Origin of the sequence: Jeotgalicoccus sp. S0W5 (assembly GCF_011634875.1) — a bacterium.
In the GTDB taxonomy this organism is placed as follows: Bacteria; Bacillota; Bacilli; order Staphylococcales; family Salinicoccaceae; genus Jeotgalicoccus; species Jeotgalicoccus marinus.
In genome coordinates this window covers 112994-170664 of record NZ_SIRQ01000003.1, presented here as the reverse complement: position 1 = coordinate 170664, position 57671 = coordinate 112994, and the positions used below count along the sequence as shown (strand labels likewise).

47 protein-coding genes (1 of these 47 cut by a window edge) are annotated in these 57671 nt (G+C 32.8%); 8 read left to right on the top strand and 39 right to left on the bottom strand.

Features of this window, described 5'->3' with window-relative positions:
* Positions 1 to 361, top strand: partial view of a pyridoxamine 5'-phosphate oxidase family protein gene (locus EYB29_RS03170; protein WP_166626564.1) — the 3' portion only. It extends 218 nt beyond the left edge of the window; 361 of the gene's 579 nt are visible here — the last part of the coding sequence; its start codon lies off the left edge, out of view; its stop codon occupies positions 359 to 361.
* A 15-nt stretch (positions 362 to 376) separates the two neighbouring features.
* Here the strand turns inward: EYB29_RS03170 and EYB29_RS03165 are convergent, their stop codons facing one another.
* From EYB29_RS03165 to EYB29_RS03135, 7 genes are all read right to left on the bottom strand, one after another.
* Positions 377 to 1099 (bottom strand): tyrosine-protein phosphatase, encoded by a 723-nt coding sequence (locus EYB29_RS03165; protein ID WP_166626563.1) that lies wholly within the window; start codon positions 1097 to 1099, stop codon positions 377 to 379.
* 125 nt (positions 1100 to 1224) lie between these two features.
* A complete protein-coding gene (locus EYB29_RS03160; protein WP_166626562.1) occupies positions 1225 to 2838 on the bottom strand; it encodes an amidohydrolase in 1614 nt (537 codons plus the stop codon).
* A gap of 11 nt (positions 2839 to 2849) precedes the next feature.
* The gene (locus EYB29_RS03155) at positions 2850 to 4268 is read right to left on the bottom strand and encodes a sodium:solute symporter family protein (RefSeq protein ID WP_166626561.1); all 1419 of its coding nucleotides are present in this window, start codon (positions 4266 to 4268) and stop codon (positions 2850 to 2852) included.
* Positions 4269 to 4379: 111 nt separating this feature from the next.
* On the bottom strand, positions 4380 to 5048 hold the full coding sequence (locus EYB29_RS03150; RefSeq protein WP_166626560.1) for a hypothetical protein: 669 nt from the start codon (positions 5046 to 5048) through the stop codon (positions 4380 to 4382).
* Positions 5049 to 5105: 57 nt separating this feature from the next.
* Positions 5106 to 5627 carry a YdcF family protein gene (locus tag EYB29_RS03145; RefSeq protein WP_166626559.1) on the bottom strand — a complete coding sequence of 174 codons (522 nt, stop codon included), beginning with the start codon at positions 5625 to 5627 and terminating at the stop codon, positions 5106 to 5108.
* A gap of 154 nt (positions 5628 to 5781) precedes the next feature.
* Positions 5782 to 6000, bottom strand: a complete 219-nt coding sequence (locus EYB29_RS03140; RefSeq protein WP_166626558.1) for a zinc ribbon domain-containing protein — start codon at positions 5998 to 6000, stop codon at positions 5782 to 5784.
* A 122-nt stretch (positions 6001 to 6122) separates the two neighbouring features.
* The gene (locus EYB29_RS03135; RefSeq protein WP_166626557.1) at positions 6123 to 6491 is read right to left on the bottom strand and encodes a hypothetical protein; all 369 of its coding nucleotides are present in this window, start codon (positions 6489 to 6491) and stop codon (positions 6123 to 6125) included.
* Between the two features lie 161 nt (positions 6492 to 6652).
* On the opposite strand from EYB29_RS03135, the gene EYB29_RS03130 reads away from it, so the two are divergent.
* Together EYB29_RS03130 and EYB29_RS03125 are read left to right on the top strand one after the other, a co-directional pair.
* The gene (locus tag EYB29_RS03130) at positions 6653 to 7804 is read left to right on the top strand and encodes a hypothetical protein (RefSeq protein ID WP_166626556.1); all 1152 of its coding nucleotides are present in this window, start codon (positions 6653 to 6655) and stop codon (positions 7802 to 7804) included.
* A 65-nt stretch (positions 7805 to 7869) separates the two neighbouring features.
* On the top strand, positions 7870 to 9804 hold the full coding sequence (locus EYB29_RS03125; protein WP_166626555.1) for a heparinase II/III domain-containing protein: 1935 nt from the start codon (positions 7870 to 7872) through the stop codon (positions 9802 to 9804).
* 44 nt (positions 9805 to 9848) lie between these two features.
* On the opposite strand, the gene EYB29_RS03120 is transcribed toward EYB29_RS03125, so the two are convergent.
* Positions 9849 to 12431, bottom strand: coding sequence for a glycosyltransferase (locus tag EYB29_RS03120; protein WP_166626554.1), 2583 nt, complete (start codon positions 12429 to 12431; stop codon positions 9849 to 9851).
* A gap of 15 nt (positions 12432 to 12446) precedes the next feature.
* Positions 12447 to 12968 carry a hypothetical protein gene (locus EYB29_RS03115; protein WP_166626553.1) on the bottom strand — a complete coding sequence of 174 codons (522 nt, stop codon included), beginning with the start codon at positions 12966 to 12968 and terminating at the stop codon, positions 12447 to 12449.
* Between the two features lie 197 nt (positions 12969 to 13165).
* Between EYB29_RS03115 and EYB29_RS03110 the strand changes: the two genes are divergently transcribed.
* The 3 genes from EYB29_RS03110 to EYB29_RS03100 all read left to right on the top strand — a co-directional run bounded on the left by EYB29_RS03110 (position 13166) and on the right by EYB29_RS03100 (position 17032).
* The gene (locus EYB29_RS03110) at positions 13166 to 13600 is read left to right on the top strand and encodes a GNAT family N-acetyltransferase (protein WP_166626552.1); all 435 of its coding nucleotides are present in this window, start codon (positions 13166 to 13168) and stop codon (positions 13598 to 13600) included.
* 46 nt (positions 13601 to 13646) lie between these two features.
* Positions 13647 to 14864 carry an ATP-grasp domain-containing protein gene (locus EYB29_RS03105; RefSeq protein ID WP_166626551.1) on the top strand — a complete coding sequence of 406 codons (1218 nt, stop codon included), beginning with the start codon at positions 13647 to 13649 and terminating at the stop codon, positions 14862 to 14864.
* Between the two features lie 200 nt (positions 14865 to 15064).
* On the top strand, positions 15065 to 17032 hold the full coding sequence (locus EYB29_RS03100; protein WP_166626550.1) for a hypothetical protein: 1968 nt from the start codon (positions 15065 to 15067) through the stop codon (positions 17030 to 17032).
* A 134-nt stretch (positions 17033 to 17166) separates the two neighbouring features.
* On the opposite strand, the gene EYB29_RS03095 is transcribed toward EYB29_RS03100, so the two are convergent.
* The 15 genes from EYB29_RS03095 to EYB29_RS03025 form a co-directional block, all read right to left on the bottom strand.
* On the bottom strand, positions 17167 to 17964 hold the full coding sequence (locus EYB29_RS03095; RefSeq protein ID WP_166626549.1) for a hypothetical protein: 798 nt from the start codon (positions 17962 to 17964) through the stop codon (positions 17167 to 17169).
* A gap of 213 nt (positions 17965 to 18177) precedes the next feature.
* Positions 18178 to 18504 (bottom strand): hypothetical protein, encoded by a 327-nt coding sequence (locus tag EYB29_RS03090; RefSeq protein ID WP_166626548.1) that lies wholly within the window; start codon positions 18502 to 18504, stop codon positions 18178 to 18180.
* A 5-nt stretch (positions 18505 to 18509) separates the two neighbouring features.
* Entirely contained in the window at positions 18510 to 19277 is a 768-nt protein-coding gene (locus EYB29_RS03085) for a hypothetical protein (protein ID WP_166626547.1), read from the bottom strand.
* A 151-nt stretch (positions 19278 to 19428) separates the two neighbouring features.
* Positions 19429 to 19902, bottom strand: a complete 474-nt coding sequence (locus EYB29_RS03080) for a hypothetical protein (RefSeq protein WP_166626546.1) — start codon at positions 19900 to 19902, stop codon at positions 19429 to 19431.
* A 70-nt stretch (positions 19903 to 19972) separates the two neighbouring features.
* Positions 19973 to 21151, bottom strand: coding sequence for an ATP-grasp domain-containing protein (locus EYB29_RS03075; RefSeq protein WP_166626545.1), 1179 nt, complete (start codon positions 21149 to 21151; stop codon positions 19973 to 19975).
* Between the two features lie 136 nt (positions 21152 to 21287).
* Positions 21288 to 23117, bottom strand: a complete 1830-nt coding sequence (locus EYB29_RS03070) for a hypothetical protein (RefSeq protein WP_166626544.1) — start codon at positions 23115 to 23117, stop codon at positions 21288 to 21290.
* A 32-nt stretch (positions 23118 to 23149) separates the two neighbouring features.
* Positions 23150 to 24304, bottom strand: coding sequence for an ATP-grasp domain-containing protein (locus EYB29_RS03065; RefSeq protein ID WP_166626543.1), 1155 nt, complete (start codon positions 24302 to 24304; stop codon positions 23150 to 23152).
* A 38-nt stretch (positions 24305 to 24342) separates the two neighbouring features.
* On the bottom strand, positions 24343 to 26949 hold the full coding sequence (locus EYB29_RS03060) for a glycosyltransferase (protein WP_166626542.1): 2607 nt from the start codon (positions 26947 to 26949) through the stop codon (positions 24343 to 24345).
* Positions 26950 to 26962: 13 nt separating this feature from the next.
* Complete coding sequence (locus EYB29_RS03055; RefSeq protein WP_166626541.1) at positions 26963 to 28072, bottom strand: GW dipeptide domain-containing protein; 1110 nt, start codon at positions 28070 to 28072, stop codon at positions 26963 to 26965.
* Positions 28073 to 28087: 15 nt separating this feature from the next.
* The gene (locus tag EYB29_RS03050; protein ID WP_166626540.1) at positions 28088 to 29728 is read right to left on the bottom strand and encodes a heparinase II/III domain-containing protein; all 1641 of its coding nucleotides are present in this window, start codon (positions 29726 to 29728) and stop codon (positions 28088 to 28090) included.
* A 125-nt stretch (positions 29729 to 29853) separates the two neighbouring features.
* On the bottom strand, positions 29854 to 32466 hold the full coding sequence (locus EYB29_RS03045) for a glycosyltransferase (protein ID WP_166626539.1): 2613 nt from the start codon (positions 32464 to 32466) through the stop codon (positions 29854 to 29856).
* A 40-nt stretch (positions 32467 to 32506) separates the two neighbouring features.
* On the bottom strand, positions 32507 to 33592 hold the full coding sequence (locus tag EYB29_RS03040; RefSeq protein WP_166626538.1) for a GW dipeptide domain-containing protein: 1086 nt from the start codon (positions 33590 to 33592) through the stop codon (positions 32507 to 32509).
* A gap of 83 nt (positions 33593 to 33675) precedes the next feature.
* Entirely contained in the window at positions 33676 to 34929 is a 1254-nt protein-coding gene (locus EYB29_RS03035; RefSeq protein WP_166626537.1) for a nucleotide sugar dehydrogenase, read from the bottom strand.
* A gap of 32 nt (positions 34930 to 34961) precedes the next feature.
* On the bottom strand, positions 34962 to 35588 hold the full coding sequence (locus EYB29_RS03030) for a ParA family protein (RefSeq protein WP_166626536.1): 627 nt from the start codon (positions 35586 to 35588) through the stop codon (positions 34962 to 34964).
* 10 nt (positions 35589 to 35598) lie between these two features.
* Positions 35599 to 36120: a YveK family protein gene (locus EYB29_RS03025; protein WP_166626535.1), complete on the bottom strand. Its 522-nt coding sequence runs from the start codon at positions 36118 to 36120 to the stop codon at positions 35599 to 35601.
* A 91-nt stretch (positions 36121 to 36211) separates the two neighbouring features.
* Between EYB29_RS03025 and EYB29_RS03020 the strand changes: the two genes are divergently transcribed.
* Complete coding sequence (locus EYB29_RS03020; RefSeq protein WP_166626534.1) at positions 36212 to 37408, top strand: DUF6270 domain-containing protein; 1197 nt, start codon at positions 36212 to 36214, stop codon at positions 37406 to 37408.
* Positions 37409 to 37444: 36 nt separating this feature from the next.
* Here the strand turns inward: EYB29_RS03020 and EYB29_RS03015 are convergent, their stop codons facing one another.
* The 5 genes from EYB29_RS03015 to hflX all read right to left on the bottom strand — a co-directional run bounded on the left by EYB29_RS03015 (position 37445) and on the right by hflX (position 44616).
* Positions 37445 to 40255, bottom strand: a complete 2811-nt coding sequence (locus tag EYB29_RS03015; RefSeq protein ID WP_166626533.1) for a glycosyltransferase family 4 protein — start codon at positions 40253 to 40255, stop codon at positions 37445 to 37447.
* A 78-nt stretch (positions 40256 to 40333) separates the two neighbouring features.
* Positions 40334 to 41248 (bottom strand): ABC transporter ATP-binding protein, encoded by a 915-nt coding sequence (locus EYB29_RS03010; RefSeq protein ID WP_026867641.1) that lies wholly within the window; start codon positions 41246 to 41248, stop codon positions 40334 to 40336.
* A gap of 7 nt (positions 41249 to 41255) precedes the next feature.
* Entirely contained in the window at positions 41256 to 42065 is an 810-nt protein-coding gene (locus EYB29_RS03005; RefSeq protein WP_026867640.1) for an ABC transporter permease, read from the bottom strand.
* 81 nt (positions 42066 to 42146) lie between these two features.
* Complete coding sequence (locus EYB29_RS03000; protein ID WP_371807493.1) at positions 42147 to 43400, bottom strand: methionine gamma-lyase family protein; 1254 nt, start codon at positions 43398 to 43400, stop codon at positions 42147 to 42149.
* The gene (hflX, locus tag EYB29_RS02995; RefSeq protein WP_166626531.1) at positions 43393 to 44616 is read right to left on the bottom strand and encodes a GTPase HflX; all 1224 of its coding nucleotides are present in this window, start codon (positions 44614 to 44616) and stop codon (positions 43393 to 43395) included. Before hflX ends, EYB29_RS03000 begins: the two co-directional genes overlap by 8 nt.
* Before the next feature lie 119 nt (positions 44617 to 44735).
* On the opposite strand from hflX, the gene EYB29_RS02990 reads away from it, so the two are divergent.
* Positions 44736 to 45221 carry a glutathione peroxidase gene (locus tag EYB29_RS02990; protein ID WP_166626530.1) on the top strand — a complete coding sequence of 162 codons (486 nt, stop codon included), beginning with the start codon at positions 44736 to 44738 and terminating at the stop codon, positions 45219 to 45221.
* 57 nt (positions 45222 to 45278) lie between these two features.
* Here the strand turns inward: EYB29_RS02990 and hfq are convergent, their stop codons facing one another.
* From hfq to EYB29_RS02940, 10 genes are all read right to left on the bottom strand, one after another.
* The gene (gene hfq, locus EYB29_RS02985; RefSeq protein ID WP_026867637.1) at positions 45279 to 45467 is read right to left on the bottom strand and encodes an RNA chaperone Hfq; all 189 of its coding nucleotides are present in this window, start codon (positions 45465 to 45467) and stop codon (positions 45279 to 45281) included.
* Entirely contained in the window at positions 45468 to 46376 is a 909-nt protein-coding gene (gene miaA, locus EYB29_RS02980) for a tRNA (adenosine(37)-N6)-dimethylallyltransferase MiaA (protein WP_166626529.1), read from the bottom strand.
* A complete protein-coding gene (locus tag EYB29_RS02975; protein WP_166626528.1) occupies positions 46363 to 47247 on the bottom strand; it encodes an alpha/beta fold hydrolase in 885 nt (294 codons plus the stop codon). The genes miaA and EYB29_RS02975 overlap by 14 nt, the downstream gene beginning before the upstream one ends.
* 263 nt (positions 47248 to 47510) lie before the next feature.
* On the bottom strand, positions 47511 to 49346 hold the full coding sequence (gene mutL, locus EYB29_RS02970) for a DNA mismatch repair endonuclease MutL (RefSeq protein WP_166626527.1): 1836 nt from the start codon (positions 49344 to 49346) through the stop codon (positions 47511 to 47513).
* Between the two features lie 12 nt (positions 49347 to 49358).
* Entirely contained in the window at positions 49359 to 51887 is a 2529-nt protein-coding gene (mutS, locus tag EYB29_RS02965) for a DNA mismatch repair protein MutS (protein WP_166626526.1), read from the bottom strand.
* Between the two features lie 52 nt (positions 51888 to 51939).
* A complete protein-coding gene (thiW, locus tag EYB29_RS02960) occupies positions 51940 to 52428 on the bottom strand; it encodes an energy coupling factor transporter S component ThiW (RefSeq protein ID WP_026867632.1) in 489 nt (162 codons plus the stop codon).
* A gap of 70 nt (positions 52429 to 52498) precedes the next feature.
* Positions 52499 to 52933: a YlbF/YmcA family competence regulator gene (locus EYB29_RS02955; protein ID WP_026867631.1), complete on the bottom strand. Its 435-nt coding sequence runs from the start codon at positions 52931 to 52933 to the stop codon at positions 52499 to 52501.
* A 77-nt stretch (positions 52934 to 53010) separates the two neighbouring features.
* On the bottom strand, positions 53011 to 54822 hold the full coding sequence (locus tag EYB29_RS02950; protein WP_166626525.1) for an ABC transporter ATP-binding protein: 1812 nt from the start codon (positions 54820 to 54822) through the stop codon (positions 53011 to 53013).
* Complete coding sequence (locus EYB29_RS02945) at positions 54815 to 56536, bottom strand: ABC transporter ATP-binding protein (RefSeq protein ID WP_166626524.1); 1722 nt, start codon at positions 56534 to 56536, stop codon at positions 54815 to 54817. The genes EYB29_RS02950 and EYB29_RS02945 overlap by 8 nt, the downstream gene beginning before the upstream one ends.
* Before the next feature lie 147 nt (positions 56537 to 56683).
* On the bottom strand, positions 56684 to 57442 hold the full coding sequence (locus EYB29_RS02940; RefSeq protein ID WP_026867628.1) for a TIGR00282 family metallophosphoesterase: 759 nt from the start codon (positions 57440 to 57442) through the stop codon (positions 56684 to 56686).
* Between the last annotated feature and the right edge of the window lie 229 nt (positions 57443 to 57671).

The following is a 57671-nucleotide window of genomic DNA, read 5'->3' as shown; positions in this document are numbered from 1 at the left end:
TAGAGTAATGTATCCGGAATATAGAGGTAATGGTGTCATGGCATCATTAGGTAACATCAGTGAAAATCCCCATGTAGGCTTGTTGTTGGTAGACTTTTTAGAAGACCAGGTCGGTTTACATATAAATGGGGGTGCAGAAATCGTTGAAAACCATGCACTCGAATTGATCTTACAAGATAAAGATCTCGTTCAACTTTTAGAAGACATGCACCAAGGGAAAGCTGAACGCTGGGTGGTCGTCACTGTAGATGAGGCTTATATTCATTGTTCTAAGCATATTCCAGAGCTAAGAGAAGTGAGTAAAATGGAACAGACTCAGAAAAATAGTGGGAATTACTTTAAAGTGAAGAAGGAAAAATAAAAAGTGGACTAATCTCTAGTCCACTTTTACCTTCTCAGTAGTTAATACAATTTCTGCTTGCTCTTTCATTTCTTCTACATATGATATTCCAAGTTGTTCTTCAATAATATCGTATGCTTGTTTCAATCTAAACGGTCTCACTTCAGCATGGTGAGCATCACTTGAAACGATATGAATGTCACCATTTTCTATCATGTCTAAAGCGACTGATTGAAGTTCTGTCCCAAGGTCTCCACAAACTGATGCAGCTGTCACTTGTGCAATGGCACCGTCATTGATTAATTTCTTTAGAATATGGCGTTGTTCTACTAGTGGCTGACAACGTTCTGGATGCGCAATAATAGGTGTCAGATTTAGTTGTCTTAGCTTTTCAAAAACTGCTTCAACATCTTCTTTTAACTCTGTAAAGGAGAATTCTACGAGTACATACTTTCCATTTGCTAGTGTAATTGCTTCTCCATTGACTAATTCACTAATAATATCATCATTGATTCTAATTTCCTGACCTGGGTGTACGGTAATATTGATGTTATTATCATCTATAATATTTTTTACTTCTGATAATTTTTCATATACAACGGATGATGGTGTAATGTGTGCTGGACTGTGATGATGTGGCGTACAGATAATATCTGTAATGCCTAGTGATTGTGCTTGTAATAATAAATCTAAAGTCTCATCTTTTGATCTTGGTCCGTCATCCACATTGATTAATAAGTGATTATGAATATCTATCATATAAAGTCACTCCATCTCTATTATTTACACCTTAATTATAACTTCAATAAGTATAAGTTTGAAATAAACCCTCTTAACTTAACCGAATCCTTACAATAGAAAAAGCAGGGTCTATGACCTAACTTTTATTTTTCATATACTGTTTTACCATTCACAATCGTACGATTCACTAATGAATCAGATAACTGAGTTTTCTCATCGTATGGGTTCTCTGTTAATACGACAAAATCTGCATACTTCCCTACTTCTATAGATCCTTCTAAATCATCTGTTTGATTTAGCCTAGCAGCATCTATTGTCATCTTTTTGTAGGCTTCAACTCTCGTAAGTTTCTGTGTATTTCCTAATGTTTCACCGCTTCTTGTTTTTCTTTCTACTGCAAACCTAATTGAATCGAGTGGAGAAATATCAGTGACTGGACAATCTGAGTGTATTGTAAAGATCATTCCTTCATCTTCTGCCCAGCGTACAGGTTCCTGGTTAATTACCCTATTTGGACCTAAAAATTTATTTTTGTGCACATCACCAAAGTAATAAAGGTGGTTGATGAAGAAAGAACCACCAATATTGTTTTTTGTCATTTCTTGAATATCTTCTAAGGAAGCAATTTGTAAGTGTTCTACACGATGCATTTGCTTAGTCTTTTTATAATTACTTGTATTGATATAGGCTTTAATAACATCTTCTCCTGCCTTATCACCATTTGCATGAGTGATAAGTGGATAGCCTAATTTTTGAAAGTGAATGAAAAGTTTTTCTAACTCTTCTAAGGTAAATTGAGTATCGGCTGACGGTGTACCATCATAATAAGGTTCTCTTAAGCTTGCAGTATGGAGTTGGATGCTGCCATCATTAAAGAATTTAGCCCCAGCTAATGTAGAGAATCCGTTACTTAAGGTCTCTAATTTTACTCGTATTGAATCAGCTGTTTCATTTTCAAACATTGGATCATTAAGTAATAGCTTATAATCAATCGCAAATCGAATTCTAAAATCTTGTTCTTCCTTGTCTTCAAGATATTTTAAAGATGCTTTATAATCGTTTATACCATTTAATAGACTGACACACATCTCCGTCGCACTCGTAATGCCTCTAGTTTGATAGTCATAGACCCCACCTTTAATATCCTCAGCCAAATCCCCTGCAGATATATCTGGTAAAACTGCCTTAACCTTATCAAGTGCAGGAAATTCAAATAATACACCGTTGATTTGACCATTTTCATCACGTTCAAATGATCCACCTTTAGGGTCTGGTGCATCTAAATCTAATTTCATAATTTCTAAGGCTTTTGTGTTTACTGTTCCCATATGTGCTGAACTATGTTGAATATAAATGGGTATCTCTGTTGATACTTTGTCTAAATCAAAACGGTTTGGGTGGCGTCCTTCTTGAAGTTCAAATTCATTATAGCCATACCCCCTCAACCATCCATCTCTTAAAATTTCATCTTTTTGTTCCTTAAATTTCTCAATAATCTCTTCAATACTTTTAGTATTTTCAGGTGAACAATTTAATTGCCTTCTAAAGTTTGAATACATCACCAAATGACTATGCGTATCTATAAAACCTGGAGATAGATAGTCACCAGCTAAATCTAAATCAGCATCTTCATTTACCATGTATTCTTGTTCACTTATGGTAGTAATTCGTCCATCCTTAATTTCAAGTGTGGCTAATTGTACGGAGCCATCTTCAACGTTAAGTAGATTGGCATTGATAATCTTCTTAATACTCATTTATGTCTCCCCTATTTGTAATCTTCTAGTCTGTGCTTATACGCTGCCTTTGGTATTTCAGTCTTATCATGTTTAGTCACTAAACTCACTCCAACGACTAAAATCAATGATAATGAATAACCGACTAGTGCCTGGTCAAAAGGTAGCCCTAGATATGGATAGATTATTACAATAATCAGTGATCCAACCATACTGATCAGTACACCTTTCTTAGTGACTCTAGACCAAAACATGATTGCTAGGAATGGGAATACCAACATGACACCATTTACCATGAGTGCCCAGCGGTAGGCGTCATTAATGTTCGTAATAAAGAAAGCAACGACGAGGCCTAAGAGCGTCATAATCGCAACTGATATTCTGGATATCAGTAATAGTTTCTTGTTTGAAGCTTTAGGATTGATCAATACTTGGTATAAATCTCTTGTTAGGTTACTTGCACCTTGTAGATTAAATGAAGTTGCACCTGTCATTAAAGCTGCAAGCAGTGCCACAAAAACAATTGCTGCAATAGGTGTAGGTAACAATTCATTTGTTACAAAGGAGAATACTAAATCTTGTTGCATATTTAAATCAACAAATTGTCTTGCAGATACACCAATTAAGAATGGTAAGAAAGATATGACCATAACAATGAGGTGCCCAGTAACTCCTGCTTTTAAAGCTGTCTCTTCATCTTTAGCCGCAAATATTCTTTGCCAAGTTGACTGCCATACTAAATAGAATGGACCAACTGAAAGTGCATATAATAATGTATCTGTTACACCATCTGCACTGATTGGACTAAGAAATTCCCAAGATGTATTTGCAAACAGTTCACTAAAGCCACCGACGTGCATAACAACTGTAATGGCTAATACAATTAAACCAATTAATATTAATATCGACTGCATCGCGTCTGTAATAATTGTTGCAGGTAAGCCTCCTAAAATTGAAAATATTAAAATAAGAATAGTACCCACAATAAGTCCAGTTGATTGATCCCAACCTAAAGTGATGTTAAATACTGTCGACATTCCGATTAACTGCAACCCTAGGGTTGGAACAGAATAGATAATTGCAGATAAAATCGATGGAATGATTCCTGCTCGACCACCAAATCTTGCAGTAAATAAATCAGCTAATGTAAAAAGTTTTTGCCTTCTTAATGGTTTTGCGAAGAATATGACTAAAATCAAACTAAATATGTACGCAACCATAGCAAATTTAACGTACCCAGATAAGCCGACTGTGAATCCTAATCCTACCCAACCAATGAATACAGCTGCCCCAGCGTTTGTACTGATAATCGTTCCTGTAATTTTCCAAAATCCTGTGGACCATGAAGATATCATGTAATCCTCATATGTTTTAATCTTGTAGAAATAATAGCAGGCAATACCAAACATTGCCCCAAAGTATAATATAAATAGCGTAATGTACCAGTACATTATTTTCCCCCATGTTTTAAAGATGATTACTATTATAGCCTAGTTTTAAATATAATGAAAATTCAGTATTATAAATAAAATAAAAAGACCACCCTAAGGTGGCCACTTGTCTTATACTAACTGATCTAAATAAACGTTGTCATAAAATGATAGTGTAAACATTGCATAGAACGATACAAGCGGTGTTTGTACTTTTTGTTTCTTCCATGTGTTTTCGAATGCATTGTCGATCATGTAGTTCAATACAGTATTATAATATGTTTCATCATAAATCTTATTTAAGATGTGTGTATTTGAATTAAATAATTCTGTAATAACTGCTTGAACTGTTTCAGTTATATCTCCTGCATTCTTTTCAATGCTCTGTAAGAATGGTTCAATACTCTTGTTAAATGAAATAATTGCATCTCTTGTGTCTTTATTCACTTTCTCTAACTCATCTGGAAGTATGAGTGGGTAGAAGTCGATATCTGAGTTTTCTAAAGTGAACTTCGCAACTGTTTCAGCTTCTGAAGGATACTGTGGTGTATTGTCATTCACATATATACCGTGTGTACTTTGCATTAAGGATAACTTTAATAAATCCATTTTAATGAATGAACGTATAATTTCTACGACTGATAGATGGTTGAATCCTTCTTCTTTAAAGAATTCTTGAACATCCTCGAAGTGTTTTGTTTCATTAGCGACCATTTCTGGTAAGCGTGTTGCTCTGTAATTGAATGATCTAAAATCTTCTAGTTGCTTTAAATATTCTTTGGTTTCTTTATAGCTCTTCATGTAATCCCCTATTCTAATATTTCTTATTAGTCTAGTTTAACATATCAGCTACTATTTTTACTGGTAGGTTAACCGGGATTTTGTTCTATATTTACTCTTACTATATAATAATTTATCTTTTGTAAAGAACTTATAGTTTCTCATAAGGTATAAGCCTAATTTCACGACTTCAGAAGCATATTCTATAAAAGTCGTATCATGATGTACACCAACAAATTTAAATTTGACGTTATATTTGAATCTATCTTTAAAAATCATTTTTGTTCTGAATATGTGATACTGACTTGTTACTACAATAACGTGTCCATAATTTAACCGTTTTAAGATTTCTTCTATTTCAATCGCATTATTGTAGGTTGTTGTTGAGTAGTATTCGGTTAAAATATGTCTTTCATCAATGAAATCATAGTTTGAATTTAATAAATCAATCTGACCTCTGAGTTCGTTTTGGTCATTAAATGAAGTAATCAGAATGTGTGCGTCTCCGCTGTCAAAACGTTGGTATAAATCTGCGACTGCTTTGAATCTACGGTAATCACCGTCAAGGTATACAATTAATGTTTTGTTTTCAAAAGACATATTTACACCCTTTCTTCATTCTTATAATAAGCTTAACAAGGGCATATTTAGATTGAATTTAAAGGAAGTTAAGAACATGTAAAAACCTCCAAACTGATAATTTGGAGGTTTAGAGAAATTATACCGACTTCTTGCCGACTTCTTTTTGATTATATTAGTCTTTATCAGTTCGTCCAAAATCACTGCGTTCGTCTTCCTGTTGTTTCTTCAACTCTTCTTCAGGATAATTTTCCTCTGGCATTTCTTCAATATCATTTTTCTTAGAATTATCTTGTTGTTTTGAGATTTGATTTCCATCGATAAACTCTCCGCAGTTAGGACAAACTTGTATACCATTAGATACTTCTTGATTACAGTTTGGGCATTTTTTCATAATATTCACCTTCCTTTTTATGAAAGTTCATATTAATTTATACCCGCGCATAGTCACTGTTAGACATGGATTAAATATCTGTTAAAAAATTAATAAGTCCCTTCAATTCAAGGGACTTAAAATCATTCAGCCTCGGTTAGACTAATAGTATCTTCATTGTATTGATTGAAACTTATCACAATACTATCCGCTTCTTCAACAGTGTCTATAGTCATTGGAGGATCGTCACTATACTGAATGGTTTCAATAAATTTATCACCATTATAGTAAGACACATAACTAGATCGATTGATTTCGTAATCTTTTGATGGATCATAGTCGATTGGTTCCGAAGACCTCATTTCTTCATTTTCCACTACTTTTCCATCATAACTAACCCAGCTACCTTCAGTAACCGACCCAGTGTCGATTAAGTTGCCCTCAGAATTAGAGCAAGAAGTTAGAAGTGTGATTCCCAAAATAAGTGTAAAATAAGTAATTCTATTCTTCATATAAATTCCTCCTATAATATAGTAATTTTACCCTATTATAAATAGATTAACCTCTATTTTTATATGTAGCGTACTGAAAATTAAAAAAGTCATATATAATATATTTTTATATTATAATAGAATTAATATTAATTTTCTAGAATGCTATGGAGGTTTACATAATGAGAATTTCTTTTGAGAATGTTCAACTATCAGAAGGATATATAAAAGTAGATTATCAAGATATGAACAACTCTCATTTTATTGAATTTATATTAAGTGTTCCAATATATGTTAGAGAGGACTTAATTGCTATTGCTTTAGCTACCCTTTGTGGTACCAAATATGATGAAATTAGTATGGAACTAACTGTTTCTAAGATTACAAAAGATTATATTGAGAGATTTACAAAAGCTCAACTTTTAATTAAAACTGCTGATTATTCAATGATTATTGCAAAAACAGAAAGTAAACATACGTTGAATTTTAGTGGCGGCTTCGATAGTTTGGCTTCTCTTGCTTTCATGCCTGACAATTCATCTCTCGTATCTATGAATTTTGGTGGACACTTTAAAAGAGAAATGTCAATGATAGAGAAATTTAATAGTCACATAGTCACTACAAATATCTTAGAAACAGATTTCAGAAAAAACTCCTGGTTATTTATGTTGATTGGTTCTATTTTGTATAAAGATTACTTAGATAGTTCATACAATGTTTCTGGAGGTGTTATAGGTGCTAGCTTTCTTAAAAACAGTAACTTTATTAATAACTATAGTACACCTATATTAATTTCAGGAGCCAATATGAAAAGCATTCCTTACACATTATCGTTATCTGAGATTGCAGCAATAAAAGTATCTGCATACAATTATCCACATCTAATGGACATGTCTTTAACATCACTTGCCAATCCAAAGGAAGAGAAAAGATTTAGAAAACAAATGCTTTTAGAAATTGAAATTGAAAGATCAAAATTAGATATTAATTTAACAAATACAGTACAAGCACCTAAAAAACCTCACTTTAACTGGGGGGATAATATTCTTCTAGATCATTTAGCACTATATGTAATGAAGTACAGAGGATACGATGACGCATTATTAACAGTAAATAATATACCAGAAGATGCAAAGTCATTAGTTGACAAGCTTGATTTAACTTTCTATGATCGCTATTTTACTGATGTTCTTAAATTCATTCCTAGGAAGTTCCATAAAAGGTACATCAACACACTTATTGATTCTGATATAAGGCCATTCGAAAAGAATGATTGGAAAGAATATAATGAAACACTTGAATTTTTAGGAGAATTCCATAGTATTGTCAAATAATGTATTTAAAATTTAATTGTATTAGTTAGTAGGTGATTACTATATTAAATTCCATTTTTAGAATCATGAATAAGTATAATATAAATAAACGAGATAGTATTGAAATTGGAGACTCTATTTCTAATAACTCATTAGTCATAAAATATAAATATATACCTAAGGACATTAACAACAAACTTGATGTACTTAATTTTAATGAGTCTTTTGACTGGAATATTGAGTTAGATAAATATACAAATATGTCAATGTTACACTTACATGCATGGGAACCAGTGAATTATTTATTACTGGCTTACCATTATACCAACAATGACAAATACCTAATTAAATGTAATGAATTAGTTGTAAGTTGGTACTCACATAGTCTTAAGGCGACACATAAATATTTATATTATTCACATTGTGTAGCAGATCGTTCACTGATTTTAGGATATCTTCAATTGATTAATAGTAAATATATCAACCAAGATATTCTAAATGAATTGATAATATCACACACTGAATTTTTAAAAGATAAAAGTAATTATATAAATTACAATCATGGTTCCATGATTGATCGGTCATTATTAGTGCTATCAATGGTATTACAAGATAACCAGTCTTTTAACTTAGCATTAAATAGATTTAGGGAAAATATCAAAAATACTTTTACTACTAATATGATTTGTAAAGAAAACTCATTCACTTATGCCATTTTTAATCTCGAACTAATCGTTTCAACACAAAAGATACTGTTAGACGACCTAAGTACCGCTTTAATTGAAAATTTTGATGACAGAATAAACGTTGCTTTAGATTTCTTAGACCAAGTTAAAAAGCCGGATGGTTCACTTCCATTATATGGAGATAGTGAGTTAATTGATAACACGTCACTTAATAATAGTATTCTAAAATCTTTTTATTCAGACCATAGCCTATTTATACCTGAAGTCCCTGAAAAAAAAATCAAAACTTATTACTATAAGTATGAATCTTATATTATTATAAAGAATTCGTACTTATATTTATTTATTAGAACAGGGGATATTGTTAAAAATCATAAACATGCAGATGATTTATCAATTTCTGTTTACATGGGTGAGGATATAATTGTAGATACAGGAACCTATAATTATGATAAAGGACCGCATAGAGAATACTTTAAATCTGTATCTGCTCATAATGGTGTTGAATTAAATAATGAGAACTACAACTACTTAAAAAGTAATAAAAATAATGTATTCATACATTCAGTGCATGAGAACGATGAATATATTCACATTGTACTTGTAAATAATAGTTATAATTACGCCAATATAACTCGAAATATTTATGTTCTCAAAGATTTTCATTCTTTACTGATTTCGGACTATATTTGCTCTCCAATTAAAGTGTCATCTGCACAAATATTTAATTTATCTAAAGAATTTCTACATGATTTAGAGATTAATATTCAAAACCGTACCATAAATATAAATAATAAGTATCAATTTACCAATTTGAGTAACGGTAATCAAAAATTCTCATATAATAACAAAAATTTATATTCTGAAAAATTTCAACACGCAGAGACCATTCCAAAAATTGAAATTACAAATTTAAATAAATACATCAATCAAACCACTTACATTGGTCAAATTCATGATTCTATCCTTCTAGAAAAAGAAGTTAATGAAGAAAATATAATATATTTAAACATTAATAAAAAACGAATTTCTTTACCATTCAAAAAATATACTAAAGAAATAACAGTAGATCAATATATTAATGTATATCAAGAAGGTTCAAATCATACTATTGAAATTCATTATAAACCAAATACTAATCAAGAGTATGCAATTTATGTTTATGATGATGAAAACACTATAATTGATACTATATGGTACCAACCATCTAACATTTTCAAGTATAAATTCCATTCAGATGGGACCTATAGAATTCGTTGTTTTGTAAAAGACAGTTTGACTGGAGAAAAAACTGAGTTCAGTAATTTCAAAAATATAAAAACTTCCATTCGTTAGTGTAAAAACACTGACGAATGGAAGTTTTTATAATACTCTATTTCTTAGACACCAATAATTCTTAATCGCCCTGCTCTTATAAATCCTTCTTTTTTATATGTTCTTTTATATTTTACCCTTATACGTACTTTATCCTCTGGGTTGATTTTTATTTCATATCCTGCTTTTCTTATATCACTTATATCAACAGTATCGATTAAATTATTCTCATCACCGAATATTTGAACACTGATAACATTTGGAATACTATAAAATCCTTTAATTAAAACAACTTTTACCTCGCTAGAGTTATTATATAGATTAACTATGAACTTATCCTTGGGTAAAATGGGCACTTTCTTCGGTTTTACAAGCCAATTTTTCATACCTAAATTAGTGAGTTCTAGGTCATTTGAAACATCCATCATAGTTGATTGATTCTCTTTTAAAACCATTAAGTTTTCGTATTCTAAATACCTACTACCATTTAATACTTTTCTACGATAAACTTCTTCCACAAAATTATTTATAACTTTATTGTTTTGCAGCTCTCCATTTTCGATTAAATCTTTTAATAAATCCATATCAATTTGGTATAAACTATTATCATTATATTTTGACATAACACTAGTACTCTCAGTCATTGCTAAGATTAATGAACCACTACCTAAGTAGTCACTTAGTTTAGATGGTAAATAAGGATTATACGGCTTATCTCCTTTAGTTTCAGCATCACTGATTAATAAAACATCAAACTTAGTTAGTGCATTTAAAAACTTAGTGAAAGGAAGATAGTCAAAAACAATCACATTATTCGATTCTAATTCTTCCAATGATTCATTGTCCATTTGATTCTTATTGGTAAATATATAGAGCTTAAAAATTAATTTATATTTTTTATTTAGCTCATTTACAACGTTAAGAAAATGTTTATAACTTCTTCGGCTATAGAAGTTCCCGAAATAAGCTATGTTAACAATAGAATCTTCCATCTCAAAGGAAACATCATCAATATGATAATATTCCTTTGATAAAGTTGGATGATGAGAGATTTTAGACTTAGATCTAATATAACTTTTTTGCTCCTCTGTAAATCTAGAAATCATATACTCCATTTGGTTTTCATTAGTAAATACCAACTCATCCGCTAATGAAAATGGAATTAGCTCTGAAAGATTAAATAAATTATCATTCACATATTCAGTAAATATGCCTAAACCGTCATTTTTAAGCGAAGTTATTAAACCTTCGTTGTGTATCTCTGCACGACGTTCTTCAGATTCAATATTAAATAACAGTGGATCTGAGAATTCAGCAACCCACTTTACTTCGGGATTTAACTTTTTAATAAAGTAGCCAGGGATATGAGATATTGGGAACATAGCTCTACTATAAACACTATTATACTGGTCAATATTCTTCAAATATACTCTAACTGCAGCATCTATATAATCTGAAAGATAGTACATATTACTGAAGGATGCCGGTTTATTGACAGTAACTCTCTTACCAATGTATTTTTCAATCATTTTATTAAGAGATGGTTCCTCATGTCTTATCTTCCTCATATTATTAGATACAACATCAACAATTTCACCTTTTTCAACAATCCTTTTACTTACGATTGTTGCACTTGTATCACTGAAAGGTGGGAAACAATAAGATAATACTAGTGATTTTGCCATACCTCTATTCAAAATAGAGTAGTTGAAATTTTTAAAATTCATTGATTCAACAGCAGTAATCACTTTTTCTCTTTCATTAGGGTTTTCCAAAATATACCTATTCATAAAGCTAATTTGTGCATTGTATTTAATTGTCACAAATCTCTTTAAAGTAGGATTGTTTATTCTGTTTAAAATATTCTCTAATATCTCTAAAATTTCTAATCTTTGGTAAACAAGAAAATCAAATGATGATGATTTTCTTGAAACTGAGTTATCTCTAATTCTTCTGAAATAGATTGCTTCATCTTCTAATGGTATTACAGTTAATTTCGGTCTTGTATTAACAAAAAACTCACAATAGAAAACCGTATCTTCCCCACTTCTAAGATAGTCTCTAAATTCTTGTAAAATTATTAATTCCTTCGGGATAACCTTACATACAGTAATACTAGCAATTTTTTGAACATTCATTAAAGGTGTAGTTCTTATACCACTGTTTTCGATAACCTCTCTATTAAGTGAGTTCTGTTCATCTATCTCCCCATTAAGATCATCGTGAATTTGTGAAATGGTAATTGTATTTTCATCGATATATTCAAAATTTGATTGAATATACCTCGGAGATAGATAATCATCAACATCAACAAAAGTTACATGTGAATATTTAGCTGATTTAAATCCTATATTCCTTGCATTTCCTGCACTAGCCTTATCATTAATTAATACTACCAAGTCTAAATTCTCATAAATATTTGAACTTAAGAAATCATATTCTTTTAAGAATGAACCATTTAAAACAATTATTACTTCAAACTTTGCAGTGGTAATAATTTGATTATTTATACTGGATAAACAATCATCTAAATAATCAATACCATTATAAACAGGGATAACAATTGAAATTCCTTTTTCTAGACCTAGTGAAGGATTGATACTTTTCTTCAAATTACTAAGTTTATTTCTGATTTCATTGATGTCCATGACTTTAAAACCTCACTAACTATTCATATATTCACTAAGTTCATCTATACGCCCTTTAATATTTTTCACTTTATTATCTGATTTATGTAATTCTTTCAATATATAATTAGCCTGATAAAGTATTTCATGATTTTTCGAATGTATTTGAATATCATTAGAAATATAATTCAGATGTTCTAACACTTTCATATTATTCTGATATATGAACTCTGTCATTTCCTTCACAGTGAAAACTTCTAAAACTATAATCATATCAATTATACTAACTGATTTGATAATACAGTTATTTAACATGTCAACCGAGTTTAAGAGTAAATATATCTGCTTTGTAAAAGAGATACGCATATGCAAATCTTTTACATTTAATAATTTTACATTTTCAAATTGTTTTAGCATCTCTAGGTTCATTAAATGAATTTCCAGCTTTAGGTTTTGATCTCTATTTCTAATATCTAAATGATTTACATCCAATGAATTTAGATCATTAATATTAAAAATATCAAAATTCTTTCCTATCTCTAGTCTATTTATCCCCATATTAATTACCTCATTGTATATAGTTTAATTTAGTTAATGTCCACATTAACTTCAGTTGATAGAACCTGATATCATTATATCAAAGTACAGTGCTTATGTTACCTTTTAATTGTATATTTATATAATACATATTCTAAAGTTAAGAAATCTTTATTAATAGTATGATAAAATTACATTATAAAAATTGGAGGCTTTATATGTGGCACTTAAAATCTTTTGATCAACTTTCTACAAGAGAATTAGAACAAATTTTTAGACTCAGAGAATCTATCTTTATAGTCGAACAAGAATCCTATTTTAATGATATTGATGGCAAGGACTACGATGCTTTACACCTTTTCAATGAGGATGAAAATGATGAAATTTGTTCATATAGCAGAATTCTAGATTATACCGACTATGTTTCGTTCGGAAGAATAACTGTAGCCAAACATAAACGCGGTAATGGTAGTGGCCGAAAATTAATCAATAAGGTTTTTGAGGTATTAAATGAAAGGTATCCTACTAAAGATATACACATTCTTGCTATGAGCTATTTACAAAACTTTTATGAGTCGTATGGATTTAAACCCGTTTCAGAGGAATATGTAGTTGATCAACATCCTCATATAGATATGGTATTTTATCGATAAATATTAATTAATTAGAAAAACATAAGAAAAATCGAGGTATAAAACGATGGATGAATTATTATTAAAACAAACGATGGAAAAGTTGAATATTAAAGAAAGATATGAAAATGAATATTCTCCTGAAGACACCACTGACTTATTAATTCAAAGTCAACATGCTTTAAAAAATGCGTCTATAGATTTCAAAAAAATACCTAAAAAATCAGTGTATAAAAAAAGTTACTTTCTACGACTTTTTAACGATAATCAAAAACCATTCTTAGATTTTAGCAAAGGATTTTATCCCAATAACACTGGTATAGGAAAAATCATTTCAAATGACAAATTACTCACTGAGCAATTCTTATCTTATGCAGGTGTAAAAACCCCTATTACAAAATTTTTTAAACCAAGTGAATATGCTAAAGCCGTTAAATATGTGAGTTCTCAAGAAGGAAAATGTGTATTAAAACCTAAAGATTTGAGACAATCTCTAGGCGCTTTCAGAGATGTTGATGTCACTAATTTAGAGTCAACTTGGAAAAAGAATCTTAAGATTCAAAAACAATACAATGTTAAAAAGCCATTAATCATTATACAAAATCAAGTTGAAGGGCTTGAACTTAGAGTAACTGTTATTGAAGGTAAGGCTGATACAGCTACCTTGCGTGCACCTGGATATATCGTTGGGGATGGCAATTCAACGATTGAATACTTAATCAATGAAAAAAATGAAAAGAGAAAGAAGAATAATTTCCATTATAAAAATCCTTACAAATTTAATGAAGCATTAGAAATTGGTTTGAAAAGTAGAAATTTAACTTTAGATTCAATACTAGCAGATGATGAATACTTGATTTTATATCCTAAAGTTGGTATTGCAACGGGACGAGATAATATAGAAATTAGTGAGTTCATTAATCCAAATATATTTAAACAAGCCGAAGATGCTGTTACTGCAATACCAAATGTTCATACTGCTGGAGTCGATGTCATGATTAGTAATCTAGACGCGACTGAGGGTACTGTTCTAGAAGTTAATCAGAATCCAGCTTTTCAAGTGAATTATTTTAATATGTATGGTAGTAAACAGGACCCTCTAGCAACTCTGTTTTCTAATTTGAAATTAGAGGACAAAATTTTAAATGAAGAAGTTGCCCTAGATGATTTTAGCAAAGATGAGCTAAATGCAATTATTGAAAGATATAAATTCCTATATAGAAAGCAAAGTGTCTTGTCAGATAGTATCAAACAGATGATTTCCCAAAAAGGTACCAGTTTGTAATTTAATATTTTGAAGTTGATAAAAGAGGTTTAGGCAAATTTAAATTACCTAAACCTCTTTTAAGTTGTGTACACTTTTACACATTCAAAATTTAGTATCTCTTATATAAGGTGAAATTAATCCTAAATTTTGTTTAATCTTTAGCTACGAATAGTATGATATATTGAGTATATGAATAATCTAGGAGGGTTAAACAACAAATGTTAAGTTCAAATTTTAATTACCCATATGGCTTTGTATTTGCAGATAAAGAATACGATAATATACCATCTTATTATTCAAAGAAAATAATATTTAATAAGTATGTTTATAGTTACGATGACAGAGAAACACCTCAAATATTAATCAAAGAGTCTAATTTTATAATCTTGCATGGCAATTTTGTTCATGTCGGTAAAGATAAAAATTTAACTAATATTGAGTTATCAGATTTCCTTTTAGAATCTTATGTATCAAATAAAGAAACATTCCTAGACACTCTAGATTTCATAGGTGGAAGATATGTTGTTATAATAGGAACTGATAATAATGCTGAGATCTATACAGATGCAACTGCTATGCGAAGTGTATATTACGCAAATGATTACAATTTAGTAGCTTCGCATTTTAATTTACTTAAAGATTTAATACCCACAAACCCATTAGATTTAGGTATGAAATATGCAACTGTTAGTTTTACTTATGATAAGTCGCCAGCTGAAAATATTAAAAGTTTAATGCCAAATTTTAAATTAAATTTTAATGATAAGAATATTTCACGTTTTTTCCCTAGACAAAATAACAAATATAAAGAAATGCCGATTGATGATAAATATTTATTATTTGAAAAACTTTGGAAGGATCAGATTAATTATTGTATAAATACTTATGATGATATTGCCTTTTCTCTAACTGGTGGTAATGATAGTAGAATCTCGTTAGCGATGTTAAAAGATCATAAAGATAAAATAAGAATGTTCACCTATGCAGCAGTCGATAAATCTGAAGAAGTGCAAAATCGGACACAGGCCTCATATGATATTGATAGAGTGATTTTAGAAAAAATGAAAGCAAACTTAGATTTGAATCATGAGTTTTACTTTTTTAAGAATAATAAATATCATTTATCTGATGATGCATCTAAAGCTGTTTCAAAGAATGTTTTCAGATCTCATGGTAAATTTTTAGTACCTTATTATATGCAATCTTTTCCAAAAGAGAAATCATTACACATTAGAGCAAATTTACTTGAAATCGGTCGATCATACCTAATCTCTCCAACTACTGAAAATTCAATTCAAAGCATAAATGATTCCTACGTTTTATACGTATTAGGGAAATACAAAGGTAATACCGAAGATATAGATGATTTAAAAGAGTATGCTAATGACATGAATGAACAATACTATTCTTTTGAACCATTCGATTATCAACTATTAGACTTGGCTTTTTGGGAAAGTAGAATGGGTAGATGGCATGCAGAAATAGTTAATGAGACTGATATAGCATTTCAATCATATATTCCATATAACATGAGAGCACTTATTGATATTTCTTTATCTTTTCCATATGAAACCAGAAAATCAATCAAGTTTTTCAGAGATTTAATTAATAGAAACTATCCTGTTCTTAACTTTTTTGGTTATAACCGCTTTGACAATTTATATGAACAGATGCAAAGTGACGGAAATACTATGAGAAACCCATATACAAGATTTAAAGATAATATTTTCAACAGATATAACTTATATGATAGTGATAATAATATTATTAAAGAAATTATAAATTACAATAATACAATATATATTGATCGACATTCATTGAGAAAAGGAAACTACTCTCAACTAGACTTAGGTTTTAATAAAGTTCAAGGTCATGTGCATCTAGCGTTGAATAATTCATACAGCTCTAAGAACAGAGGTGCGCTTTCTTATTCTATATATGTAAATGACACTTTATACTTAGAAGAAGACATGAGTGTTTGGAGACACAATAACGATATTACAATTTTCAATTTGAAATCTGGAGATAAAATATCTATCATAGTAAGTATTTCCAAAAACCTCAAAGGAGTATCTTGGGAATCTGCTTCAAAACTTATACTAAAATCATATGAAGAATATCAATCTAAACAGAAAATATCTAAAAAGATTGCAGTTACTAGCCCTGCTAGTAAAATACATGTTTAAAAGTATTGAACTGAAACCAATCAATTAGACAGTTAGTGAAATAGCCCCTCAGACTTCACTTTTATAGTGACTTTTTAGGGGCTTTTTCGAATGATTACCTTAACGTGTTATTAATTTGTAGTATATATATTGAATCAAATTCCACTAAAAATTTCATCAAATATTTTTAACGTTTTAACTTTTACTTGAGGACTATGTCCCCTAGCCGCATCACTATACAATCGATAACTTACTTTTCCGTCATCAAAGCCATTCTCCTCAAATTGCTTTTTAAATGGTCCATAATGGTACTTCATATCAAAACTGCATTTATTGTTTTGATAATAATAAATTCTAGGGACATTGTCATATTTTAGCATTGCATCAATCATTGATACTCTTTCAGGAAAATCTCTATTAATCTCTTCTACTGTCATTCCATCTAAAGCTTTTTCACGTAAGCTATCAACGTATGATTGATAATAATTAAATATGTTTGTTTGTGGGTTATCAATAACTGCAAAAGAATCCTTATGCATTGTTGCCATAATTACAGACATTAAGCCACCCATTGAAGATCCATAGTACATGGTATTATTAGCTTTGATTCCTAATATATCAGCAATCTTTTTTATTATTACAACATAATCTTTTAAAAAATGTCGGTCTCTATTACCAACACCCCAACCTATTTTAAGATTGTTACCGTGTATAGTTCTATCATCTATGTATATAGAATTATATTTTATTTCATCTTTCCATTTTGATCGCATATATACAGGTGGACTTTTCTTTTTTTGATCTAATGCCCCTCCTGACAACGCTATCAGTTTGTCACTTCCTTCAACTATATTCACTAGAAAAAAGAAAGATTCTTCATTGTGTACTATTTCCATTCCCTGTCCGTTATTTTCTACTAATAACTCTTTACTTAACTCTTCATATTTAATCAAAAAATCACTCTCCTATGATTAATATAATTATTTATTCAATGATTTGTACATTTAAATATACCATATAATTATTATCAATATTCATAAGAAAAATTTCGATTAGACACTTTACTTAGTAGATATCTTCAACAGTTCATCCAATATGTCAAAGAAATAGCAGAAAAATAGGTAATCATAACTATAACTTCAGTCATGAATACCTATATACTAGAATTATTGATTTACGTATATTTCAGATAATTCAACATAGAATTTTTCATATAAAGCAGTCCTTCTTCTATCGAATTTAAAATAGGTTTTTAAGTATGTATCACTGTTTTCTATTTCATACGAATTTGATGTGTCATTCATAAATTGATCTCTTGCAACAACTGCCCTAAAATAATCTTTAGAAGGCGTTGTTGTAGGTCCATAAGTTGGAAATACTGCAATTCCTAACATAGGATATGAGTTTATCTCAATTACTTTCGGTGATACATCTTCAAATGATGACAACATAAGGTCCACACCCGCTGTATAAAAACCTGGTATGCTTGCCACTGCATTCAATGCCGTTTCTTTATTTCATCTCCAACAAGATCAGTAACGTTTATTAATTCCCCACCATAACTGAAATTCGACACAGAATTTAAAAGTATATACTCGTCTTTTTTGGGAACGTAATCTAATGATAACTGTTGTGATCTTAAAAATTCAATTATTACAGATGTAGTTTTAATTTTAGCTAGTGATAGAACTTTACAAATATTTCTTTCTTCATTTTTTATATCGATAAGATTTTCTATGCTATGTTTACCATCACCTTTGACAAAAGGTGGAACCCTAACGGTTACTGAATTTAAATGCCCCTCTATTACTGTTGCTCTGGCTTCAAATCCTTCTAAATAATCCTGAACAATTACTTTATTTAAATTTTTTTGAGTATTCACTAGTTCTTTCCAATTAAATTCAAAACGATCTCTGGAAATATTGACTATTACACCCTTACCTAGACTACCAGAATAAGGTTTAATCACAGCTTTTGAATTTATATTATTACTAAAAAATACTTCTTTAGCCTGTAGCATTTCATCTATACTATAAACTTTTGATCTGGGTGTAGGTATATCAAACTTATTTAGTAGTTGTTCGGCTGATAATTTATTAACTAGTATTCTATTTCCTAATCTACCGTTTGAAAGGTATCTAGGAGGTTGTACTCTCGTTATACTAGTACCATTTTTTCTCAATATATCAATAGTCTTTTGATAATTATATTTTGCAGAATTTAATTTATAATTAAATTTAATACTTTTAAGTGCTTCTATATGCATCGCAGGTAGATTATAGTTCACTTTGTTTTTATAAATATTTTTTCATAAGGAATATTATTATAAATGTATTCCAAATCATTATTATTCAATTCTTTGCCTCCAAAAAAGCACCATAACTAAGAAAGTTATGGTACAAATATTTCAATAAATTCTATTGCTCTGTCAGACTTATGTTTTCTTCGAATGAATTATGATAGCTCACTCTAATAGAATCTGCACCTTCAACTTGATTGATTGGGCCACTAGAAGTTTGTACTGTTTCTAAGAACTCTCCATTACTAAAGTATGACACGTATGCTCCAATGTTTAACTCATAATGGGAAGATGAATCATATGGTAATTCAGGAGTGACTTTATAATCTGGACTACCTTTTAATTCTCCAGCGAAATTAACCCATCCCGCTTCAGAATTTTCTATATCTAGAAGATTATCTCCGGATTCTGAAATTGACTCAGTTCCTTCTTCTGAAGTTTCTGTCTCATCTGTTGAATCAGTAGTATCTGCAGATGTTTCTTCTGTTGTAGTATCTTCAGATGTTGTTTCTTCAGAACTCTCATTTTCATCACTACACGCTGCTAAAAACAATAGGGTTGAACTAAGTAATAAAAAAGTTTTAAATTTCATAGAACTTCATCTCCTAGTAAGAAAATTTAAATACAATTTAATATTATCAAACAATACAAGCAAAATGTTACTAATTTTTAATATTTCCGATAATCGTTGATAGTGTCTTTTGCTTTCTGAATAAATATTTATACCTATTTATCAAAATATTAAATTCAAATTCGTTTAAGTTGTTTATATCCAACTGATTATTAATAATTTTTTGCTCTAAAACAAGTGAAGAAAATATATATTTAAGTGGTGACTGTGGTTCTCCTATATAGGGATAGTAATTCAGCTGTAAAGCTGGCGCCTTATTGACTTCAAGTATCGTGGGAGTTTCAGTTTCTAAACTATCAATCAATACATCCACACCAGCAGTATGAATCCCAGGGATTGCGATTACTGCATCTTGGGCTGTTTTAAGAATTTTGTCATTCAATAAATGTGTGACTACTATATTTTCTCCACCATTCACAAGATTCGAGATTGGGTATGTAATGCACAATTCATTTTCCTTTAAGACCGTATCTAAATTTTGTTGCTTTGAAGACAAGTAATCTATAACCTTCTCATCTTGCTTTAAATCCTTATTTCTAAAATATTCATTCGATGATCTAATTTTATTCTTTTCATTTATCAAATCAGCAATTGTATTGTTTCCATCACCAATAACATAAGGCGGTGTCCTTAAAGTTGCAGATAACACCTTGCCTTCAACTACGATTACCCTCACTTCAAATCCAGTAACCATGTCTTGTATAAGAACTTTTGGATACTTAACTTTGCGTTGCTTCTGTATTGAGACACATTGTTCCCAAACTTCCCTGAAATTATCTGTAGTTACATCTACAAACACACCTCTGCCATTAGCCAAGTTTATCGGTTTAACAACTTTAGGACTAGGATTATCAACCAAGTATTCCATTCCTTTTTCAAACTGATTAGCTGATAATTTAATTGAATTTGTAGTCGGTACATTAGCAAGCTTTAAGAATTTTTCCGTTAACATTTTGTCATTTGAAATTTTAAAACCAAACATACTATTGTTGTTATAAAAATTTTTACTGTACTTAAAGTAATCATCTTTTGTATAGAAAATTTTCAAACGTTCTTTTTGCTTATAAATATATGGTTCAAACTTTATTTCTAATTCATTCAATTCATTTTTAGTAACTTCAAACAAATCTTGAGTAATATCCGTCCCATAATCATTTTTTGGTAAAGTACTAACTTTTGACAATATTTCGCTTAGTATCTTCTCATTCATATCATTACCCCGAATCTGATGTTATATGATCTCTATAAAGTTATATCTTAAGTTTAACAAATTAACCATTAATATTGTTTACTATAAATGATTAATTGAGAATTTATTCAACAAAAAATAAGAACCAATAAGGTTCTTATTTAATGTCCACTTTAATTCTACCTGCATCCACCCAAGTTTTAGTGGTAAAGTTCGCCATATATACGATATTGATAACAAGCGGTTTTCTACCTAAAGAAAAATCAATTCCTTTGTTCAAATCAAGTATATCGTAGACCTTTATATCATTTTCTTGTTTTACTATAACATTTATTTTGTTCTTTGCTTTTGTGTTTCTATAAAAGCTATTTAATGTAATAGTTCTAATACTGTTATTTTCAATATCTTCATGTTCAAGTGAAAAACTATAAGAATCATAAATATTTACTAAATTACCATCTGGTTTTATTATCAGTGAATCTCCATCTTGATTAAAGACTGTTTTATTAATTTCTTTAAGTTTAACCTTGTTAACAACCAAACTTTCAAAATGATCTTCTTCATCCGTCAAAGTTTCTTTATTTTTAACAGGTGAGGCTGAATTAATTCCAAATTGTAAAAGTACTGGCCAGTAATTTTCAATGATTTCTTTATATAAATCAAAATCTCTTTTTTCTTGAGTTGGTGGACTCTGAATAAAATCAATCATCTTTCTACAGTTGGTAAATATAAATTCTTCAGTTTCTGGATCTGTTTCTAAGGTCAGCATGCTATGCCAGTTTCCCATCCGTGATTCTAAATGGAACAAATCAAAATAATGCCTGCCTTTGGTTACACCTTCATTAATTAAGTTTCTTTCAAAATATGCTTCTACTTCCTGATCGAAATCAGCATGGTCAAAGAATCTCTGTGGTAAGCCATGAACACATTTTTTATAAAAGTCAAATGTATCTTCCTGTTGGTCTAAATCTGAAGGGAAATCAGCTTTACCCATACCGAAAACAGTAGATTTCACATGTATAGCTTTATTATATTTTTTGTTTTTATAATAGTTGGCTAAGGCATAAGCATGCTTAGAATTATAAATTTTATTTAACTCTTTAATCTCATCTTTTGATGGAGTATAATGAGACAATTTAATTATACTATGATTCCATCCTAAATAATCTCTCATATCAGTTGTGATTTTTTCATCGATTTTATATATTTTTTTTGCCATTTTTGTCGCTAATCTTTTTCTCGATTGAGTGTAAGTTAGATATTCCATTTCGTTGCTAAAGTCTCGAGTTAAAGCTGCTGATACTCGTGAATCAATACCTGCTGTCACTGATACAAATTTATCGTTATTTATATTCTCTAAATAAATTCTACTTTGATCTAGATAAGGTTTCATTTCCTTGAATACTTCTTGACTTGATTGTCTAATTAAGTTCTCTCTCGGATAAAACCTTGTAAACTCAAAATTTGTGTAATCAAGAAACAGACTAGGGTTAAACTTATATATATCTTTAAATCTAGTAAAGTCTAATTCAGTGTGAAATCCAGGACTTCTTTGTTCCACTTCAATTTCATATACAGCTAAAATTTCTTTTAATAATGAATCATGAGAAGCCAAAGTTTTACTATCCTCATGGTATACCAATGGTCTCAATTGTGACGCATCACTGTAAATTTTTACTGTAGAATTAATTTGAATTATAAAGTTGTACCTACCATTGATAAAATCCAATTCTTCTTCTAAATTATCAGTATTTAAAATATCCAATAATATATCTTTAGAATCTTTATTTCCATCCCTAATATCGAAACAATAGCCAATCATAGTGATAGAATCATTACCATCTTGAACTTGTGTAATATCAACAGCTTCATCATAGTATAGTTTAATTTTCTCTATGCTTACAGATTTAAACTGAGATAGAACACTATCTAAGTTCCACTCACTAATCACATAACTTGAATTATATTTTAATTCATTAATCCTCATTATTGCACCCCGTAATCAAATTACCCATCTATTTATTGTACTTTTTCTAATAATTTTCTAGAGTATTTATCTTTTAATAAAGAAAAATTATAGATGTTTTTCAACATACTAATTTTATCAGAATCGATATCGATTTTATTATTAATTTCACTCTTTAATTTAAGTATTTTTAATAAATCTTTAAAGGGTTCTTTTGGCTCACCTTTTAAAGGTAAATGATGCATCGTATGGTTGGCGTTAGTATTGATTTCTATTATATAAGCTTCTTCCTTTGTAAAATCCTCTGTCATCATATCAACGCCACCACTATAAAAACCAGGAATTGATGCTATAGAGTTTAGAGCCATTTCTTTAATTTCATCTGAAACTATATCAGTGATATCTATACTTTCTCCACCTAACGTTAAATTAGAAATATCACTTAACAAGTAAACTTCATCTTTACAAAGGATACTTTGCAAATTTTTATTACTTTTTTCTAGTCTATTCAAAAGTTTATTATCAATTGGAATCAATTTCTTTTGAAAATATTTGATTAAAGATCTATCCTCATTTTTCTTATTAATAAGTGATTCAATTGTATTTTTACCATCACCTACTACATGAGCTGGTAATCGAAGCGTTGCTGCAGAAACTTGGCCCTCTATTACAGATACTCTAACATCGAAACCGCTAACAAAACGTTGTATGATACAAGTAGGATCTTTCACTCTACTCTTTCTTTGTGCATATATAGAAGCATTCCAGGCATTAACAAAGTTATCACTAGAAACATTCAATTCAATGCCCGTTCCACCTGCTAAAGACAATGGTTTTAGCACATAAGTATGTTCTGGATTATCATCTACATACGCTTTAGCTTCCTTAAATTCCGTTACTGTAAATATCTTTGAGTGAAGGCTTAAAAAACCTTGATCTTCTAAGTATTTTTCCAGTTTGAATTTATCTCTACATAAATTAAATGCTTCCTTACCAGTACTTGAAACTCTTAATCCTTTCAAACTACCAATCATTACTTGTCCATCATAAAAACGAGTAATTTTTAGTTTTCTATCTCTCCTAATACTTAAGCCTAATTCTTTTGCATAACTATCCAAGAAGTCAGTTGTGACATTTTTTGAACTATTATAATAATTATTCTCAACTTCATTATATTTAAGTATTGTCTGTTCTAACAAGTTATTCATAAATTTCGCCCCATTACAATATACAAGTAGCAATACTGCTACTTGTATTCCAGTCTAGCCTGATTTAAGTATTCCTGAACCTCTATTTCATATTTTGGATTAAATGGCTCATATAAATCTATAATATCTAAAAATCTAAGTACTGCCTCAGGTTTATCTTGTTCAGCTACTCGCTCTAGTCTAGGCATATACCATTTTCTAACATAGAAACTCAATCTTTCTTCTAAGTATACATCAAGTAGGTCATATTTTTTCAAGAATGGAATTCTTTCTAATTCAAGAGCATAGTATTTGTCAAAAAATGTCTTAGAAACAGTATTTGTTACACTTCCTGACACAGCTGCATAATAAACATGAATGAATTTATCAATGCCTTGAATACTATTACAATTTAAAACTAATTCCTGGAAGAACATAGTATCTTGACCTGCGGCACCTTCTACCATGATCAAATCATTATCGATTATAATAGATCGTTTAACAATTAATGCCTGGATACTCTGTACCCTCATTGCAGCTCTTACCATATACTCCTTCGGATCTGAAATGAAGAGTTTACCAAAGTTATACTTCTTGATCGTTCCTGTATACTTACCCGCAGTACGTTTATCACTATCTTCCTTAATAATATTACCTACTACCATATCTACATCTTTTTCTTTAATTAAGTTTAACATTTGATGGAAACCATCACCTGTCGCTTCATTGTCCGGATCAAGATAAGTAATAAAATCAGTTGTTGCTAACCTAGCACCTTTATTTCTTGGCCTTGAGGCACTTCCTGAACCATTCTCGAATTCATAATAGACTATGTCAGGATGACGTCTAAGAATACGATTTATAATTTTAATCGTGGTTTCATCTGTACTACCATCATTTACAAAAATAATCTCCATTTTATCAAAACTACTTGAGCGTTTTAAGCTAGCAAAACACTTTTCTTCTAAATATGTACCATTATTATGAATGGGAACAATCACACTAAGCTCTTTCTTGGTTTCACTAAATTTATCAGAACCAATGTCATCTACTTTTAGTGTTATCTCCTGATTATCTAAGTTATACCCATTTTCAATGTTAACAAAATCTTCAAGTGAATTAATAACAGTAGTATCATACATCGTTTTGAATTTTTCTTTGGAGTATTGAACATAGTTATGCGGTTGTATGTCATCTTGTTTAGAGACAAAATTTACATCTGTATATTTAAAAGCCGAATAGAGTTCTTCTAAATAATATTCTTCGTATGAATAATCTTTCCCAAAAAATGTAATAAAGTCATACTGCTTAACTACTTCCATATTCAAATCATTGAGAAGTATAGATTTTTTACTATCGAATATTTGTCTGTCGAAATCACCTTCTGAAGACTCATTTTCCAGCACTACTAATACATTAGATTTTATAGAATTTACACTGATACCTATTGTATCAGCAATTTGCATAAGTCTATGGAAAGTAGTATGTTCTTTCATCACGGTTCTTATACTCTTCGCTTGAAGTTCTTTTAAGTCCGTTTCATTAGTATTATGAATCACTTTAAAATCATCCGGCGCATTTATCATACGCACATTTGGGAATTGATTATTGATACCAGTATTATAATTTGACAGTAGAATATTCCCAAATGCTTGTAATTCATATACTCTATTTGCAAACATTGTGTCTGAATATTTTACAGAGTTCATATTAATACTCCATCTAAATATCTTGTGTAGCTTCATTAAGAATTCATGATTTACCGGCGGTGTTAGATGAGGAATAAACTCTTCTGGGAATTGATATCTTGGATCTTGAAGTTCTAAATTTCTGTCAATAATTGTAAGCGGGACATTTTCTTTAATGATAGATTTAAAGAGCCTTGATGTTTCTGTCATTCTAACAGGATACTTAGTTAACCAACTTCCTGCAAAAAGCACTTCATCTTTATACTCATCTGAGATTTCGGTTCTTGTACCTACTGGGTTATGAATTAGCGGGTTAACACCAAACTGAAGCACGTCAACATTTTCATTGTCTGTATACTTTTTATAGAGTCTTACCATTTCTTCTGCACTAGTAAAAACATACTGGCAATGTTTAGCTAAGCTTTTGAATAAGTTATAGTTAACCGGGTCTTCTTTTGAATAAAATACAGTTGGTATCCCTCGATTGTTATATTCTTTTGCTAAGTCAATCATTTGTCTTCTAATTGGTCCATTTGCACTTGAAGACCCTATCCAACTTTGATCAATGCCTCTCCAGGTTGTTGCAAAGATAACGAAATCATAATCTTTATAATTAAAACGGTCATGTCTTGATATGTACTCTACATTCGCTACATCTTTAAAAGAATTGTAAAGAAATTCATCCGCAATTAAGCCAACATATAAGTTTAACTTTTTAAAAACACGACTACCATTACTATTTGGTATAGCATCTACAACATCTTTAAACTTATTCAATGCCTGGTCTCTTTTTAAATCTTTTACCTTTAAATAATAAAATGGATCTGAATCTTGTTTGAATAAGTAATTCGGACTATATTCATGTATGTTTACACTCGGATTTAAAGTATTAATCATGTCATTTAATGTTTTATCAAAGTCTGAGTCTAATTCTCTATAATACTTGTCCAGTGCATGTCTAAGCTCATCTCTTTCCATTAGTCACACTCTTTCATTTAAAGAATTTTCTCATCCCTGATTTTTGTTGCTTTAACTGTTTATACTTTGCGTCTAAATTTGTAAGTTTATCTTCTACCAATTCCATACGTGCTTTATATTTGTCTCTTTGCGATTCAACCCTATCTTTATAATCAAGTTGATGTTCTAAACGATTATTTGCTAACTTAATCTCATTTTGAGTCTGTCTTAATTTTCTTCTAAGATCGAGATTTTCATTCTTTACTGATTTTAGTTCTTCTTTTATTTCTTTTACATTATCGCCTGAGTTTTTACTTCCGGACAATGATAAATATTTACTTACTTCAGTATTATTTAAGTAGTCTTTTGCACCAATAATAGTCTTGAGCATATCGATAGATTTTTGTTTTGATTCTTCAACACTATAAAATAAATCATCATATTTTAATTGTTCTAATGACTTTTCCTTTTTAGTTATATGAGGAATATCTATAGACCTTAATGCATCTAGTCTTGTCCAATACGTGTTACCCTGGATAATGACACTAGCAATGCCATGTTTAAAGAAAGCTGCATTTAACAAACCATTTTTAAATTCAGGAACATTAGAGACTGGATTATTTAATTTACTATTAGTATAAATCTCTGTTTCATCAATATTATCTTCATTTATAGGTAGCTTTAAATCTATTAATGGGTCTAAATACTCTGCTTTGTGAAAACCATGAAATTTATTCTTCAGGAAAACACTATAATATTTCTCTTTTTCATAAGTGATTTCTGATTTTATAGTGAGCATATTATCTTTAAAATGAGAAATAAAATCTTTTTCGATACCCATTTTTTGATTAAGCTCATTTGGTTGGAAGGACGACTCTAAAACCTTATATAACTCATCGTGAAATCTGAAAATCTGTATTGAATCTTCTAGATTTATCCATCCTAACTCTTTATCTTCATATTGAACTAAATGCCAGATTTCATTCTCTTTTTTTTCTTGACTTACTGAAGTTACTATTTTGTATAGATATTCATCAATATTTTCAGTTTTCTCATCATTGTATAGGCTTTTATAAATTTGCTTATCAGTTTCTATGAGAATGAACATCTTTGGGTAGACAATACTATTTAATTGATTTTCCAAAGCACTTACTCCTCCCTAAACATAAATATCGATTGTTTGGTCATTAATATTAATTTGTAGTTTCTTATCATTTATCTGTATATCAAGGTTTTCTACCACTCTATCATCATAAACTGATGTTATGAAAACATTAGAATTAGTAGTACTTCTTTTGAATTCAAGTTGCTGCGTTTCTTTTACTTTTGCAAAACCAGCACTATTTACTGCCACAGGTTTATTCTTATCACCTTTGATAATTCTACTTTGATCTACATCTAGGTATTGTTTCACTACCATTTCTTCCCCATCGGAAGTCAACCTATAACCATTATCAATGTTATCTATATCCACGGCTGTAGCCAGATTAAACTTTTGAACCAGGTTAAGAGGATTCTCATTATCTGTATCTAAGTTATCCAATAATATTAGTATTGGATAATCCTTTAATTGTACAACTGTTCTTGTAAGTTCTGAGGAACACCCAGTGTAATCACCATGTCTTCCTTTAACAAGGGTAAATGATTGATTATCATGATAACTCTCAAAAACAATTTTACGATTATATCTATTCTCTAAGTGGATATTATAATTGAAATCTTCTAAGTAAAAAGTGCTATGTGCGCTTTGTGAGGTAATATAAGTTCTAGTTTTATTTCTAGTATAACTATACTTCCCCGGATCAACAAAAAAGTCTTTATTTTTATAATTTAACGTAATGCTTAAATCATCTTTATGTTTATGGACCCTCGAAGAGTAACCAGTAATAAAGGTAACAAAGAATGGTGAAGGATATTCATATTGAAGAATTGATATGCCTGCTTCTATATCATATATATTTTTGTATTGCTTCGTTCTAGGTTGCTTATCTGATCCAGAATCACCGATACTTGACAATCGTTGATTAGGCTTTGTTACTAAAGGAATGTATTCTTTAGCTAATTTTAAATAGTTTACAACATGTTCACCTAAACTATTATCTTTCTTATTTAAATAAGCTTCTATTTCATTATACATTCTCACTACCATTGTATGATACTGTGGTGAGTTTTCTAGGTGAATTCCTTGTGAACTAAAACTGTACCAAAATGTATTAATTGCACGAGACTTCCCTTTAATGATAGAACTTTCATCACCTAAGATATAGCCCAAAATCATTAAAGATCGATCCATCATTAATCCGTGATTATTAAACTTATATATATCATCATTACTCATGATTTCACTATGTTTTTTTAGTAGATTCATCCATAAGTTTTCATCAATATCCCTTTTGAGTTGGTTTGCAAGATAAATATACTGGATTAATGCTTGTGTTCTATTGGCTGTAGTATGATCATACCAAATCATGGGATTATCATCGTCAATTTCTGTATGTTTGATCCAAGAATTAATAATTTCCTCTGCCTTATTAAAATATTCAATTTCTTTAGTTGCTTCATAAGCTAACATTAGTTCTACTGTTACCCTTAATGAATGGAGGTACAATGTATAACTATTACCGTATTTTTCACTCTTTTTTACAGTCCAAATTTTGTCATTAAAGGTCGTAGAATTAAAACCGGGAAAAGGAACTATTTTATTATTCAAAGCGTATTTTGCAATACTGTGTTTACGCTTTTTTATGTCAAATAATCTAAATACATCATTCTCATTTATTTTCAAATTTTCATTTACCAAAATCTCTCACCCTAGTTTATTAATATCAATACATGTTACTAATTTATTATAACAAAAATCACACAAGATTTATTGTATAATAAAGGACTCTCTGGAAGTAGTCTTTCAGAGAGTCCTTTATATTTCTATGCATTGTAATTTACTTCTTTTTCAAGCTTTTCAAGTGTGTGTTTAATATCTTCTTCAAATTCAGGTTCATACTTATCATATAAATGAATTATATCTAAGAATTTTGTAACTGCCTGATGTCTATTTTCTTCATCAACACGATTGAGTCTTAGTAAATACCATGATCTGATATATGGATTAAACCTCACATCCAAATAAACATCCATTAATCCGTATTTCTCTAGGTACGGTATTCTTTCCGTCTCAAGTTTATAATACTTATCGAAGAACTTATGAGATACTGTGTTTGTAACACTCCCTGTTACTGCTGCATAGTAGACGTGAATATATTTATTCACTCCAAGAATTGCCTTTGAATTCAGGACAAGTTCTTGATAGAACATTGTATCCTGTCCAGCAGCACCTTCTACCATGATAATATCATTATCAATAATTACTGATTTTTTAACAATTAGAGCTTGTATACTCTGTACACGAAGATCTGAGCGAACTAAAAATTCTTTTGGATCTGTAACCATCATTCTATTCTTATTCGCTCGTTTTAGAATATTTGTATACTTTCCTTCGTTCTTACGGTAACTATCTTCTTTAATTATATTCCCAACAACCATATCTACATCATTTTTCTTAAAACTTTCTAATAAGAAATGATATCCGTCTCCAAGTGCTTCGTTATCAGGATCTAGATATGTGATCAAATCAGTTGAAGCAATTCGAGCACCTTGGTTACGTGGTTTAGAAGCACTACCTGAACCTGTTTCATTTTCAACATAAACTATATCGGGATGACGTCTTCTAATTCTATTTATAACTTTTAAAGTTAATTCATCTGTCGTTCCATCATTAATAAAGATGATTTCCATTTTATCAAAACTACTTGATCGTTTCAGACTGGCAAAGCACTTTTCTTCTAAATACGTTCCATTATTATGGATTGGGACAATCACACTTAACTCTTTCTCTTGTACATCCTCTGTTCCAGGTAGGTCCTCAACATTGAGAATTTCTATATGATCTAAATTATAACCATTTTCGAGATTTTCAATATCAGGGTTTTCTAAATATTTTTCAATATCAATCATTGATTTATATCTATCTGCTAAAGTCATTATATAGTTATGTGCCTCGGCGCTCTCGTCTTTAGTAACAAAATCAACGTCTACGTATTTAAAAACATTATACATATCATTCAAATAATATTCTTCATAAATATTTTCATCGCTAAAGAAAGTAATAAAGTCATACGAAGACAAGTTTGCATCTTCCAATTCTTCCTCTAAAATATATGACTTATTTTCATATATTTGTTGTTCAAAACTTTGTAAATTTTGTTCTGAATCATTGTTTAGTACAACTAGAATCTCATTAGGAATCGTTTCAAAATCTAAGCCGATTGTATTCGCTACTTGTTGTATTCTATGAAACGTTGTATGACCATTGTATACATTGCGAATTCCTTTAGCCTGTAGTTCAAGAAGATCTTTTTCTTTAGTATTATATATAACTTTGAAATCATCATCACTATGGACAAGTCGAACATTAGGGAAAAGATTATTAATACCTGTATTATAATTAGATAATAATATATTTCCGAAGGCCTGTAGTTCATATACTCGATTTGCAAACATGGTTTCAGAGTATTTCACAGAATTCATATTTATACTCCATCGAATCAACTTATGCAAATTCATAAGTTCATCATGTGGAACCGGTGGTGCCATTTTGGATAGATATTTCGAGGGGAATTGGTACCTCGGATTTCCTAAATTCAAGTTTCTATCTATAACTGTAAATGGAGCTTTTTCTCTCACTATAGCATCGAATAATTTCTTAGTTTCAGACATCCTCACAGGGTACTTTGTTAACCAGCTTCCAGCAAATAACACTTCATCTTTGAATTCATCAGCAGAAGCAGAACGTGTTCCAACTGGATTATGTATTAAAGGATTTACACCAAATTGCAATACATGCACATTGTCATTACCAGTATACGTCTTGTAATCTTTCACCATCTCCACAGCTGTAGTAAAGATATGTTGACAATGTTCTGCCAGAGACTTAAAGAGATGGTAGTTAACCGGGTCTTCTTTTGAATAAAAGATTGTAGGAATACCTTTATTATTATACTTTTCGACAAGTTCAATCATCTCTTGTCTTTTTTCATTATTAGGATGTGCAGAACCGTCCCAAGAATTATCTATCCCACGCCATGATGTAGCAAAAATCACAAAATCATAGTCTTTTAACTCTTGATTGTCCCTTGAAATATATTCAAAGTTTGCAACATCCTTAAAAGAATCATATAAGAATTCATCAGCAATAATACCAATGTTCAAATCTAATTTTTTAAAAATACGACTACCATTACTTTTCACTACTTCGTTTGAAGCTTCTTTAAACTTATCTAACGCTTCATAACGATTCATATCTTCAAATTTCAGCTCATAAAAAGGGTCAGCCTCAATTCTTTTTGAAAAGTTAGGGTTATATTCATTTGCTAAAATAGATGGATCTAAGTCATTAATTATTTGATTTAATGTGCCAGGGAAATTTTTATCGATCTTTTTATTATATTTCTTTAATTTTTTAGTTAGACTATGTCTGTCCACGTTTAAACCTCCACTCTTTAAAAACAAGTATTTTTAATGTTTATTTCGTAAACTTTTTAAGTCTCTCTTCAACTACTAACATACGGTCCTTATACTTGTCTTTTTGTTGTTCTAAGCGACGGTTATAATCTCTTTGTTGTTCTAAGCGTTTTTCACTCAGTTTAGCCTCTTGACTAAGCCTATGATTTTCTTTCTTAAGTTCTGCTATTTCCTCATTGGAAACATTAGATTTACTTGAAGCTCCTGACTCTAAATCTTTAATTTTTTGATTTGCTCGATTAAATGAGTTTTGAAGTGTTTGAATACGTTTATCTTTTTCCTTCATTCTCTTGGAATTTAAGAAACTTTGAGCTGATAAAACTGTCTTAACCGCTTCTTTACTCTGAGCCCTTTCTTTTTCTATAGCATAGAAAAGATCATCAAGGTGTTTATCTGACTCACTTCTAGATATTGCTTCAACTTGGTCTAAATACTTTTCTAGTCCATCTATAGTGATCCAGAAGTACTCCTTTTTATTTGCCCTTATTCTGCCCACTTTACTTTCTTTGAAAACAGATACTAAACGTGGTTTATTAAAAGTAACATTTTCTAGGTATGGCTTTTCCATTGAACTAATCTTGTATAATGTTTTGCTTTTAAGATCATCATGGTCCAGATTAATTTTGGTTGTAATCAGTTCCTCAAAATATTCTTCATCGTGGAACCCGAAAAATCTATCCTTCACAAACACTGAAAGTAACTTATTACCTTTATATTCAATTTCTGATTTTACAGTTACCATTTTCCCACTAAAGTGAGTTTTAAAATCTTTAACTATATTTAATTTGTCATTAATTTCATTAGCCTCAAACTCTTCAGCAATGAACTTATATGATTTATCTTTAAATCTAAATAATTGAATTGAATTTTGAAGATTAATCCAGCCTAAACGTTCGTCTTCATGTTGGATTTGAGTATATTTAATACCATCTTCATATTTTTCAGTAATTGTCGAAACAATAGAAAATTGATAATCATCAATTTCTTTTGAACCTTCATCTTCACCAACACTTCTATAGATCTTTGTACCTTCTTCTTCGTTCAGTATGAACTGTTTAGGGTAATCGTATGCCACTATTTCCTTCATTTCAATTCACCTCATAGATTGTTATTAAAATATAAACCGAATAGCAATGCCATTCGGTTTATATTTGTATTTATATATAGTTTCTAGAATTTTTGGATGTTGCCGTAGTTGAAGTATTTAACTTCTTCGAAGTTGTTAGGTACAACATTCTTAGTATCAAAAATAACTTTATCTTTCATACCTTCAAAATCAGTATCAGTTAAAGTCTTGAATTCACTGTGATCACTTAATACTAGGACTAAAGAAGAATCTTTAATCGCTTCAGCCATGTCTTTTTCCACAAAGTCCATCTTAACGTGTGGATCGAAAGCTTCAACCTCTAGGCCAGATTCTTTACGTAATAACTCATAAATATCAAACGCTGGTGATTCACGAATGTCATCCACATCACCTTTATAAGTTAGACCAAATACAGTCACCTTCTTACCACGAAGTTTGCCAAGGATGTCTTTAGTTGTATTAACAACATACTCAGGCATAGACACGTTGATTGAACGTGATAATTGGATTAATGGTGACTGTTCAGGTGCTTCAGCAATAATGAAATAAGGGTCTACTGCTAGACAGTGACCACCAACACCTGGTCCTGGCGTGTGTAAGTTAACACGTGGGTGCTTGTTCGCCATTTCAATTACTTCATGTACATTGATGTCTAAATGGTTACAAATTTTAGCTAACTCATTTGCTAAAGCAATATTCACATCACGATAAGTGTTTTCCATTAGCTTAGACATTTCAGCAGTCTTTGCATTTGTTTCAATCATTTCACCTTTAACGAAAGTGCCATATACTTTCTTACCAGCTTCAACACATGCTGGTGTCATTCCACCAATGATACGGTTGTTGTAAATAAGTTCATGCATAATCTGTCCTGGTAACACACGTTCAGGGCAGTGTACTAAGAAAATGTCTTCACCAATCTTAAAACCTTGTTCTTCTAGATAAGGCGCTACATTATCATCCATAGTACGAGGTGCGATTGTAGATTCTACAATTACAGTGTCACCTTTTTTAAGTATAGGAACGATTGACGCAACACCAGCCATAACAATAGAGATATCAGCAGATTTATGCTCATCATCATTGTTTGGTGTTGGTACCGCAATAATATATGCGTCTGCTTCTTCAGCAACAGTCGAAGCTCTGAATTTACCTGTTTCTAACACTTCTTCAAGTGCTTCTTGTAGTCCAGGCTCCTCAATATGAATTTGTCCTCCATTAAGCATATCAACTGCCTCTTGTTTAATATCGACACCTAACACATCTACGCCGTGTTTAGCGAACATAATAGATGTAGGTAAACCTATATAACCTAATCCAATTGTTGTTAGTTTCACTATGAAACACCTTACCTTCTTCAAATTTAAATTTATACTTTTCTTAGTATACCAAAACTTTTTACATTAAAAAGATTAATTTTCTGTAAATATTTACTTAATTCATGTTTGTCATTCTTTTTAGCACTGATAATTGTGACAGCACTGTCAGCTAATTCCAAATAAGTTCCGTAATTTTCCATATCATCCACTTGAGGACCAATGATGAAGATATGATCATAATAATTCGTCAATGGACTTAATTTTGATAATACATTATACTCATTAAATTTTGTAACGATTTCCTCATCACTTAAATCTTCAATATGAATGACATCTAATCGTTCAACAGATGTCGGTTGAATGGCTTCACTTAAAAACATGGAAGTCTTCAATGTTGTAAATAAATTCGGCTTGGCTTTTGAATTTATATACGTTTCAACCTGGTTAAACGATTTTCCATCTAAGTTAACGATTAACACACGATCTTTTAGGCTGGCGAGTAAGTAAGCAATATGAACTGTTGCTTCAACTGTTGCCGCTTGCTTTGTTAAAGATGAAAATATTGTCTTATTTTTTGGATTATCTTTGTTCTCTTTTCTTATTGCAATCGCAGTATCGTATAAAGTATTTAAAAGATCTTTGTCAAATACTGATTCACTTTGTTCATTTGAACTCATATTCTCACTCCTAGAATGTACCCAATGTTCTTTCGTTTAGATAGTATTGGATATCTTCTTCAGTATTAATGTTATTATTGTTGACTGCGAGAATGATCCCTGCAACAGTACCAATGATTAACCCTAACATAACAATTATAATCTGTAAGGCTTCATTCGATGTTTCATAAGTCAATTGGCTTACGTTTTCGGTTATAACGAATCCTTCCGATTCTAAAATATCATGTACTTGTGAATGGATCGAATCATAATTAATTCCACTTTCTGTTGTAATGCTTAGTTGTAACAGATTAGAATTTGTTTGTCCATTCAACTCGGCTACGTGAATATTATCAGAACTATTATTAATAGTATCATTTAGTAAAATATTTAAATCTGCAATAGAATTTGGTTCTAGAGCAGTTTCTAATGTATAATATTCTTCGTATGTTGTACTGGACGGTGGAATGAAGAAGTTAACCACTGTAGCAAGCACGCCAAAACTAAGCATGCAAATAATAATATTAAGAATGTTTTTCTTTAAAAAGTACATAAGTCTGCTCCTTAATTCGTGATTCAAATTATATTATACTATTAAGGCATGCAAATAGAAAACATTCTATCGAAATCTAGAGGTGCAAGTAATGAAAATTGATATTATCGGAAGTAAATTTTCTTCCAAACTAACAGAATTCAGAAGTTTTCCCTATTCAGTTAACAACTTCATAGCTGGTACTAGCTTATTATCATTGTTCTCAGAGCCGTATCCAAAAGCAATGAAAGACATTAACACGAGTGATATCGTAGAAATCTCAACGGCTCATAGAGATTTAAATAAAGCAAACCTGGAGAAACTTAAAGAATCTAACTCAGAAGTCTTAATGATTGATTTACTCAGTGAACTAAACGATATCGTCGTCTATAATGGTGCTTACTTTAACCGTCGTTCATTCGAATTGATTGATGATAATATCGACTACCAAACAGTTAGAAAAATTGATCAGTTTAGAGCTTTAAGGGATAGAATCAAAGATGTTCTAACCTTGGCACAAAGATATGACAAAGTTATTTTAATCGATGTACTACCTAATAATGTTTACGACAGCTTTATTTCAGGCCTATATGAATTACTCTATAATAATATAGAAAATAAGTTAGTAATCAGTGCAGGAAATGATGCAGTTAAAGATATACTTGACGCACCACTAGAAATCTATGATGCAGTTAACCAACAACTTAGAAAAATTAATTCAGATAACTATGACAATCAACTGCTCTTTGACGAAAAATTAGAAGGTGATATTCTATCTGTTTTTATGAACTATGTAGAAGAACGTCATTACATCTATGAATTATATAAAGATGGTCGCCCTTTTAAAAAATCTCACCGTACAGATTCACGCTTTTGTCAGTTCCATTTAGATGATGCTGGGAAATACCGAATTCGCGTAACAGCTGAAGTGGATAATATTAAGCCTAGGTTCTCCGATACCTTTGTGTACAATCCAAACACCCTTTCAAGAAAAGGTAAGTTATACCAATATGTTGAAATGCCAAGTGATGAAAATTTATGGATGTTAAATCTGATATTGTCTACTTCTAAATACAAAGGACTAGTGGGTAACCCATTTAAGTATGTAGATGGTTATAACGGTCTAGATGTATTTCTAAAAGAAGAAGTAAATGAGGTCTATATTAAAAAAGAAGACTTATTAGAAATGGCTTTAAATATTCTTTATGACTTAAACAAAGACGATCTTGAAACATTCATCGTTGATAATCAAGATGCTCTTAATTCAGCATCAAATGGGATTAAGGATTATATTAGTAAGTTAAAATAAAAATTGTGCCTAAGGTAAGCCTTAGGCACAATTTTTTTAAGCAATCATTTCTTTGTACAAACGATCTAATCGATCGATTAATACTTGCCAATTACGATTTTCTTCAACCCATAATCTCGCTGATTTACCAATAGAGTCATTTGTTAGTACTTTGACCACCGCTTCTTTAAATGCATCTTGATTATCTGCTTTGAAGTAAACGCCGTTGACTTGATCAATCACCATTTCTTTAAGCGCATTGACATCACTGACAATAACTTTCTTAGCCATTGCCATAGCCTCATATGTCTTAATCGGTGTCACCAACTGACAAACAAGCTCATCCACTCTAGGGAATGGTGCGATATCGATAACTGAATAGAAGTCCTTAACCGTTTCAAATGGAACTTTACCTATAAAGATGACATCCTCACTTAAGTGAGCCTCAAGCACTTTCTTTTGGAGCGTCGCACGATATTGACCATCTCCAACAATTAAGAACTTAAAACGTTTGTCATAATAATCACTTTCGTTTAGTTCTTTAATTGTATCAATTATCATTTCGATACCTTCATAATTAGTAATTGATCCAATAAAACCAAATACAATACTATTTTGAAGGTTATACTGATTAATAATGGATTCCGATTTTTCTGTTGGATATATCTTATCTGTGTTTACACCATTTTGAATTAAAGTAATTTTAGAAGCATCAATGCCTTTAAAAATTAAATACTCTCTCAAACTCTCACTAATTACAACGACCTCATCAGCATAAGAGCAGCAAATGACCTCATACTCTTCTTGCATATTAAATCTGTCTGACTGATAGAACTCATGAATTTTAGATGTTTGTGTATGGTGCCACATGCCTCGAACCTCATAGATTGTCTTGATTCCCATCTGATTTCCTAAACGAATAGCAGGAAGTGCATTTTGAAAGTTAGAAGCGGCATGAATGATAGAGGGACGCTCCGCCATGACAATCTTATATAATTCATCTTTGTAAGTATCGAAATATTTTTTTAAAGGTGTTCGATTTGTTAGGTACTTATCTGAGCGATCAATATAATATGTGCGATATTCCCCATCATCTAGTCCAGGTTTTTCATAACTTTCATGTTCTGGGGACCAACCAAGGCGTGTAGTCACCACTGGTCGATATCCGAGTTCTTTTACTCTAGATATAATTTCATTTGAACGAATTGTATAACCATTAATAACTGGCATTCCTTTGTTTAGTACAAAAAGTATTGTTTTTCCATCACCATCAAATTTTGAATCTAAGGGTAAGGGCTTCGGTTGCCATTCTTGTTGCATCAGTTTATATTCTTGTTCTGCCAGATTAAATTCACCTGGATATACTCTTGAAGGAAAGTGCTTTTTCATTTCCTTTAAAAACTTAAAGCGAGCTGTAATATTACCGATTGCATGATTTGCTCTAATCAATGCCCTTAAAACATCTGCACTGGTTGGTTTAATCTTATACGCTTCTTGTGCATGGTAGAGTGAGTCATTAAATCGTTTTAAATTAAATAAGTACATTGAAAGATTAATATGAAGCTTGTATTTCTTTTCAGGTAAATGGCGCTTAATTAACTGGTTTAACTTATCAGTCTCATTCTCAGCGGCATAGTATCTACCGAGTATTAAGGCATGATTATATTTTTTACTTGCCGTCTTTTCTAAATAAGAAAAAATATAGGGTGGTAGATTATATAACTTATTTACCCTTTGGAGTTGTGCAATCACTGCATTATATATTCTAGCTCTAGCTTTGTTTGAAAAATTATCATATACAAATCGATCTGTATTATCATTAGTGTCTTCATCTAAAAATAGAGTTGCACTTTGAAATACAGTTTCTAAACGCTTATCTGACTTAAACAAACGAATTGCATTTGAGTCCTTAAATTGTATCTGTTGATCTATAATGAGTCTTCGTAAACTCATAATATGCTGTGCATTAAGCGGTACTTCAGGCAACAATTTTAAAATTTTATTCATTAACACTTTCGTACCTTTACCAAAGTGATAATAATTTAATAGATTTTGGAGTTGGTCAGATTTTTTGTCAGTCGAAGCAAGATTGAAATCTAATACATCGACTGCGATTGGATCTATGTATTTAAATAACTGACTATTATTGTTGATGTGATCGACAAATAAATCATTTAACGGTTCAACTAATTCTTCTTTTTGGAAGTGATTATTAATTACTAAGACATAACCGAGATGTTTTAAATTAATATCTTCTTGGTCAATCACTACTTTTAAATCAGATAACTGAACATCAGGGTCATCAATTTCTAAAACATTTTGTCTATAGTTTGTCCAAGAGTATTGGTAGAATAAATCATCTTTTTCTTCGTTATATAATTCTACCAATCGCTGTTTATTTCTACTCATACGGTTAATCATACGTTCAATCGTATCGTATTGATTTGACTTTAAGAAATTACGAACTAAGACCTCTTGCTGGTCTTTTGTTAAGTCACCGAGTACATCATGTCCAGATTCTGCAATATCTTCAACATCATCAAAACGCTTTAAATTATAATAAAGTTTGGTCTTAAAAGGTACAAGTGCCTTATTACGGTCATTTTCAACCATCTCTAAAGACCCTTTATAATCCTTCTCATGACGTAAAATAAGCGCCTTTAAATAAGCTTCATAATCATTGGCTAATCGCATACGATCAATCAAGTCAAGTAGCGTTAAGTGTCCTGACTTTCTCAAAAAGTAACTTAAACCCGGCTCTTTTTTACCAATCTTTTTAGTCAGACTTATTTTGAGTATGTGTCTAGAGACAACAGGCATATTATATTTTAATGCGAAGTATGATATAACTCCTTGAAGATATCTCATGGCAATTCTCCTATGTGTCTATCAGAAATGAACTAATATTATACCTTACAATATTTTGCTATATTTAAAAAGGCTGTTTTAATTAAAAACAGTGAATACTTGTATTAGTATACCGAGCACCATTAGTAAGAACAGCCCACTACCGACAGCAACACTCAACATATTAATCTTCTCTTTCGGTAAAACCAATCTTTGACTTTTCGCCATTTGTTCGGCAACCATCTTATCTTTATACTCAATCTGTTCATCACGTGTTAAGTTTTTATATTGACCCACAAACTCAGCATAACTTTTTACTACATCTTGCATATCTCCAAATTGTTTCATTTCTCCATATTGTACCCAAACTGCCTTATTACAAAACTGTCTAATTTGACCAGTTGCATGGGACACGAAGAATATAGTTTTACCTTGTGCTTGAAAATCTCTCATTCGGTCAATACATTTGTTAGCAAAAGTCTCATCACCAACAGACAGAGCCTCATCTACAATGAGAATGTCCGGGTCTGTATGAATAGCAATCGCAAAACCAAGTCTTGACCTCATTCCGCTAGAGTAACTCTTGATTGGTTGTTTGATGAAATCACCAAGCTCAGAAAATTTTAAGATATCATCATAACGATCATTAATATCTTTTTCAGACAGACCATGCATTAAGCATTTAATACGAATATTTTCTTCGCCTGTTAACTCATTATTTAAACCTGCACTGATTGCAATAAGTGATGTTCTTCCATTAATATGAATATTCCCTTTAGACGGTACCGTCGCTTCAGCAATTAAGTCAGACAGTGTAGTCTTACCTGAACCGTTCAAACCCAAAATACCTACTGAATCACCAGCATGTACTTCAAAATTAATATCTCTTAATGCATAGAATGGTTTAGCTTTATATAGCCAACCAAATGAAATTAAGGATAAGACTTTTTGAATTCTATTGCGATTTATATCATATATTTTTGAGACATTATCTACTTTTACTTTATACATAATTTCACCTCTACAGATAATCGACTAATCTGTCTTTATAGCGATAATGAACCTGAACTCCAACAAAGAATAAGAACAATGTAATCGACCAGAAATAGATATGGTCAGCAGCTGTACCATAAAATGCTGGTCCATCAAATATGAGCGCATTTCTGAATGTCATGAGAAGATAAGCGAATGGGTTAAAAGCCATAATTATAGACATCAATGGTGGTCTACCTTCTGGCTCCCAGAAAATTGGTGTTACAAAGAAAAACATTCTCATTACATTTGCCTGAACATTTTTAAAGTCCCTTATTAATATGTTCACTGAAGACATTATTAAACCAATACTATAACTAAAGGCAATGGTGGCAAACATAAAATAAAACCATACTAAATAATGGCTTGGTTCAGAATAACCGTTCACTAAACTGATGACTAGTACGATTAAAGTCATAATTATAAAAGAAATTACATTATTCATGACCGACATCGAAAGCAAGATAGATGAAGGGAACTTCATCTTTGTCACTAAGTTAATCTGGCTACTAATGGCATTTGATGTTGCATTGACACATCCTGATATAAAACCAAAGGCAAATATACCAGTAATCAAATAGACGAGGAAAGGTACATTCTGTACATCTCCTCTATCCCCTCTTAGTCCAAGTCCAAAGACAACATAAAATACGCCAACTTGGGCAGCTGGCATTAAAATTGTCCAAAGTAAACCAAGATAGTGGTTGGCGTATGAAGCCTTCAAGTTATATAAACTCAACTTCCAAATCAATGGCAGGTTTTCGAAGTTTTCTTTTAATAACGCAAATACATTTTTCATATGGTTTGCTCCAATTTGTAAGATCGAAGTTAATTATACTCTTAAACTATTATTGTGTCACTAGCCTTTCAATTACAAGACCTACAGTTGAATCATACCCTTTTCATGCATTTCACTTAAGACCATTTCTAAGGCATATTTAACGTGCTCAATATGTAGCCCACCTTGGGCATAGACTGTATATGGGGATCTAATTGGACCATCAGCAGATAATTCTAGTGATGCACCTTGTACAAAGGTACCTGCAGCCATGATTACCGGGTTTTGATAACCTGGTATTTGGTCTGGTATAGGTAAAAATCTTGAATTGACTGGACTCGCTTTTTGAATCATTTGTGTGAATGTTATCATCTCTTCTTCAGTATTGAAGCTCACACTTTGAATTAAGTCAGTTCTTTTATCCTTATAAGAAGGTGAAGCGGTCATATTCAATTGTTCAAAGACATAAGCCATTAAGAGTGCGCCGTTTACAGATTCTATGACTGCATGAGGTGCCATAAAGAATCCTTGGTACATATCTGTTAAAGCATTTAAACTCGCGCCCATTTCCTTACCGACACCTGGTACAGTTAAGCGGTAGCTTACTCGTTCAACAAGGTCTTGTCTACCTGCGACATAGCCACCCATTTTTGCGAGTCCTCCGCCAGGGTTTTTAATGAGTGAACCAGCGATGATATCTGCACCAACTTCAAGGGGTTCTTTACTCTCAACAAATTCACCGTAACAGTTATCTACGAAGACAATCACATTTGGGTGCTTTTCTTTGATTGTTTTTATGATGGTTTTTATTTCTTCGATTGACATTGATTTACGTGCTGAATATCCTCGTGAGCGTTGGATACCAACTATTTTTGTTTGATCACTGATTGATTCGAGAATTTTCTCTGTGTCAAACTGATCTTCTTTTAAGTCTATAGTATTGAATTTAACGCCTAATTCCATCAGACTACCTACGTCATCTATACTATTACCGATGACCTTCTCTAAGGTGTCATAGGGTTGGCCAGTAATATAAAGCAGCTCATCTCCTTCTCTTAAAATACTGAGTAGCACAAGACTAATTGCATGCGTCCCTGAAATGATCTGTGTTCTTACCAAAGCATCTTCAGCCTTGAAGACATCTCTATAGATATCCTCTAACTTATCACGCCCTGTATCATCATAGCCATAGCCTGTTGTACCATTAAAGTCTGATTCCATAACTGAATGTGTATTAAAAGCCTGCATGACCTTCTTAAAATTTTTGTAGGCTAAATCTTTATTCTCTTTAAAATGAGACGCCAATACTTCTTCTGCCTCATTTATGATGCTTATAATTTTTTCTTCCTTATTCACTATCTTCATCCTTAGCTATTATTCTATTTACAAAATTCCCATCAGGTTCAAAGCCAGATATTCTCACTGTTTCTTCTTCGATTTCTATATCCTTAACCACTGTTTGGCGTTTAAGATTATAAATCTTATCTTGTCTATATATTGGCACACTGACTTCATAATCACTGAAATACTTAATCATGAAGTCTTCTATATAAGACAGTAGTTCAGTTGAATCCATATTTTTGTTTACAAAGTTATAAGGCACAGGTGGTAATAATTTTTTACTGTCGTTCAGGTCGCTCTTATTAAATAAGACAAGCTGTGGAATATCCGCCATATCTAGTGACTGAATCAATTGCTCAACTGTATCATACTGACTGTTGATATCTGCAGCATTATTATCAATCACATGAATAATAAAATCACTGTCCGCCGCTTCTTCTAGTGTTGATTTAAAACTCTCAATTAAGGTCGTCGGTAATTTCTGAATAAATCCAACAGTATCTGAGATAATACATTGGAAACCGGATGGTAACACCATCTCACGGGTTAGTGGATCTAGTGTAGCGAAAAGCTTATTTGCCTCAAGCGCCTCTGCCTTAGTCAATTTATTGAAAAGCGTCGATTTTCCAGCATTGGTATAACCGATTAAAGACACTTTCGTCACTTGATTTTCACGACGCTTATTTCTATATCTTAGGCGGTGATTATCGATAACTTTCAATTGCCTCTTTATATCAGAGATACGTGAGTTTATGTGCCTACGGTCCGTTTCAAGTTTTGTTTCACCGGGACCTCTTGTGCCAATTCCACCACCAAGGCGTGATAAGTTTATGCCTTCTCCTTTAAGCCTAGGAACCAAGTATTCAAGTTGAGCGAGTTCGACTTGAAGTTTACCTGACTTCGACTGCGCTCTTAAAGAAAATATATCCAAGATGACTTGGGTCCGGTCGATGACACTTGTATCTAACATAGTTTCAATTGCTCTATTCTGACTGGCTAAAATTTCATCATTTACAATGCAATAATCCAAGTCTTCATATTGTGCTTCGATTTCTGCTAAAAATCCAGAACCTACATATGATTTACGATCCGCTCGCTGTCTATTTTGAATATGGATGCCAATGATTTCTATACCTATTGACTCAGAAAGTTCTTTTAACTCTTTAACTTCGGATTCAACATCCTTAGTTTCAGGCAAATTTGCTGCGATAATGATTCCGGTATGCGTCATTTCTATGACAAACACCCCCAAATTTTTTATTAATATTACGATATCATGTTTTGCATTTATAAATAAGGCTATATTAAAGTAGTTAAGTAAGTTTCTGAATAAGAAAGGTGAATCATATAATGAAAACGACATTCTATGATCTTTCTGCAAAAGACGCAGATGAAAATATTATAAATATGCGACAGTTCGAAGGAAAGGTCGTACTTATTGTTAACACCGCAAGTGAATGCGGCTTTAATAACCAGCTTGCAGAATTAGAGAAATTATACGAAAAGTATCATGAAATTGGCTTAGAAATTCTTGCCTTCCCGTCTAATAATTTTATGAATCAAGAACCGTGTTCTGCGACAGAAGCACGTGATGCTTACATGAACAATTTTGGTGCGACGTACACTGTCATGGAGAAGGTCGATGTTAAGGGTGAAAACATTCATCCATTATTCAAATTCCTAACTGAAGGAAAGTCCGGACTTATTACCAGTGCAGTTAAGTGGAACTTTACAAAATTCTTAGTCACTCGTGAAGGTGTTGTTGCGAAACGTTATGCGCCTCAAAAAGATCCTAAAGATATAGAAGAAGATATCAAACGTTATCTAGCTGGGTAAAAAATAAACCGACTGTAAAGTTTCTCCGTAGAGATTTCACAGTCGGTTTCCCCTTTTTTAAGCACGTACAAAAGTTGAAATTGCATGCTTATATATGATTTGAATTTTCCCATCAGAATCCAGTTCTATCACATATTTGTCGAAATCATTGATCTTACCTTGCAGTTGAAAACCGTTCATTAAGAAGACGGTTAACACCTGCCCCGATTCCTTATACTCCCCTAGAAACGAATCTTGTAAATTCATCTAATTCTCCCCTTTTGTTTGTAAGAATTGATATATATCATTATAGATAATATCCGTGTTTGTTTGTGCGATATCATACCAATGAATTTCAAGCTGGTTTCTAAAATAAGTTAATTGCCTTTTAGCGTACTGTCTAGAATGTGCTTGTACACGCTCCATGACTTCAGAAATACTCGCCTCCCCTTTAAAATATGGCAAGAATTCCTTATATCCTATTGCCTGACTCGCTGTCTTAGACATACCTTTGTCATACAATCCCCTAACCTCATTTTCAAGGCCAGCCAAAAACATTTTTTCTACACGTAAATTGATACGATCGTATATCACACTTCTCTGAGTTGTAAGTCCTATTATGAATGTATCATACTTCTCTTCTTGTGTATACGCTTTCTTTTCTGTAGTTGTTAGGTTTTCCTTTACCAAACGACGAATGATTCGCTGTCTGTTGTTGGGGTGAATATCAACATCTTGCACCATTTCACTGAGCATCTTGAATAAATTTTCAGTTGTAAATTGCTCATAGTATTGGGTGAATTTATCGATATCTTCTTTTTCTTCTTCGCTAAATTTATAGCCATCGATCAGGGCTTTAATGTAGTAACCCGTCCCACCAACAATGAAGGGTACTTTACCTCGACTCTCAATATCCTTCACTAAGTTTGCCACCATTGTTTGAAAGTCAGATACTGAAAAGGTTTCATCCGGGTCTTTAATATCGATTAGGTGATGTGGAATGCCATTCATTTCATCTATAGTAATTTTTCCTGTACCGATATCCATACCTCTATAAACCTGCATGGAGTCTCCGCTGATAATTTCTGCATTAAAATGTTCTGCGATTTTTATAGATAAATCAGTTTTACCGATTGCTGTTGGACCGACAAGGATTAATAATTTACTTTTTCCCATGTAAGTATACCCAGTTGACGATTTTAGAAAAAACCGCCCCTCTATTTTCTTCAAATAGCACCTCATGACGTGCATTCGGCTCCAGTATGACGTCAACGTGATCAGATAAGCGCTTTAACCGATAGCGTATAAGCTCGTAATCTCTCGCGAAATGAGAGAAGGGATCATCATTGCCGCCAATTAATAAGTATGGAATGTTTTTATATTGTCTGATGACCTTTGATGAATCCACTTGACGTATATTCGATAAAATCTCACTGAGCGCCTTCACACTCATCTTTTGACCAGCATGTGGATCTTCGTTATAGGAGATGACGTTGCTATCTTCTTTTGATAGCCATCGATTCTTATGATTCCCTTTGAAGTTAGAGTCGTAGCCAAAGAATGCTAATTTGTTGATGAGTGTCGATCTTGTTTTTGGAATTACTTTAGCGAGCACTTTTAAGAATTTTGTAGCCAGCGCATCTTTAAAAGATAACTTACTGCCTGTACCTACAATAATCGCACCGTCATATAAATCCTCAGTTAACAGTCTTCTTAATATGATTGAGCCCATGGAATGACCAAGTGCGAACCTGGGTAAATCTCTCGGCATAGAACGATAGACGACCTTAGCGTCGTCGATTAAATCTTCAAAAGAATCAAAGTGACCTAAATTAGATTTTTTCTCATCACTACCATGACCCCTATGGTTGTGAACAACACAATGAATATTATTTAAAGTTAAATAAGTTAAAAATTCCTTGTAGCGGTCCTTATGTTCAGCCATACCGTGTAAAATCTGAATACTCGCCTTCGGTTCAACTGGTACATAATGCGTCACGGCAATCGTCCTGCCTTTATTTTTCATTGTTTTGTTAATAATCTTCATACACTAACCCCCTCTTAGCGGTTCTTGTTCTGTACATGCGCTTCGTTTTGGTTTCGGAGCGGAGCTTACCTGATTCATCCGATTCGATTTTGATTCGGGGCGGAGCTATCCCGATTCATCAGCTTCGATTTTGATTCGAATCGGAGCTTGCACGATTCATCCGATTCGTTTTGGTTTCGACGCGGGGCTTGCCCGATTCATCCGCTTCGTTTCGGTTTCGAAGCCGGGCCAGTTCACCAAACACCATATTCCCACAATCTACCTTACTTCATCACCCGATTAAACAGTCTTTCGATCTCATAGGTGGTCATATGAATGATGACTGGGCGGCCGTGCGGACATGTGTAGGGTGATTGACACTTACCGAGTTCTTCTAACAGGGCTTCCATCTGTTTTTTATCGAGGTAGTGATTGGCTTTAATAGATTGTTTACAACTCATCATGATGGACATTTCTTCTCTATATTTGTTGATATCAAAGTGGTCAGTGTGGGATATAAAATCTATGAGGTCATTGATATCCGCTTCTGGATTATCTTTATTAATCCATGATGGATATGCTGATACTGTATATTGTTTCATGCCCGTCTTATCAATTTCAAAACCTAGATTTCTTAATTCAGTCAGTTTCTCATCTATGGTAATTACGTCGTCAAATGAAAATTCGAAGGTATATGGAATCAGTAATGGTACGCCGTCATTTTCTTTTACTACGTTTTCATAAATATATTCATATTTGATGCGTTCTTGAGCGGCGTGCTGATCCATTAAGTACATGCCGGTTTCATTTTGCATGATGATATAGGTTCCATGAAGTTGGCCGATAATTTCCAAATACGGTAGTTTTGCTTTTTCTAGCTTGTCTTCTGTATTGATATAAGTCGGTTGATCTTTTGGTTTAGTCTCGGTCGGACGCTCTTGCTTTGTTGAGGCCCGGTCACTCGTCTGTTCGATTTCTCTTTCCTTGAAGAAATTATTCTTCTTGGGTGGACTCTGATAAAGACTCGCTGCTTCTTTTATGGCTTTTAAACGGTCCGCACTAAAGTCTATCGATGACTGTTCTGGTTTTTGTTGTCTCTCTTCTTTCGACTTATGCTGAACTTCTGGAATTAACTGTGTCTCTGTTAATGCATCTTTGACAGCTTGTTCTGTTAAATCTAACAGTTCTCTTTCTTTTGATAATTTAACTTCAACCTTAGATGGGTGCACATTGACATCAAGTAATTTCGGATCCATCTTAATATCTAAAAAGACAAGCGGATACTTATCTTTCGCTTGAAGTGTATGATAAGCATTGATGATGCTCTGAGTGAGCTTGAAATTACGAATGTGACGGTTGTTGATTGCGAGATTGATGTAATTTCGATTAGACCGAGTTATTTCAGGTCTTACAGCGTAACCTGTAATTTCATAGTCAGGACTCACCTCGTGTACTTCTAAAGTATTGGATGATACTTGCATGCCGTACAAGATATGAATGACTTCTTTTAAGTTGCCATTACCTGTCGTTTTAAAGCGTTCCTTATCATCAAAGACTAAACGGAAACTTACACTTGGATTATTTAAAGCCATTCTTTGGACGATATCAATAATCTTACCGGCCTCAGTTCTAAGATTTTTTATATATTTTAACCGTGCAGGTGTATTGTAAAATAAATCCTCTATTTCAATTATCGTTCCCTGTCTTTCGTGCCAAACTGTATCTACTTCATACTTCCCGGCTGAATAGACAATTTTAAAAGGCGTTGAATTTTGACTCATACTCTCTAAAGAGACCTTGGCTACAGAACCAATACTACTCAGGGCCTCTCCTCGAAAGCCTAAGGAACGGATTTCGAATAGGTCATAGCTTGTATCAAGCTTACTCGTCGCGTGACGTTCAAAAAGTAAGTGTCTATCTTCATAGTCAATTCCAGATCCATTATCGATGACCTTAATAGAATCCATACCTGAGTTTTTAATCATCACTTCTATAACAGAGGCGCCAGCGTCGAGTGAGTTTTCAACGATCTCTTTAACGATTGATGATGGACGCTCGACCACTTCACCTGCTGCAATTTTGTTTTGTATATCAGCAGGAAGCACGTGTATTTTACCCATTTTATATGCCTCCTATTTCAATGATTTCTTCATTTCTGCTAAGGTATTTAATGCTTCGAGTGGTGTCATTTCATTTAAGTCGATACTTTCTAATTTTTCGATTAGATCACTGTTTATATTTCTCTCTTGTTCTTCTGAATCGTCTAATGGTAGTTCAAGTTGGAAAATTGTATTGTCAGGCACTTGTTTACCATTACTTTCAAAACCACTTAAGTAAGATTCTGCAAGCTCTGTCACCTTATTCGGTAGTTCAGCGAGTCTTGCGACGTGAATACCATAACTTTTCTCTACTGCACCAGGCTTCACCTTGTGTAAGAAGACCAGTTTACCATCATATTCAGTCGCTTTAACGTGTACATTTTGTAGCCCAGATAAGTCATTTTCTAAGGCTGTTAATTCGTGATAGTGCGTAGAGAATAAGGTCTTCGCTCCAATGTCATCGTGTATATACGATAGCATGGCTTGAGCGAGCGCCATACCATCATAAGTCGACGTCCCTCGGCCAATCTCATCAAAAATTAATAGAGAATCTTTAGTCGCATTTTGAAGGGCAGTATTTGCTTCCATCATTTCAATCATGAAAGTCGACTTTCCACTAGATAGGTCATCACTCGCACCAATTCTAGTATAGATTGCATCGAATATTGGAAGCACTGCTTTGTTTGCAGGTACTCTCATACCAATTTGAGCCATGATGATAATCAAAGCAACTTGTCTCATATAGGTCGATTTACCTGACATGTTCGGTCCGGTAATTAGATAGATAAAGTCATCATCTGTCATGTTTAAATCATTCGGTACATAAGTACTTTCGTTTAACATGCGTTCAACAATTGGATGGCGTGCTTCAACAAGTTCTAATGTACGATCACTAGAAAATTCAGGTGCAATAAGGTGATGCTCATTTGAAACATGAGCAAATGAAATCAATGTATCTAACATTGATAAGTGTGAAGCGGTATGTTGCAAGCGATCGATGTAGGTCATCATATGATTTCTAACTTCAGTAAACATCTTATACTCAAGCATGATGCTATCATCTTCTGCCGTCAGTATTTTACTCTCCATATCTTTAAGTTCTGGCGTAATAAACCGCTCTGCATTCGTTAATGTTTGTTTACGATTGTAAGAGAACTTATCCGCATCAAAGTTTACAGCTTGCCCTTTAGAAATTTCTAAGTAATAGCCAAAAACTTTATTAAAACCAATTTTTAGATTTTTTAAACCAGTACGTTCTTTTTCATCTTCTAAGTAATTATTCAACCAAGTTCTCGCATTATTTGAAATGTCTCTAAGTTCATCCAATTCATCAGAGACCCCATCTTTAAAGATATTACCCTCTCGAATCGTCTTAGGTGGTTGATCTGTAAATACAGTTAAATGCTCATAGACATCTTCTAAACTATCAAAATTTCTAAATAATTGATTGTCAGTTAATGAAAGATATTCTAGAAGTGCTTTTAATTCAGGTAAGCCTTCGAGCGAGTCTCTTAATTGGACGAAGTCCTTCACATCAATATTATTAAACGATAAACGCCCGACCAAACGTTCAATATCATAAACTTGATTCAATATTTTAGACAACTGTTCACGTTCAGAGAAATGGTCGATTAGAACGGTCACAATTTGTTGGCGGTTCTCAATCTCTTTTTTAGAAACGAGCGGACGTTCAATCATATTTTTTAGACGACGTTTCCCCATCGGTGTTTCGGTCTTATTTAAATACCAAAACAGTGACCCTTTTTGCTTTTTAGTCTGAATATTTTCAAGCAATTCCAAATTCGACACGGCTGCATAATTCAATCTCATATGAGCATTCAACTGGTGTTTAGTCACCGGTTTTAAATGCTCTAAATCTCTCATGTTTTGTGCACGAATATAGTTTAAGAGGAGCTGAATCGCCTCATGTTCAACGACATCATCTTCAAAGTCGTAATCCTTCTTATCAACCGCTTCAAAGACAGTATATAGCGGTGGATCACTATATATTTTACTTAGCAGGTACTCTGAACTTGAATCCACGACTAATTCACTTGCACCGATTGTCTCGATTTCACTCTTCAAATCGTCCTGGTTCGCGGTTGAGAAGGCATGGATTTCTCCCGTTGAAATATCACCGTAAGCGACCTCATATGTTTGATTCACTTCTCTGAGCGCTAAAATATAGTTACTCGCGCCGTCTTCCATTCCAAAATCATCGATTAAAGTGCCTGGCGTAATGACTCGGACGACTTCACGTTTCACCATGCCTTTAGTTTCACGCGGGTTTTCCATCTGCTCACAGATTGCGACTTTAAAACCATGGTCGATGAGTTTAGCAATGTAATTTCTTGCAGAATGATAAGGTACACCGCACATTGGCGTTGGATTGTCACTGTTTTTATCTCTTGAAGTCAGTGTGATTTCCAGCACTTTTGCTGCAGTCACTGCATCATCGTAAAACAGCTCATAAAAGTCACCTAACCTAAAGAATAATAGGCTATCGGGATGTTGGTCTTTTATCGAAAAATATTGTTTCATCATCGGCGTCAGTTCTGCCATCTATTCCACTTCCTAAGATAATCTTGTCGTATTATTATAACATGTGAAGCATTTAAAGTCGGTTTAAAACTCCACGCTTTTCGAGCGCTTTTAAGATAAAATAAGACACCGTTGCACCGATCGCACTCGACACTAAAAATGCAAGTGCAATAACGGCATATACATTAGTGTCGAGGTCTAATATCAACATCAAAGGATACAGACTTAGAGCCCCAATGATACCTGTTCCAAGCACTTCACCTAAGGCAGTCGGTGCCAATTTTTTAGTATATCGATATAATAGGTATGCCAATAAAGCACCGATCATAGATCCGGGATATGCAAATATTGTGCCTGTACCTAAGAGTACTCGAATTGTCGAGGACACGAAGGCTTGAACGATGACCCATGGACCTGTGAATACTGCCCCGAGTACGTTAATTAAATGTTGCATTGGTGCGGCTCTAATTACACCGAGTGGTATTGTTATAAATACACCTAAGACCACATTTAAAGCAACAAAAACAGAAGTTAAGGTTAAATTTCTCGTCAGTTTATTCATTTATAAATCCTCCTTTTTTTAAGAAAAAAGCCGTAATCAACATCAGTTGGTTATCGGCTTTAAAAATTGCTTATTTAAATTGATCTTTGTTTTGGTTCGGTCTGTTTCTAACAGCAGCTCCAGTTTCACCTTGGAGTACATCTCCACCCGTTCTTTCAATCACTTCTTGAGTAACAGTTGAGCTGATCGCGTGAGATACCATTTGTAATAGTTCATTGACACCCGCTTGGGATGCTTGGAATTGTTCGACTAATGGCATGTCGTTTAACTCTTCTTCAATTTTTGCGAGCTTTTCTTCAGTCATCTTATAAGCGCGTTCCTTACCGTAGTTTTGGAAGTTAACGGCTTGTTGCTGAAGGCTCTTTAAGCTTGCCATCTTTTCACGAATTTCCTGGTTTTCATGAATTTTAGCTTCTGCCTTTTGGAAAAACTCAACCTGCTCGGTTTCAGCCATCATCTTACCGAGCTTTTTTGCTTCTTCTATAATTTGTTCCTTAGTATACATGAAACGTTCCACCTTTAAGTTTATATATCACCATTATATATGAATCCTTACACGAATTAAATGTAAATCTCATGAACTTACTGATTCACCATATCGTAATATTTTCCTTTCTTTTCGAGCAAGGCTTTTTCAGTACCCGATTCAAGCATTTTACCGTGTTCAAGTACAAAGATTCGGTCGACCGCTTTTATAGTATTGAGTCTATGAGCAATAATAATACTCGTTCGCCCTTTCATCAGCCGCTCAAGTGATTCTTGGATTTTAAGCTCTGTAATCGTATCAATTGAAGATGTTGCCTCATCTAATAATAGGATTGCAGGATCGGTAATTAAAGCCCGCGCAATAGATATCAGCTGCTTTTGTCCTTCTGAAACAACACCATCATCCGAATCAAGTACAGTATCATATCCGTTATCAAGGGAGATAATAAAGTCGTGTGCATTGGCGGTCTTCGCAGCTTCTATGACTTCCTCATCTGTTGCATCTAAGCGTCCATAGCGAATATTTTCTCTGATTGTTGCCTCAAAAAGATAAGGATCTTGTAAGACAAATGCGGTACGTGAGCGTATGGCATGCCGTTTATAGTCTTTAACATTTCTACCGTCGATTAAAATTTCCCCGTTATCTGCCTCATAGAAACGGGCCAGTAACTGCATAATCGTCGTCTTCCCTGCTCCAGTGGCACCAATTAAAGCAACTGATTCACCAGCCTGAATTGAAAACGATAGATCCTTTATAGTTGGTGATTTTTGTTCTTTTAAATATGAGAATGTGACATTCTTAAATTCTATATTTCCATCAATTTGTAAATTTTCAATCGTTCCATTATCCTTTTCTTTTGGCGTATCTATAATCTGAAAGACCCTTTCAGCACCGGCAATGGCGGATAGTACCTGGTTGAGTTGGTTGGATAGGTCAGCGAGCGGTCTTGTAAACTGTCTTGCATATTCAGCGAAGACAACAATAGTACCAACAGTAACGATACCGTTTGTCGTCAGTGCAAGAATGCCTCCAGCACCTGCAACTATAGTAAAGGATAAGTTATTTAACATATTCATTATTTTCGGGATAAAGCCAGAGTACAAGTTTGCCCAGAAAGTAACTTCTCTTAAATTTCTCGCTTTTTCTTCAAAGTTATCAATCGCTCGTTTTTCTTGAGAGAATACTTTAACGATTTCTTGACCAGAGACAATTTCTTCTATATAGCCATTAAGTTCCCCCGTTCGTCTCTGTCTCATTTTAAAAATCGGACCTGTACGATTTGTAATATAGCGGACACCAATGATAAGTAAAGGAATAATTAATGCCGTTAGAAATGTCATAATTGGACTTAAGTACAACATTACCGAAAACGTGCCGAGCAAGGTCACAATACTTGTCGTAAATTGAATAAATGAAGAGTTCATTGTTTGAGACAAGGTTTCAATATCGTTTGTCATCCGACTCATCAATTCCCCGTGTTGACGATTATCGAAAAAAGTGACTGGTAATTCCTGCATATGATCAAATAAATGTTGTCTTAAGTTATAGATTGTTCTTTGTGATAAGCCGACCATTAGGTAAGCCTGAATAAATGTTGTTAATGACAGTAAGATATAGGAAGCTAAAAGTATAATTAATACTCTAAATAGCCCATCGAATTCTCTCGGTATAAAATAAAAGTCAACAATACGGCCAACTAAAAATGGACCAACGATGCTTAAAAGACTGGTCACAACGACGAGTAGTATGATGAGGTATAATAACTTTCTTTCACCTCTCATGAACTGCCAGATTCTCAGGAGCGTCTGCCCCATATTATCTGCCCTCGTACGCTTCTGTTTTGAACCAATATCTTCCTTCTTTAAGACATGTTCATGACCAAAAGGCTTGTTGAAAAAATTACTCATCGATGTGCCCCCCTTTCATCTGTGACTCGTTGATCTTTCCGTAGAGCGGTGACGATTTTAACAGTTCCTCGTGTGTACCTAACCCCGCAATTTCACCGTCATCTAAAAGTAAAATACGGTCAGCATTTTTGGCTGTAGAAATCTTTTGGGTGATGACGATTCGCGTCACATTTTCATCTTTTAAGGCATCCCACAAGTTGTTTTCTGTCTTAATATCAAGTGCTGATGTTGAGTCATCTAAAATTAAAATAGCCGGCTTTCTTACCAAGGCACGTGCAATAGAGAGTCTTTGTTTTTGCCCCCCTGATAAAGTGACACCCATCTGACCCACTGGCGTATCGTAGTTATCATCAAAGCTCATTATATTATCGTGAATTTGTGCTTTCTCTGAAGAAGTCATGACCTCTTCTTCTTCAGCCTTTATGTTACCCCAAAGGAGATTATCGTAGATGCTACCTGTAAATAACATAGATCTCTGCGGCACATAACCGATTGTTTGCCTTAAGTCCGCAGTTTCCCAGTCCCTGATTTCTTTATCATTGACATAGACTTTCCCGTCTGTCGGGTCATACATATTTGGAATCAAGCTAATCAAAGTGGACTTACCTGAACCTGTCCCGCCCATGATGACAAAGTTTTCGTTGTCGTATATTTCAAATGATATGTTCTTAAGTACATATCGCGAGGCGTTTGGATATTTGAATGATACATTTTCAAACTTAACGTAACCTTCTTCTTCACTCTCTTTATACGTCTGTTCTCCATCTATTGAAATTGGTGAATGAAGGACTTCACTTATTCTGTCACTTGACGCCTTAGCACGAGATGTCGCGATAATTAAAAAGGCAAACATTGAGAATCCACCCTGCATTCTTAAGGCGTAGTTAATGATGGCTACAATCTCACCGACAGCAACAGCGTTATCTTGTAGAATGTCAGATGCCACCCATAAGACCAGTAGTAAACTGCCGTTCATGATTAAAAGTAAGACCGGTAATATCGATTCCATCAATCGTAAAGCATAAGTCGTGTCTGTCTTTAACTTGGTTGCGACCTTGGCGAATTTATTTGCTTCGAATTTCCCTCTGTCGTTGGCCTTTATCAGCCTAACAGCTTCTAAATTTTGCTGAATAAAACGGTTAATTCTATCAAGCCAGTGCTGCACTCTTAAAAATACTTTTGCCCCTTTTCTCGCAGTAATGAATAAGAATACCGCAAGGACTGGCGTTAGAATTGATAGATAAAAACCAAGTGTCGGATTGACTACAAATGACATGATCAAGGAACCAATAACGAGCAGTGGTGCCCTAAGTAATATACGTAAACTCATGTACAAGAGCATTTCTGTTTGAAGGACATCTTGTGTGAGTCGTGTAATCAAGCTTGAAGTTGGAAATTTCGAGAATGTTGCTAAAGTAAAGTGCTGGACTCTAGTAAAAATTGCCATTCTTAAATCATAACCAAACATATTGGTTAAATGACTAGTGAAATATGTATTCAGAATCCCTGATATAAAGGCAATCAGCGATACTGCAAACATCACAATTAAATAAAATATGACGTTATCTAAATCATTGGCAAGTATCCCCTGGTCGATGACTTGCTGAATAAACAGTGGCTGAATTAATTCAACAATCAGTTCAATAAACATAAACACTAAAGCAACGATAATCAGCCATTTATATTTCGTTGCATAACGGTAGACAGTTAACATACACACGCACCCCTTGTTTCAATCCCACATACTTATTTCGAAAACCGAATTAATTATATTATGCCATAAAACAGACGAAATTTTCACTAAATTTGATTGGAATAAAGAAAAAGAGTTCAGCTTATATTTGAACTGAACCCTTCATAGTTATTCTTCTACTTTGAAATTTTTAATTGATTTTTGATCTGTGTCGATAATGACGCCACTGATGACACCTTTTCCTTCATCAGGTACCACATGTCTTTCAGGTAAATTTGTTATGAACCTTCTGATGACTTCATCTTTTCGAATACCAAGAATTCCATCCTTAAAGCCAGTCATACCAACGTCCGTTATGTAAACTGTCCCATTTTCTAATCGGGTCGCATCATTCGTTTGCACATGGGTATGCGTACCAACGACAGCATTCACCCGACCATCTAAATAATAACCCATGGCGATTGACTCCGACGTCGTTTCGCTGTGGAAGTCGACGAAAGCTTGATCGTATTCATGACTATCAAGAATTTTATCGATAACTTTAAAAGGATTTTCAATTGGCTCAAGGAAACTACGCGCCTGAAGATTAACGATCAACAGCTTCTTACCATTGATGTTGACCACTTTGGCCCCCTTACCCGGTGTACCTTCTGGGAAATTTGCCGGCCTTACCATTTTCACATCTGTATTGAGGAGATCGTATACCTCACGTTTAGCGAAAGCATGATTCCCTAGCGTGATAAAATCCGCACCCGCACTTAGTATTTCCTTATACGTTCGCTCGGTAATCCCCTTACCGTGTGCAGCATTCTCACCATTCACAATTGTGAAATGCGCGCCGTGTTCTTTTTTTAACCCAGGTAAATAATTTTTTAACATGCGGCGGCCAACTTTTCCGACCACATCTCCGATAAATAATATTCTCATATCAAAACCACCCTATCTACTGCTAGTATTATACATTATTTCTGATTTCTGTGTCGATGTTTGGGATAGAACAGTGCGATACAACTCTTGCGGGCCGCTGTCAGTTTCACAGCGAGCCGATAAATCCTTAGCGGACCGCTGTCAGTTTCACAGCGAGCCGATAAATCCCTAGCGGGCCTCTGTCAGTTTCACAGCGAGCCGATAAATCCTTAGCGGGCCGCTGTCAGTT

Coding starts and splice junctions, on each gene's coding strand:
- EYB29_RS03165 (WP_166626563.1), bottom strand. CDS start 1,099: ATGATAGATATTCATAATCACTTATTAATCAATGTGGATGACGGACCA.
- EYB29_RS03160 (WP_166626562.1), bottom strand. CDS start 2,838: ATGAGTATTAAGAAGATTATCAATGCCAATCTACTTAACGTTGAAGAT.
- EYB29_RS03155 (WP_166626561.1), bottom strand. CDS start 4,268: ATGTACTGGTACATTACGCTATTTATATTATACTTTGGGGCAATGTTT.
- EYB29_RS03150 (WP_166626560.1), bottom strand. CDS start 5,048: ATGAAGAGCTATAAAGAAACCAAAGAATATTTAAAGCAACTAGAAGAT.
- EYB29_RS03145 (WP_166626559.1), bottom strand. CDS start 5,627: ATGTCTTTTGAAAACAAAACATTAATTGTATACCTTGACGGTGATTAC.
- EYB29_RS03140 (WP_166626558.1), bottom strand. CDS start 6,000: ATGAAAAAATGCCCAAACTGTAATCAAGAAGTATCTAATGGTATACAA.
- EYB29_RS03135 (WP_166626557.1), bottom strand. CDS start 6,491: ATGAAGAATAGAATTACTTATTTTACACTTATTTTGGGAATCACACTT.
- EYB29_RS03130 (WP_166626556.1), top strand. CDS start 6,653: ATGAGAATTTCTTTTGAGAATGTTCAACTATCAGAAGGATATATAAAA.
- EYB29_RS03125 (WP_166626555.1), top strand. CDS start 7,870: ATGAATAAGTATAATATAAATAAACGAGATAGTATTGAAATTGGAGAC.
- EYB29_RS03120 (WP_166626554.1), bottom strand. CDS start 12,431: ATGGACATCAATGAAATCAGAAATAAACTTAGTAATTTGAAGAAAAGT.
- EYB29_RS03115 (WP_166626553.1), bottom strand. CDS start 12,968: ATGGGGATAAATAGACTAGAGATAGGAAAGAATTTTGATATTTTTAAT.
- EYB29_RS03110 (WP_166626552.1), top strand. CDS start 13,166: ATGTGGCACTTAAAATCTTTTGATCAACTTTCTACAAGAGAATTAGAA.
- EYB29_RS03105 (WP_166626551.1), top strand. CDS start 13,647: ATGGATGAATTATTATTAAAACAAACGATGGAAAAGTTGAATATTAAA.
- EYB29_RS03100 (WP_166626550.1), top strand. CDS start 15,065: ATGTTAAGTTCAAATTTTAATTACCCATATGGCTTTGTATTTGCAGAT.
- EYB29_RS03085 (WP_166626547.1), bottom strand. CDS start 19,277: ATGCATATAGAAGCACTTAAAAGTATTAAATTTAATTATAAATTAAAT.
- EYB29_RS03080 (WP_166626546.1), bottom strand. CDS start 19,902: ATGAAATTTAAAACTTTTTTATTACTTAGTTCAACCCTATTGTTTTTA.
- EYB29_RS03075 (WP_166626545.1), bottom strand. CDS start 21,151: ATGAATGAGAAGATACTAAGCGAAATATTGTCAAAAGTTAGTACTTTA.
- EYB29_RS03070 (WP_166626544.1), bottom strand. CDS start 23,117: ATGAGGATTAATGAATTAAAATATAATTCAAGTTATGTGATTAGTGAG.
- EYB29_RS03065 (WP_166626543.1), bottom strand. CDS start 24,304: ATGAATAACTTGTTAGAACAGACAATACTTAAATATAATGAAGTTGAG.
- EYB29_RS03060 (WP_166626542.1), bottom strand. CDS start 26,949: ATGGAAAGAGATGAGCTTAGACATGCACTGGACAAGTATTATAGAGAA.
- EYB29_RS03040 (WP_166626538.1), bottom strand. CDS start 33,592: ATGAAGGAAATAGTGGCATACGATTACCCTAAACAGTTCATACTGAAC.
- EYB29_RS03030 (WP_166626536.1), bottom strand. CDS start 35,588: ATGAGTTCAAATGAACAAAGTGAATCAGTATTTGACAAAGATCTTTTA.
- EYB29_RS03025 (WP_166626535.1), bottom strand. CDS start 36,120: ATGTACTTTTTAAAGAAAAACATTCTTAATATTATTATTTGCATGCTT.
- EYB29_RS03020 (WP_166626534.1), top strand. CDS start 36,212: ATGAAAATTGATATTATCGGAAGTAAATTTTCTTCCAAACTAACAGAA.
- EYB29_RS03015 (WP_166626533.1), bottom strand. CDS start 40,255: ATGAGATATCTTCAAGGAGTTATATCATACTTCGCATTAAAATATAAT.
- EYB29_RS03005 (WP_026867640.1), bottom strand. CDS start 42,065: ATGAAAAATGTATTTGCGTTATTAAAAGAAAACTTCGAAAACCTGCCA.
- hflX (WP_166626531.1), bottom strand. CDS start 44,616: ATGACGCATACCGGAATCATTATCGCAGCAAATTTGCCTGAAACTAAG.
- EYB29_RS02990 (WP_166626530.1), top strand. CDS start 44,736: ATGAAAACGACATTCTATGATCTTTCTGCAAAAGACGCAGATGAAAAT.
- hfq (WP_026867637.1), bottom strand. CDS start 45,467: ATGAATTTACAAGATTCGTTTCTAGGGGAGTATAAGGAATCGGGGCAG.
- miaA (WP_166626529.1), bottom strand. CDS start 46,376: ATGGGAAAAAGTAAATTATTAATCCTTGTCGGTCCAACAGCAATCGGT.
- EYB29_RS02975 (WP_166626528.1), bottom strand. CDS start 47,247: ATGAAGATTATTAACAAAACAATGAAAAATAAAGGCAGGACGATTGCC.
- mutL (WP_166626527.1), bottom strand. CDS start 49,346: ATGGGTAAAATACACGTGCTTCCTGCTGATATACAAAACAAAATTGCA.
- mutS (WP_166626526.1), bottom strand. CDS start 51,887: ATGGCAGAACTGACGCCGATGATGAAACAATATTTTTCGATAAAAGAC.
- thiW (WP_026867632.1), bottom strand. CDS start 52,428: ATGAATAAACTGACGAGAAATTTAACCTTAACTTCTGTTTTTGTTGCT.
- EYB29_RS02955 (WP_026867631.1), bottom strand. CDS start 52,933: ATGTATACTAAGGAACAAATTATAGAAGAAGCAAAAAAGCTCGGTAAG.
- EYB29_RS02950 (WP_166626525.1), bottom strand. CDS start 54,822: ATGAGTAATTTTTTCAACAAGCCTTTTGGTCATGAACATGTCTTAAAG.
- EYB29_RS02945 (WP_166626524.1), bottom strand. CDS start 56,536: ATGTTAACTGTCTACCGTTATGCAACGAAATATAAATGGCTGATTATC.
- EYB29_RS02940 (WP_026867628.1), bottom strand. CDS start 57,442: ATGAGAATATTATTTATCGGAGATGTGGTCGGAAAAGTTGGCCGCCGC.